The organism is Pedobacter miscanthi, assembly GCF_003315595.1.
GTDB classification, from domain to species: Bacteria; Bacteroidota; Bacteroidia; order Sphingobacteriales; family Sphingobacteriaceae; genus Pedobacter; species Pedobacter miscanthi.
Map to the genome: position 1 here is coordinate 1 of NZ_QNQU01000022.1, position 57,671 is coordinate 57,671.

58 protein-coding genes and 1 tRNA gene (1 of these 59 running past the window's edge) are annotated in these 57,671 nt (G+C 38.7%); 29 read left to right on the top strand and 30 right to left on the bottom strand.

Annotated elements, in window-relative coordinates; genetic code table 11:
* Positions 1 to 260 precede the first annotated feature (260 nt).
* The gene (locus DRW42_RS21485) at positions 261 to 1,535 is read left to right on the top strand and encodes a mechanosensitive ion channel family protein (RefSeq protein WP_113950897.1); all 1,275 of its coding nucleotides are present in this window, start codon (positions 261 to 263) and stop codon (positions 1,533 to 1,535) included.
* A gap of 20 nt (positions 1,536 to 1,555) precedes the next feature.
* A complete protein-coding gene (locus DRW42_RS21490) occupies positions 1,556 to 1,909 on the top strand; it encodes a hypothetical protein (protein WP_113950898.1) in 354 nt (117 codons plus the stop codon).
* A 14-nt stretch (positions 1,910 to 1,923) separates the two neighbouring features.
* Here DRW42_RS21490 and DRW42_RS21495 read toward each other — a convergent pair whose 3' ends face one another.
* Positions 1,924 to 2,751 (bottom strand): alpha/beta hydrolase family protein, encoded by an 828-nt coding sequence (locus DRW42_RS21495; protein ID WP_113950899.1) that lies wholly within the window; start codon positions 2,749 to 2,751, stop codon positions 1,924 to 1,926.
* 308 nt (positions 2,752 to 3,059) lie between these two features.
* The gene (locus DRW42_RS21500; RefSeq protein ID WP_113950900.1) at positions 3,060 to 3,446 is read right to left on the bottom strand and encodes a DoxX family protein; all 387 of its coding nucleotides are present in this window, start codon (positions 3,444 to 3,446) and stop codon (positions 3,060 to 3,062) included.
* Positions 3,447 to 3,581: 135 nt separating this feature from the next.
* Between DRW42_RS21500 and hemA the strand changes: the two genes are divergently transcribed.
* From hemA to DRW42_RS21580, 15 genes are all read left to right on the top strand, one after another.
* A complete protein-coding gene (gene hemA, locus DRW42_RS21505; RefSeq protein WP_113950901.1) occupies positions 3,582 to 4,814 on the top strand; it encodes a glutamyl-tRNA reductase in 1,233 nt (410 codons plus the stop codon).
* Between the two features lie 676 nt (positions 4,815 to 5,490).
* Positions 5,491 to 7,071, top strand: coding sequence for a hydroxymethylbilane synthase (hemC, locus tag DRW42_RS21515; RefSeq protein WP_208643609.1), 1,581 nt, complete (start codon positions 5,491 to 5,493; stop codon positions 7,069 to 7,071).
* A 218-nt stretch (positions 7,072 to 7,289) separates the two neighbouring features.
* Positions 7,290 to 8,258, top strand: a complete 969-nt coding sequence (gene hemB / locus DRW42_RS21520) for a porphobilinogen synthase (RefSeq protein WP_113950904.1) — start codon at positions 7,290 to 7,292, stop codon at positions 8,256 to 8,258.
* A gap of 94 nt (positions 8,259 to 8,352) precedes the next feature.
* Positions 8,353 to 9,723, top strand: a complete 1,371-nt coding sequence (hemL, locus tag DRW42_RS21525) for a glutamate-1-semialdehyde 2,1-aminomutase (protein ID WP_113950905.1) — start codon at positions 8,353 to 8,355, stop codon at positions 9,721 to 9,723.
* A gap of 130 nt (positions 9,724 to 9,853) precedes the next feature.
* Positions 9,854 to 10,720 carry a sensor histidine kinase gene (locus DRW42_RS21530; RefSeq protein WP_113950906.1) on the top strand — a complete coding sequence of 289 codons (867 nt, stop codon included), beginning with the start codon at positions 9,854 to 9,856 and terminating at the stop codon, positions 10,718 to 10,720.
* A gap of 8 nt (positions 10,721 to 10,728) precedes the next feature.
* Positions 10,729 to 11,433 carry a response regulator transcription factor gene (locus tag DRW42_RS21535; RefSeq protein WP_010602455.1) on the top strand — a complete coding sequence of 235 codons (705 nt, stop codon included), beginning with the start codon at positions 10,729 to 10,731 and terminating at the stop codon, positions 11,431 to 11,433.
* Positions 11,433 to 11,948: a hypothetical protein gene (locus tag DRW42_RS21540; protein WP_113950907.1), complete on the top strand. Its 516-nt coding sequence runs from the start codon at positions 11,433 to 11,435 to the stop codon at positions 11,946 to 11,948. Before DRW42_RS21535 ends, DRW42_RS21540 begins: the two co-directional genes overlap by 1 nt.
* A 200-nt stretch (positions 11,949 to 12,148) precedes the next feature.
* Positions 12,149 to 13,174: a uroporphyrinogen decarboxylase gene (gene hemE, locus DRW42_RS21545; protein ID WP_113950908.1), complete on the top strand. Its 1,026-nt coding sequence runs from the start codon at positions 12,149 to 12,151 to the stop codon at positions 13,172 to 13,174.
* A 54-nt stretch (positions 13,175 to 13,228) separates the two neighbouring features.
* Positions 13,229 to 13,462, top strand: a complete 234-nt coding sequence (locus DRW42_RS21550; protein WP_113950909.1) for a hypothetical protein — start codon at positions 13,229 to 13,231, stop codon at positions 13,460 to 13,462.
* Between the two features lie 2 nt (positions 13,463 to 13,464).
* Positions 13,465 to 14,211 carry an ATPase gene (locus tag DRW42_RS21555; protein ID WP_113950910.1) on the top strand — a complete coding sequence of 249 codons (747 nt, stop codon included), beginning with the start codon at positions 13,465 to 13,467 and terminating at the stop codon, positions 14,209 to 14,211.
* A complete protein-coding gene (locus tag DRW42_RS21560; RefSeq protein ID WP_113950911.1) occupies positions 14,208 to 14,768 on the top strand; it encodes a CopD family protein in 561 nt (186 codons plus the stop codon). Before DRW42_RS21555 ends, DRW42_RS21560 begins: the two co-directional genes overlap by 4 nt.
* Positions 14,769 to 14,958: 190 nt before the next feature.
* Positions 14,959 to 16,116 carry a hypothetical protein gene (locus DRW42_RS21565; protein WP_113950912.1) on the top strand — a complete coding sequence of 386 codons (1,158 nt, stop codon included), beginning with the start codon at positions 14,959 to 14,961 and terminating at the stop codon, positions 16,114 to 16,116.
* 344 nt (positions 16,117 to 16,460) lie between these two features.
* A complete protein-coding gene (locus tag DRW42_RS21570) occupies positions 16,461 to 17,030 on the top strand; it encodes an RNA polymerase sigma factor (RefSeq protein ID WP_113950913.1) in 570 nt (189 codons plus the stop codon).
* Positions 17,011 to 17,769, top strand: coding sequence for a hypothetical protein (locus DRW42_RS21575; protein ID WP_113950914.1), 759 nt, complete (start codon positions 17,011 to 17,013; stop codon positions 17,767 to 17,769). Before DRW42_RS21570 ends, DRW42_RS21575 begins: the two co-directional genes overlap by 20 nt.
* Before the next feature lie 204 nt (positions 17,770 to 17,973).
* Complete coding sequence (locus DRW42_RS21580; RefSeq protein WP_113950915.1) at positions 17,974 to 18,792, top strand: outer membrane beta-barrel protein; 819 nt, start codon at positions 17,974 to 17,976, stop codon at positions 18,790 to 18,792.
* Between the two features lie 303 nt (positions 18,793 to 19,095).
* Here the strand turns inward: DRW42_RS21580 and DRW42_RS28860 are convergent, their stop codons facing one another.
* The gene (locus DRW42_RS28860) at positions 19,096 to 19,245 is read right to left on the bottom strand and encodes a DUF6364 family protein (RefSeq protein WP_158544379.1); all 150 of its coding nucleotides are present in this window, start codon (positions 19,243 to 19,245) and stop codon (positions 19,096 to 19,098) included.
* Positions 19,246 to 19,377: 132 nt separating this feature from the next.
* Between DRW42_RS28860 and DRW42_RS21585 the strand changes: the two genes are divergently transcribed.
* On the top strand, positions 19,378 to 20,370 hold the full coding sequence (locus DRW42_RS21585; RefSeq protein WP_113950916.1) for an ABC transporter ATP-binding protein: 993 nt from the start codon (positions 19,378 to 19,380) through the stop codon (positions 20,368 to 20,370).
* A 143-nt stretch (positions 20,371 to 20,513) separates the two neighbouring features.
* On the opposite strand, the gene DRW42_RS21590 is transcribed toward DRW42_RS21585, so the two are convergent.
* Positions 20,514 to 20,927, bottom strand: coding sequence for a hypothetical protein (locus DRW42_RS21590; RefSeq protein WP_113950917.1), 414 nt, complete (start codon positions 20,925 to 20,927; stop codon positions 20,514 to 20,516).
* Between the two features lie 136 nt (positions 20,928 to 21,063).
* On the opposite strand from DRW42_RS21590, the gene DRW42_RS21595 reads away from it, so the two are divergent.
* Entirely contained in the window at positions 21,064 to 21,624 is a 561-nt protein-coding gene (locus DRW42_RS21595; RefSeq protein ID WP_113950918.1) for a DUF4230 domain-containing protein, read from the top strand.
* A gap of 205 nt (positions 21,625 to 21,829) precedes the next feature.
* On the opposite strand, the gene DRW42_RS21600 is transcribed toward DRW42_RS21595, so the two are convergent.
* The 17 genes from DRW42_RS21600 to ilvE form a co-directional block, all read right to left on the bottom strand.
* A complete protein-coding gene (locus DRW42_RS21600) occupies positions 21,830 to 22,189 on the bottom strand; it encodes a cupin domain-containing protein (protein ID WP_113950919.1) in 360 nt (119 codons plus the stop codon).
* A gap of 115 nt (positions 22,190 to 22,304) precedes the next feature.
* A complete protein-coding gene (gene ilvA / locus DRW42_RS21605; protein WP_113950920.1) occupies positions 22,305 to 23,555 on the bottom strand; it encodes a threonine ammonia-lyase IlvA in 1,251 nt (416 codons plus the stop codon).
* A 409-nt stretch (positions 23,556 to 23,964) separates the two neighbouring features.
* Positions 23,965 to 25,125 carry a 2-isopropylmalate synthase gene (locus DRW42_RS21610; protein ID WP_113950921.1) on the bottom strand — a complete coding sequence of 387 codons (1,161 nt, stop codon included), beginning with the start codon at positions 25,123 to 25,125 and terminating at the stop codon, positions 23,965 to 23,967.
* A 10-nt stretch (positions 25,126 to 25,135) separates the two neighbouring features.
* The gene (gene leuB / locus DRW42_RS21615) at positions 25,136 to 26,227 is read right to left on the bottom strand and encodes a 3-isopropylmalate dehydrogenase (RefSeq protein ID WP_113950922.1); all 1,092 of its coding nucleotides are present in this window, start codon (positions 26,225 to 26,227) and stop codon (positions 25,136 to 25,138) included.
* Positions 26,228 to 26,353: 126 nt separating this feature from the next.
* Positions 26,354 to 27,820 (bottom strand): ATP-binding cassette domain-containing protein, encoded by a 1,467-nt coding sequence (locus DRW42_RS21620; protein WP_113950923.1) that lies wholly within the window; start codon positions 27,818 to 27,820, stop codon positions 26,354 to 26,356.
* 124 nt (positions 27,821 to 27,944) lie between these two features.
* On the bottom strand, positions 27,945 to 28,532 hold the full coding sequence (gene leuD / locus DRW42_RS21625) for a 3-isopropylmalate dehydratase small subunit (protein WP_113950924.1): 588 nt from the start codon (positions 28,530 to 28,532) through the stop codon (positions 27,945 to 27,947).
* A 109-nt stretch (positions 28,533 to 28,641) separates the two neighbouring features.
* Positions 28,642 to 28,929 (bottom strand): antibiotic biosynthesis monooxygenase family protein, encoded by a 288-nt coding sequence (locus DRW42_RS21630; RefSeq protein WP_113950925.1) that lies wholly within the window; start codon positions 28,927 to 28,929, stop codon positions 28,642 to 28,644.
* Positions 28,930 to 29,029: 100 nt separating this feature from the next.
* On the bottom strand, positions 29,030 to 30,436 hold the full coding sequence (gene leuC / locus DRW42_RS21635) for a 3-isopropylmalate dehydratase large subunit (RefSeq protein ID WP_113950926.1): 1,407 nt from the start codon (positions 30,434 to 30,436) through the stop codon (positions 29,030 to 29,032).
* A gap of 63 nt (positions 30,437 to 30,499) precedes the next feature.
* Complete coding sequence (ilvC, locus tag DRW42_RS21640) at positions 30,500 to 31,981, bottom strand: ketol-acid reductoisomerase (protein WP_113950927.1); 1,482 nt, start codon at positions 31,979 to 31,981, stop codon at positions 30,500 to 30,502.
* A 154-nt stretch (positions 31,982 to 32,135) separates the two neighbouring features.
* Complete coding sequence (locus DRW42_RS21645) at positions 32,136 to 32,597, bottom strand: DinB family protein (RefSeq protein ID WP_113950928.1); 462 nt, start codon at positions 32,595 to 32,597, stop codon at positions 32,136 to 32,138.
* Positions 32,598 to 32,610: 13 nt separating this feature from the next.
* Positions 32,611 to 33,021: a glyoxalase superfamily protein gene (locus DRW42_RS21650; protein ID WP_113950929.1), complete on the bottom strand. Its 411-nt coding sequence runs from the start codon at positions 33,019 to 33,021 to the stop codon at positions 32,611 to 32,613.
* Positions 33,022 to 33,094: 73 nt separating this feature from the next.
* Positions 33,095 to 33,733, bottom strand: coding sequence for an acetolactate synthase small subunit (gene ilvN / locus DRW42_RS21655; RefSeq protein ID WP_113950930.1), 639 nt, complete (start codon positions 33,731 to 33,733; stop codon positions 33,095 to 33,097).
* A 140-nt stretch (positions 33,734 to 33,873) separates the two neighbouring features.
* Positions 33,874 to 35,622 (bottom strand): biosynthetic-type acetolactate synthase large subunit, encoded by a 1,749-nt coding sequence (gene ilvB / locus DRW42_RS21660; protein ID WP_113950931.1) that lies wholly within the window; start codon positions 35,620 to 35,622, stop codon positions 33,874 to 33,876.
* 21 nt (positions 35,623 to 35,643) lie between these two features.
* On the bottom strand, positions 35,644 to 36,234 hold the full coding sequence (locus DRW42_RS21665) for an ORF6N domain-containing protein (RefSeq protein WP_113950932.1): 591 nt from the start codon (positions 36,232 to 36,234) through the stop codon (positions 35,644 to 35,646).
* Positions 36,235 to 36,281: 47 nt separating this feature from the next.
* On the bottom strand, positions 36,282 to 37,964 hold the full coding sequence (gene ilvD / locus DRW42_RS21670; RefSeq protein ID WP_113950933.1) for a dihydroxy-acid dehydratase: 1,683 nt from the start codon (positions 37,962 to 37,964) through the stop codon (positions 36,282 to 36,284).
* Positions 37,965 to 38,208: 244 nt separating this feature from the next.
* Positions 38,209 to 38,787: an O-methyltransferase gene (locus DRW42_RS21675; protein ID WP_113950934.1), complete on the bottom strand. Its 579-nt coding sequence runs from the start codon at positions 38,785 to 38,787 to the stop codon at positions 38,209 to 38,211.
* Positions 38,788 to 38,857: 70 nt separating this feature from the next.
* Positions 38,858 to 39,748: a branched-chain-amino-acid transaminase gene (gene ilvE, locus DRW42_RS21680; RefSeq protein WP_113950935.1), complete on the bottom strand. Its 891-nt coding sequence runs from the start codon at positions 39,746 to 39,748 to the stop codon at positions 38,858 to 38,860.
* A gap of 594 nt (positions 39,749 to 40,342) precedes the next feature.
* Between ilvE and DRW42_RS21685 the strand changes: the two genes are divergently transcribed.
* A complete protein-coding gene (locus DRW42_RS21685) occupies positions 40,343 to 41,293 on the top strand; it encodes an alpha/beta hydrolase (protein ID WP_113950936.1) in 951 nt (316 codons plus the stop codon).
* Between the two features lie 166 nt (positions 41,294 to 41,459).
* Here DRW42_RS21685 and atpC read toward each other — a convergent pair whose 3' ends face one another.
* From atpC to DRW42_RS21700, 3 genes are all read right to left on the bottom strand, one after another.
* Positions 41,460 to 41,705 (bottom strand): ATP synthase F1 subunit epsilon, encoded by a 246-nt coding sequence (atpC, locus tag DRW42_RS21690; RefSeq protein WP_113950937.1) that lies wholly within the window; start codon positions 41,703 to 41,705, stop codon positions 41,460 to 41,462.
* A gap of 75 nt (positions 41,706 to 41,780) precedes the next feature.
* The gene (atpD, locus tag DRW42_RS21695; protein WP_113950938.1) at positions 41,781 to 43,283 is read right to left on the bottom strand and encodes a F0F1 ATP synthase subunit beta; all 1,503 of its coding nucleotides are present in this window, start codon (positions 43,281 to 43,283) and stop codon (positions 41,781 to 41,783) included.
* A gap of 203 nt (positions 43,284 to 43,486) precedes the next feature.
* Positions 43,487 to 44,005, bottom strand: coding sequence for a hypothetical protein (locus tag DRW42_RS21700; RefSeq protein ID WP_113950939.1), 519 nt, complete (start codon positions 44,003 to 44,005; stop codon positions 43,487 to 43,489).
* A gap of 95 nt (positions 44,006 to 44,100) precedes the next feature.
* On the opposite strand from DRW42_RS21700, the gene DRW42_RS21705 reads away from it, so the two are divergent.
* The 3 genes from DRW42_RS21705 to DRW42_RS21715 all read left to right on the top strand — a co-directional run bounded on the left by DRW42_RS21705 (position 44,101) and on the right by DRW42_RS21715 (position 45,733).
* The gene (locus DRW42_RS21705) at positions 44,101 to 45,003 is read left to right on the top strand and encodes an SDR family oxidoreductase (RefSeq protein ID WP_113950940.1); all 903 of its coding nucleotides are present in this window, start codon (positions 44,101 to 44,103) and stop codon (positions 45,001 to 45,003) included.
* Positions 45,004 to 45,095: 92 nt separating this feature from the next.
* Positions 45,096 to 45,560 (top strand): redoxin domain-containing protein, encoded by a 465-nt coding sequence (locus tag DRW42_RS21710; RefSeq protein ID WP_113950941.1) that lies wholly within the window; start codon positions 45,096 to 45,098, stop codon positions 45,558 to 45,560.
* Positions 45,561 to 45,659: 99 nt separating this feature from the next.
* Positions 45,660 to 45,733: transfer RNA gene (locus tag DRW42_RS21715), tRNA-Arg, on the top strand.
* Positions 45,734 to 45,871: 138 nt separating this feature from the next.
* Here DRW42_RS21715 and DRW42_RS21720 read toward each other — a convergent pair.
* The 3 genes from DRW42_RS21720 to DRW42_RS21730 all read right to left on the bottom strand — a co-directional run bounded on the left by DRW42_RS21720 (position 45,872) and on the right by DRW42_RS21730 (position 47,179).
* Positions 45,872 to 46,432 carry a GNAT family N-acetyltransferase gene (locus tag DRW42_RS21720; RefSeq protein WP_113950942.1) on the bottom strand — a complete coding sequence of 187 codons (561 nt, stop codon included), beginning with the start codon at positions 46,430 to 46,432 and terminating at the stop codon, positions 45,872 to 45,874.
* 42 nt (positions 46,433 to 46,474) lie between these two features.
* Positions 46,475 to 46,744, bottom strand: coding sequence for a hypothetical protein (locus tag DRW42_RS21725; RefSeq protein ID WP_113950943.1), 270 nt, complete (start codon positions 46,742 to 46,744; stop codon positions 46,475 to 46,477).
* A 177-nt stretch (positions 46,745 to 46,921) separates the two neighbouring features.
* Positions 46,922 to 47,179: an Lrp/AsnC ligand binding domain-containing protein gene (locus DRW42_RS21730; protein ID WP_341866238.1), complete on the bottom strand. Its 258-nt coding sequence runs from the start codon at positions 47,177 to 47,179 to the stop codon at positions 46,922 to 46,924.
* A gap of 622 nt (positions 47,180 to 47,801) precedes the next feature.
* Here DRW42_RS21730 and DRW42_RS21740 point away from each other — a divergent pair.
* On the top strand, positions 47,802 to 48,377 hold the full coding sequence (locus tag DRW42_RS21740; RefSeq protein ID WP_113950945.1) for an adenylate kinase: 576 nt from the start codon (positions 47,802 to 47,804) through the stop codon (positions 48,375 to 48,377).
* Positions 48,378 to 48,603: 226 nt separating this feature from the next.
* On the top strand, positions 48,604 to 49,599 hold the full coding sequence (gene obgE, locus DRW42_RS21745; protein WP_113950946.1) for a GTPase ObgE: 996 nt from the start codon (positions 48,604 to 48,606) through the stop codon (positions 49,597 to 49,599).
* A gap of 154 nt (positions 49,600 to 49,753) precedes the next feature.
* Here obgE and DRW42_RS21750 read toward each other — a convergent pair whose 3' ends face one another.
* Complete coding sequence (locus tag DRW42_RS21750; RefSeq protein ID WP_113950947.1) at positions 49,754 to 50,500, bottom strand: YdcF family protein; 747 nt, start codon at positions 50,498 to 50,500, stop codon at positions 49,754 to 49,756.
* Between the two features lie 409 nt (positions 50,501 to 50,909).
* Entirely contained in the window at positions 50,910 to 51,275 is a 366-nt protein-coding gene (locus DRW42_RS21755) for a YtxH domain-containing protein (RefSeq protein ID WP_113950948.1), read from the bottom strand.
* Between the two features lie 102 nt (positions 51,276 to 51,377).
* On the opposite strand from DRW42_RS21755, the gene DRW42_RS21760 reads away from it, so the two are divergent.
* The 4 genes from DRW42_RS21760 (at position 51,378) to DRW42_RS21775 (ending at position 56,608) form a co-directional block, all read left to right on the top strand.
* A complete protein-coding gene (locus tag DRW42_RS21760) occupies positions 51,378 to 51,758 on the top strand; it encodes an OsmC family protein (RefSeq protein ID WP_113950950.1) in 381 nt (126 codons plus the stop codon).
* Between the two features lie 89 nt (positions 51,759 to 51,847).
* Positions 51,848 to 53,101: a DUF2130 domain-containing protein gene (locus DRW42_RS21765; RefSeq protein WP_113950952.1), complete on the top strand. Its 1,254-nt coding sequence runs from the start codon at positions 51,848 to 51,850 to the stop codon at positions 53,099 to 53,101.
* A gap of 674 nt (positions 53,102 to 53,775) precedes the next feature.
* Positions 53,776 to 55,920: a glycoside hydrolase family 97 protein gene (locus DRW42_RS21770; protein ID WP_244215346.1), complete on the top strand. Its 2,145-nt coding sequence runs from the start codon at positions 53,776 to 53,778 to the stop codon at positions 55,918 to 55,920.
* 208 nt (positions 55,921 to 56,128) lie between these two features.
* Positions 56,129 to 56,608 (top strand): acyl-CoA thioesterase, encoded by a 480-nt coding sequence (locus DRW42_RS21775; RefSeq protein WP_113950953.1) that lies wholly within the window; start codon positions 56,129 to 56,131, stop codon positions 56,606 to 56,608.
* 182 nt (positions 56,609 to 56,790) lie between these two features.
* Here DRW42_RS21775 and DRW42_RS21780 read toward each other — a convergent pair whose 3' ends face one another.
* Positions 56,791 to 57,671: the 3' portion of a HAMP domain-containing sensor histidine kinase gene (locus DRW42_RS21780; RefSeq protein WP_113950955.1), read on the bottom strand. It continues 871 nt past the right edge of the window; 881 of the gene's 1,752 nt are visible here — the last part of the coding sequence; its start codon lies beyond the right edge, outside the window — the gene reads right to left on this strand; its stop codon occupies positions 56,791 to 56,793.

A 57,671-nucleotide genomic window follows, 5' to 3' on the forward strand; every position in this document is an offset into this window, starting at 1 on the left:
TAAATAGCTTAAGTTAATAGCATTGGTGTCTCCACAGACCAGTATATTCAACCTTAGTTAGCTCATTTTTATTTTTTTTGCCGTGGTCTGTGTCCGCCGTGGTCTGTGGAGACACAGACCGAGGAGTTATAGCAATAGAGATAAAAAACAGATACACATGGATTTCACCTGTGTGTATCCGTGTTCATCTGTGGTTAATTATATTACAGACGAGTCGTACACCATTTAATTTTCTGACCAATAAATCATAAATTGCCTTGATGAAAATCACCGAGTTTCAGTACCTCTTTAACGAACTTAGAAACTGGCTTGCAGCTAAAGGCCTTGCCGGTAATGAACTCGTTTATGCTTATTTTTTTATCGGACTGGCCGGTGTTATTTTATTTCTCTTCATCACCATTTTTGTAACCAGGCAGGTTTTTATCGTGGTGGTAAAAAGTGCCAGAACCAAATCCGACTGGCAGAAAGCATTGTTCGAGTTTCGTGTTTTTAGGGCCATAGCTTTAATATTTGGCGCTTATATCATTTACAATGTTGTGCCCTATCTTTTTATCTATTTTAAAAACTGGCATTTTTATGCTTTGATTTTTGCCAAAATATACATGGTTTTGGCAGTAATGTTTGCCATAAATGCGTTTTTAAATGCAGTGGTTTCGATCATGGAAGCCTCAAAGAAATATGCCGATAAACCCATCAGAAGTTATAAGCAGGTAGCCAAAATTGTATTTTATATTGTCGGTTTTGTACTTATCCTGTCGATTATTTTAGGCGAATCGCCGGTATATGTTTTCGGTGGTTTTGGTGCCGTTACCGCAGTTTTCATATTGGTTTTCAGGGATCCGATTTTAGGTTTCGTAGCTTCAGTACAGATGAGTGCCATTGATCTGGTAAGGGTAGGCGACTGGATTACGGTTGAAAAATATGGTGCCGATGGCGAAGTAACCGAGATTAATTTAACCACAATTAAAGTACGAAACTGGGATAAAACGGTAACCATTGTGCCAAGTTATGCCATTGTAAGCGAATCGTTTAAAAACTGGCGTGCCATGGAAGAGAGCGAGGGCAGGCGGATTAAAAGGCATATTAACATTAAAATTTCCAGTATTAAATTCTGCGATGAGGAATTGATCGGAAGGTTACAGAGTATTGATTTTTTGAAAGATTACCTCAAAGAAACGCAAGCTTTTATTGAACGTTACAATGCCGAAAATACCGTAAACCCCAACAACCTGGTTAATGGCCGCCACATGACCAACATTGGAACTTTTAGGGTTTATGCCGAAAAATACCTCGAAAGTAATCCGCATATCAATAAAAATTTAACCTTTATGGTGCGCCAGTTGCAGGCTACAGAAAACGGACTGCCCATTGAGATTTATGTTTTTTCGAAAGAAAAAGGCTTAAAACGTTTTGAAGAAGTAGCAGCCGATATTTTTGACCATCTGCTGGCTGCAGTACCTTATTTCGACCTCGAGATTTTCCAAAGCCCAAGTGGAAGCGATATGCGCAATTTTGTTAGGAGAGGAGATGATTAATAGCCTTATACTTATATGCCATGGAAACAAAAATTGCAACCAATATCGATACTGATGTATTTTATGCGGTAATTAACTTCTTAAAAGAAAATGGTTGGAAATTAACTGCCGAATACGACGAAAAACTTTTCGACAAAGGAGTTGATTTTGATTTTTACCGTTTCGAAAAAGACAGCGAAATGGTACTGATGGCTTGGAATAACTGGTTTGAAGGTGAAATTAAAGCATCTGCAAAAACACTAGATGAAATTGCCAAACATTTTAAACTAATCTTAACCTTCGGTGCCCCCGAATATTTACATGATCCAGATTTAATCAGCACTATGAAAGGCCTGATCAAAATCAAGAAAGGAACTAATTGGTTTCGTAGTTGATAATTATGTTTTAATTATTCTTCATTTAAAAAAGTCAAAACTTTTTCGCAAACCTTAAATAACAGCGGTGGCAAAGTTTCGTTGGTATAAGGCTGCGAAGCACCATAAACATGGTTGGCCCCTTCAATTTTAACCAATCTACTGCCCGGGTTGGCTTCGGCCAGGGTTTGGGCCGTTTCGATAGGAACATTTACATCATCATCCCCATGGATAATTAACCATGGAATATTGATCCGCTTTGCAGCATCTATAATATTCAATGCAGCTGCATTTTCCTGCAAATCTTCCAATAAAGTTATATTTAAAGGCATTTGCTCCTTGGTGCGGGCATTGGTAACGAAGATTTTTCCGGTTTTTTTCCACTCTGCTTCCTGTTCTTTTTTCCATAAACTGTTAAAATCGGCAATGGCGCTCCAGGTAATCAGTTTGTTTATTCTTAAATCGTTTGCTGCTTCAATAATTGATAAACCACCACCACGGCTATGTCCAATCAGGTTTACTTTGGTGCCGGTACCATAGGCCTGTTCGATGAAATCGAGTACGGCATTTAAATCAAAAAGTTCTTTCGATACGGTATTGCTGGCAAAAGCTTCCATATCGGTAACATCTTTGGGGTCATCAACAGGTACACCACTATGCGATAAATTAAACTTAACGTAACGGTAACCATTGCTGGCAAAATACCTGGCTACTAAATTATGGGCACCCCAATCTTTAAAACCTTTAAAGCCGTGTACAAAAAGTATGATAGGCGTATTCGGGTTTTTTTCATCAAAAGTGATATCGCCGATAATTAATTTTCCGTCTGAACCGCTGAGGCTAAAATTGCTTTGTGTAATCATAATCTAAAAGGAATTGGTATAAAATATAAACCTACGAAATCAAATTTTGTTGTGTGGTTTTTAGTAGAGGTCGTCATTTCGGCTGTAGTGCAATCCAGAATGTTCAGGAGAGAAATCTATTTATTAAGCTGATGATATAGATTTCTCCGCTGCGGTCGAAATGACGTGTCTTTAAGAAGAAAACCGGTAATAGTAGCAGAGACCAATGTTACCTAAACCCGATTGGAGCGAGCACGAGTGCAACGAAGTAAAGCGAAAAGCGGGACTAACTCAAAAATGAAATGCAGGTTTTGCTTTTCAAAAAATAATTAAACCATCTTTTTATAATAATACCAGGCCCAGCTGATAAAAAATACCTGAAAAGGCAACCTGGCCCATGCAATAAATGGTGTAACCAATATTTTTCCCAAAATGAACGGTGCTTTCTGGATCATGTAGATATGTGCAGGCATAAAAGCAATCAACATCAGGATAATTAACATTGCAGCAAGCCTTCTCGTCTTTTTAAATAGCAATAAAATACCAAAAATGATTTCCAGTACTCCCGAAATGTAAATTAAAAAGCCCGGTGCAGGCAACCATTTGGGCATAATAACGTAGTATACTGCAGTGGATAAAAAGTGGTTACATCCGGCTAGAATGTAAAAGAAGGCATAGATCCAGAGAAAAATGGTATAAATTGGTTTGTTTTTCATAATCAGTATATACGGGATTATCTGAATTGTCACTATTTAAAACCGTTCTAAATTGATGTAAATTACAGATTAATGACTGTGACATGCACCAAGCCTGTTACTTTTGTATCCCGATAATAGTTAATAACGGAGCACTTGGAATATTTAAAAGTAATAGCTTTTACGCATCACCACATCGACCTGAAATCTTTAGGGAAATTAGTTATTTGTGATCAAAGTCTAGATAGCAGGTTGAAGAATGTTCAGGCAGAGCTTCCCGTTAGCGAAATTTTCTATATCGGAACCTGTAACCGCGTTGAGTTTGTTTTTCTTACCAAAGAGAAAACCGACAAAGAATTTGTAACCAGATTTCTTACCGTTTTGGATATGGGATTACCTCCGGAATTTATGGAGCGTTTTCTTGATAGTGTTTCGGTTTACGAAAATGAAGAAGCCTTTAACCATTTATTAAGAACATCGTGCTCTTTAGAGAGTTTGGTGGTTGGCGAAAAGGAAATTCTTGCGCAAATCCGCAGGGCTTACGAAAACTGTCGCGAGGCAGGTTTTACCGGCGATTACATGCGCATGATTATGGAGCGTGTGGTTAAAACAGCGAAAGAAGTTTATACACACACCAATATTTCGAAAAATCCCGTTTCTGTTGTTTCATTGGCTTACCGCAAGTTAAAAGAACTGAACATGTGCGGTAACTCGCGCATCCTCATTATCGGTGCCGGCGAAACCAACCAGAATATTGCAAAATACCTTAACAAGCATAAATACTCAAACTTCTCGATTTTTAACCGTACACTTTCTAAAGCCGAAACATTGGCTGAAGAATTAAACGGAAAAGCTTATCCTTTAAGCGCACTCGAAGATTTTAACGAAGGTTTTGATGTAATTATTACCTGTACAGGTTCTACCGAAGCCATTATTACCGAAGAACTTTATGCCAAATTGCTAAACGGCGATACTGGCAAAAAAGTAATTGTCGATCTGGCCATTCCTAACGATGTTACCCCCGCTGTGATTCATAACAATCCGGTTCATTATATCGAAGTTGAATCGCTGAAAGAAGTGGCTCGTAAAAACATCCAGGAACGTTATAACGAACTGGTACATGCCGAAGAAATCATCAGCACTAACATTACCGAATTTTTCTCTGTTTTAAAACAACGCCGTATCGAACTGGCCATGCAGGAAGTGCCAAGAAAGATTAAAGAAATCAAAAATACCGCCATTAATGGTGTATTTGCTGATGAAATTAGTCAGATGGACGAAGCCTCGCGTGAAGTTTTGGAACGCGTAATGAACTACATGGAGAAAAAATACATTAGCGTACCAATGGTAATGGCTAAAGAAATTCTGGTTAACCAATCTGAAGTTTAACCGTAAAGATTCGCTGAGGGTAGGCGCAAAAAACACTAAGTTTAGTTTCTTTATTAATCTTTTTTCTGCATTTGCATTCCTGTCATCCTTTTAATACAAGGCGTCATCTCGACTGTAGCGAAGCGGAATGGAGAGATCTATCTCGAAACAGATTTCTCGACTATTTAGTAATTCAAAATAATAAGTATTTACCGGTCGTTTGCATTTCCGCCCAGCTAGGCCAAAGCACTACCTCGCCGTTCTGCTAAAATCCGGCCTAACAAATTTTTCGGGTTCCGCCGACCCAGCCACCCCACTGACTTTCAAAGAAAAGTTTTCAGCCGGCGTTTTATTAATAAACTGTTTATCTTTTTTATTTGCATTAATGAGCTCGGCAAGCCTCGGTTTTGGTTCTTTTTGACGCCAAAAAGAAGGAGCCCTTCGGCGGCGGCGAACCTGTACCGCTCTTTATCGGTAGCCGAGGCAAGACTGCGGCGTGAGGAAAAAAATTACATCATTAATAGTTACACGCGTCACTCAAAGATTCTTCGCTACGCTCAGAATTGACAAAATTTATCGCTTAATGTCACAGAAATCCTTTAAATTCTCCCTTCTGTAACCTCACTGTCTCATTTTTAAACAATTCATGGTATAAACCACTAATTAACTTAAATTTGCAGTTCATTTAACTTTAATAGTGAAGAAATTAACCATCGGAACACGCGGTAGCGACTTGGCTTTATGGCAGGCAAATCATATCAAAAATGAACTTGCGGCCATCGGAATTGAAGCAGAAATAAAAATCATTAAAACACAGGGTGATAAAATCCTGAATTTAAGATTGGATAAACTGGAAGGCAAAGGCTTTTTTACTAAAGAACTGGAAGAAGAGCTTTTGGGTGGTACCATCGATTTGGCAGTACATTGTCTTAAAGATTTACCAACCACACACCCTGAAGGATTAACCATTGCTGCTTTGCCGCCGCGCGAAGAAGCGAGTGAATATCTTTTGATTTTAAAGGATTGTGTTGATGTTTCGCAGAAACTTTCACTAAAAAAAGGTGCTATGGTGGGTACATCTTCCAACCGTCGTAAAGCCCAGTTGTTGGGTTTGCGTCCGGATTTGGAGGTGGAAGATTTGCGTGGGAACGTACCAACCCGTATCCAGAAACTCCGCGATGAAGATTACGATGCCATTTTAATTGCCAAAGCAGGTGTTAAACGTTTGAATCTTGATGTGAGCGATTTACATGTGGAGGAACTCGAAACTACGGAGTTTATTCCTGCACCGGCACAGGGCGCTCTGGCCATTCAGATCAGGGAAAATGATACTGAGCTTTTTGATGCACTTCAAAAACTTCATGATCCTGAAACTGCCGAAACAGTTAATGTTGAACGTAAAGTGTTAAATCTTTTCGAAGGTGGTTGCCACATGCCTCTAGGCTGTTATTGCAAAAAGGAAAACGGAAAATTCGAAATCTGGACATCAAAAGCAGAAACTGCCGAAGATTTTCCGGAGCGCTTGTTCTTACGTGCCGATACTACCGAAGGTTTGGCAGAGAAAATTGTGGCTAAGTTTAATGTAGAAAGAAAGAAACCGGCTAAGGTTTTCATCTCACGCGAAATTGGCGAACACAGTTATTTCCGCAGGGCTTTAGAAAATAATAATATAGAAATAGAAGGGCGTTCGCTAATCCGTACGTTCCCGATTGTAACGGTTTTAGATCAGTTTATTTTGAGGCATGTTGACTGGATTTTCTTCAGCAGCCGTAACAGTGTAGAATACTTTTTCAATTTAAAACCTGTATTGCCAAAGAAAACCAAATTTGGTGTAGTAGGAAGAGGTTCAGAGGATGCATTGCGTAAATTTGGTCATGTTGCCGATTTCGTTGGTGCAAGTGGCGATATCACCGAAGTAGCTGAAGATTTTGCAAAATTGGTAAGCGGTCAGCAGATATTATTTCCAAGGGCGCAGGATTCTTTGCAGTCAATTCAAAAATCGTTGCCAGCTGATGCTAAAATAATCGACCTGCCAATTTACGAAACCGTAATCGAAGAAGATATCGATCAAAGTTATGCCGATGTGCTGATTTTTACCAGTCCATCAAATGTAGATGCTTATTTCGCTGATAATTTATTGGAACCCGGTCAGCAGGTAATTGCCATCGGTAACTCTACAGGTAAAAAATTCGACGAAATGGGCGTTAAATATGCATTGCCTTATTCGCCTGATGAAATTGGATTGGCCGAAGCAGTGTTTGGGATAGAGATAAGGTAAGGTTGGAAGGCTGAGGGTAGGAAGGTTTAAGATAGAGTGATGAAAGGTTTAGGGATAAAGTTTAAGATATACCCGTCTTAATACTAAATATTCATCCTTACTACTTGATACTAAAATCTTGATACTCCAAGCAGAAATCCTCCAATCTGTGCCATCACCCCAAAAGAAAAATAAAACTCAAGTCTTGATACTTGATAATAAATACTTAATACTAAAAAATGTTAAACCGTCCGCGTAGATTAAGGAAAAACCCGTTGGTGAGAGAGCTGGTAGCCGAAACCCGGTTATCGAAAGATATGTTTGTGTACCCTTACTTTGTAGTGCCAGGCAATAACGTTACCCATGCCATTGATGCCATGCCAGGCGTAAACCATTATTCGGTTGATGCACTGGTGAAAGATGTAGAGACCGGAATAAAAAAGGGACTCAACAAAATCATGCTTTTTGGTGTTGGTGACGAAAAGTCGGAAGATGCAAAATCAGCTTATCACGATCATTCCCTAGTTCCAACTGCGGTGCGCGAACTCAAAAAACAGTTCGGTGATGATTTATATGTTATTACCGATGTTTGCGTATGTTCTTACACTACCCACGGCCATTGCGGTATTTTAGAAAATGATTACGTTCAAAACGATAAAACGGTTGAGGTAATCGCTAAAATGGCTTTAACGCATGCCGAAGCTGGTGCCGATATGTTTGCCCCGTCTGACATGATGGATGGCCGTATCGAAGCCATGCGTAACCTGCTGGATGAAAATGGTTTTGTAAATGCGGCCATTATGAGCCACGCTACTAAATTTGCTTCTGCTTATTATGGCCCTTTTAGAGAGGCTGCAGATTGTGCACCAAGTAAAGGCGACAGAAAAGCTTATCAAATGGATTTCAGAAACCCGTTGGAGGCCTTACGTGAAGCAGCTTTAGATGAACAGGAAGGCGCTGATGTACTAATGGTGAAACCAGGTTTAGCTTATCTCGACATTATCCAGAGGTTAAAACAAGACACCAATCTGCCTATTGCAGTGTACAACGTATCGGGCGAGTATTCTATGGTTAAAGCTGCTGCCGAACGCGGATGGATTGACGAACAAAAAGTAGTAATGGAAACCATGCATGCCTTTGCCCGTGCCGGTGCGAGCATTATTACCACTTACCATATTAAAGATATTTTAAATAACAACTGGATGTAATTAAGCAGAAAGCTTAAAGCTGAAAGACCAAAGGCCAAGTTAGGCGATTGATTCTTTCTTTTAGCTTTAGTCTTTCTGCTTTTAGCTTAATAAAATGTTAGATTCATTAAAAAAAATATTTTCGGGTAACGAAGCCGATATTCCGGTAAATACCGGGAGTAAACCAGATATTTCGAGGGTAAAATCTGCCGAATTGTACGAAAAGTCAAAAACGTATTTCCCTGGTGGTGTAAATTCTCCCGTTAGGGCATTTAAATCGGTTTATGGAACACCGCTTTTTATCGAAAAAGGTGATGGCTGTTATATCTGGGATGCTGATGGCAATCAGTTTATCGATTTCTGCGGTAGCTGGGGACCATTAATTTTAGGGCACAACAATCCAAAAATCCGCGAAAAAGTTACCGAAGTAATGCAGAACGGAATGAGCTTTGGTGCACCAACCGCTTTAGAAAATGAACTGGCCGAGCTGATCATCAAAAACAACCGCTTTGTTGAGAAAATTCGTTTCACCAGTTCGGGTACCGAAGCCGTAATGTCGGCCATCCGTTTGGCAAGAGGCTTCACTGGTCGCGATAAAATTTTAAAATTCGAAGGTTGTTACCATGGTCATAGCGATTCGCTACTGGTTAAAGCAGGCTCAGGTTTGGTTACTTTTGGCGAAACTTCTTCTGCCGGTGTGCCAAAATCTTTTGCTGAAGAAACCATTGTGGTGCCTTTAAATGATACAACGGCTATCGAACAGGCTTTCGAGCAGTTTAAAGATCAGATTGCTGCGGTAATTATCGAAGGAATCCCTGCAAACAATGGTTTGATTATGCAGGATGAAGCATATATCCAGTTCTTACGTAAAATCTGTACCGATAACGGTTCACTTTTAATTTTTGATGAAGTAATTACCGGATTCAGGATCGGTTTTGAAGGTGCAGCTGCACATTATGGCATTACACCCGATATTGTTACCTATGGCAAAATCATCGGTGGTGGTTTACCTGTAGGCATGTATGGTGCACGCGCAGAAATTATGGCGCATATCTCTCCAGATGGTGGTGTATACCAGGCAGGAACACTGTCAGGCAACCCGGTGGCCATGGCTGCGGGTATTGCAACCCTGACAGAACTGAATAAATCGGGCTTTTATAAAGACCTAAATGCCAAAGCACAGGAATTTGTGGCCAGCATTCAGCGTTTTGCAACAGCACGTAACTATAAATTTAAAGTATTTACCATTGGTTCTATCTTTTGGTTCGCTTTTACCGACAAAGATAAAATCCAATCGGCTGATGATATTGATGCTGGCAGCATGGAGAAATTCAAAGTGATGCACCGCGAATTATTAAACAGGGGAATTTATTTAGGTCCATCGGGATATGAAGTTGGTTTCGTATCTTCAGCACATACAAAGATCGAACTGGAGAAAGCGAAACGTGCCATATTTGAAGCGTTAGATCTGGTGTTTAAAAAGTAACTCTGAGTGATGGTTTGTGGCGACATGAAGCATGGAAGAGGTAAGATGGAAAATGGGAAATAGATTGTGCAAAAGAAAATCTGTGTAATCAAATAATCTGTTTAATCAAACCGAAGGAAAAAATCGAAAGATGAAGAAGTCAATTATCATATTTTACGCATTATTGCTTTACGCATTGATTCAGCTCATTTCGTGGGGAACCTTGGTGGTGCGTTTACAGCCAAGCCGCATGACGATGATTATGGGTGAGGGATCGGTATTTTTGTTTTTACTTTGCATTGGCGGATATTTTTTGCATCAATCGATAAAAGGTGAAGATAAACTGCGCGAACAGCAACAAAATTTCCTAATGTCGATTACGCACGAACTGAAATCGCCTTTGGCTGCGATAAAACTTTCTATCCAAACCATTGTAAAAAGAGATTTGGATAAAGCAAGGCAGGTTTCATTACTCAACAATTCACTAAAAGATATTGAGCGGTTGGATGATCTGGTCGAAAATATGTTGCTGGCCACCAAAATCGAAAACCGGTCTTATACTTTTCCTAAAGAAGAATTTAACTTTTCAGAACTGGTAGCGAAAATCACCGATAGACTTCAGGTTCATTCGTGTGGCAATGAACAACTGATCAGTACCCAAATTCAGCCAAATTTGCAGCTGGTGGGTGACAAATTTGCCTTATCGTCAGTCGTGACCAATTTAATCGAAAACGCAGTAAAATATTCAAGTCCTTGTGATGTGATAAATGTGCATTTAAACGATGTGGACGGACATATTCATTTAAGTGTGATTGATAAAGGGCCGGGTATTTCAGATCCCGAAAAAATGTTGATATTTGATAAGTTTTACCGCGTTGGTAACGAGAATGTCAGAAAAGCGAAAGGAACAGGTTTAGGCTTGTTTATTGTGAAAGAGGTTTTACAATACCATGATGCAGATATTACAGTAAAAGACAATCTGCCCCAGGGAAGTATTTTTGAAGTAACATTTAGTTAATCTCAATTATGTCACAAAAATTAAGAATTCTATTGGTAGAAGACGAGGATCACTTGTTAGATGCTATCAAATTAAACCTAGAACTGGAAGGTTATAAAGTTCATGCCGTTAAAGACGGTAAAACCGCTCTTAAAATCTTTAAAGAAGAACGCTTTAATCTAATCGTATTAGATGTTATGTTGCCTGAAATGGATGGTTTCCAGGTTTGCGAAACAATCCGTTTAGAGAATGCAGAAGTTCCGATCATGTTTTTAACTGCTAAAAATACATCAGAAGATCGTGTTTTGGGCTTGAAAAAAGGAGCTGATGATTATCTGGTAAAACCATTCAACTTAGAAGAATTAATCCTTCGCGTTGGTATTTTGGTTAAACGCAGTTTAAAATCAGACGATTTAAAAGAATTAAACTCTTATAAAATCGGTGATAAAACAATCTATTTCAACTCTTTCGAATTAAAACACGATGATGGTACCATCACACCGTTAACCAAAAAAGAAACGATGTTGTTGAAACTGTTGATCGAGCGTAAAAACGATGCTGTATCACGAGAGCAGATTTTGGAAACCGTTTGGAATTATGATGTTTATCCATCAACCAGAACGATTGATAACTTTATCTTAACGTTCCGTAAGTATTTCGAACCAGATCAGAAAAATCCGGTTTATTTCCATTCAATCCGTGGTGTGGGTTATAAATTTACCGATAGTCATTAATGTACAATAATAAGGGCAGGTATGCTTTAATAGCCGTTTTTGTGCTTGCTGCATTGGTTTGTGTATTTTATAATCAATATCAGCTGGCTGCCGTTTCGGGTGTATTATTTGCCTTTGTTGTTTGGAGCCATTTTAAGCATGGTTCGGTGTTAATGGCATCAAAGCATTTCAAAAATAACGAATTCGGAAAAACCAAAGCATTGTTGGCTGAGGTAGCTAAGCCAGAGCGTTTGGCGAAAAGCCGCCGAGGTTATTACGAATTTATGCAGGGAAATATGGCCCTTAAAGAGCACGATTACGATAAAGCCGAATACCATTTTCAATTGGCCAGCCGTTTTCCGGTAGGGGGTAAGAATGAAAAATCGTATGTACTGATCCATTTGGCGAATCTAGCTTTGCGAAAAAAAGACAGGGAAAGAGCAGAAGCTTATACCAGACTGGCAAAAGAATTAGCTGAAACACAACGATCGAAAGACATTATTGTTAAAATTGAAAGAGAAATAAGCAAAATATAATATTAAAATTGTCAATTTTGAACAACGGAGCACCAGTTTAGCGATAAAAAGGTACTTCGTTTTTTTTTTTATTCATACCTTTGCAAAATTAAATTTTAGCCCGGTCGTCATGCCGTCCCGAATATTCGGGATCAGCATCTTTCTTAGTTAGACCCTGAAATGAATTCAGGGTGACGATAACGCGACACCAAATACAAATCATGAAGAATAACTTATTTTTAGACGCAGCATTTTCAAAACAGACCGAACGTCCACCAGTATGGATGATGCGCCAGGCAGGCCGTTTTATGCCACAATATTGGGAAATTAAAAACAAATACTCTTTTTTAGAGATGTGCAAAACTCCTGAGATTGCGGCTGATGTAACGATGTTGCCGGTTGATCTGCTGGATATTGATGCGGCGATTTTATTCTGTGATATTTTGGTAACCGGTGAGGCTATGGGTGGTGATTTAAGTTTCACTCAGGGCGTTGGTCCTAAATTTGCAAATCCGGTACGTACGGCTCAGGATATTGAAAACCTAAATGTTGACTGTTTAGATGAATTGCAATATGTTGCTGATGCCATTAAAGTGATTCAACAGCGACTCGACAACAAAATTCCATTGATTGGTTTTGCTGGTGCGCCCTTTACGGTGATGAGCTACCTAATTGAAGGAGGTTCTTCTAAAGATTTTAAATTAACCAAACTTTTTATCCATAACCAGCCAGAATTGGCACATAAACTTCTGGCTAAAATTGCAAAAGTAACAGCTGATTATCTGAACCTTCAGATTGCGGCCGGCGTTAATGCTGTTCAAATTTTCGACAGTTGGGCACTTGCTTTATCATGGAATGATTATCAGGAGTTTTCTCACCAATATATTCAGGAAATTATTTCCAACTTAAACAGAAAAGATATTCCGGTAATTTCTTTTTGCAAAGGAAGTTCGGTTTTTGCACCAATTATGGCAGAAGCTAAACCAGATGTAATTTCTGTTGACTGGAATGCTGATTTATTGAACATTAAAAATGCTTTACCAACTGGTATTGCTGTGCAGGGAAATTTAGACCCGCACATTTTATATGCCGATAAAGCGGTGATTAAAGCACAGATCCATAGGTTATTTGAGCGTATGCGTGGTACCAAAGGTTTTATTTTCAACTTAGGTCATGGTATTATGCCTGATATTCCTTTCGATAATGTGAAATATGCAATTGAGGTAGTGAAGGAGTTTAGGTATTAATAACCTAAATTCCGAGTCATTTTGCTTATATTAGCTTAAATAACTTTATCATTCATGACAGTTAAATCATTACGCGACGAAGATAAATTGCCAATAAAACAGGTAATTAATGCCATAAATAAAACGATGGATGATGTTCTCCGTGTAGTGGATGCTATGGATTTAGGTAGAACTGAAGTAAAGGCGGATGGTGTTTACAGAACTTTCAATAGTGGAGAAACTGTAAAAATTTCTTCTGGAAATTTTGCAAAAAAAAGAGTTGAAAAGAAAAAGATCAAACTTTTCTAATCATGGCTATTAAGCCTAAACTTCGGATTTTTGCAGGGCCAAATGGCTCTAGAAAAACAACGATTTATAATTCAATTAAGCCAATCTATTTTTCTACTAAACTTTTCGTAAACGCCGATAATTTAGAGTCGGACTTTAAAAAAAATAACTTTTTAAATCTTTCCGAGTTCGATATTATTTGTTCACAAGCCGAATTTGAAAAATTCAGTATATCAAATGGGTTATATACTAAGGCTGATTTCTCAAAAGAAATTTGGAATTTAGTTATAAAAGAAAATGTTATTGTTAAAGGAAAACATGATTTTCTTGATTACAATTCTTATCATTTTGCAATAGTAGCAGATTTTATCCGCCATAAATTAATTGAGTCTAAGAAATCATTTACTTTCGAAACGGTTTTTTCTCATCCATCCAAGTTAGCTCTTATAGAATTTGCCCATCAAAATAACTATAAAGTTTATTTATATTTTATTGGAACGGAAACGCCAGTAATGAATTTAGAACGAGTTAAAGATAGGGTAAAAAAAGGCGGCCATTTTGTTGATGGGAGTAAGATTGAGAAACGCTATTTTCTTACAATGGATTTACTTATAGACATACTAAAAGAAGTTGATGAAACTTATCTTTGGGATAATTCTGGGACTAAACATAATTATGTTGGAAATATTAAGGATGGGATTTTAAATCTTGAATTTTTGAATATTCCGAATTGGATTGAAACCTATATCTTGAATAAAATTAAACAATGATAGAGACCCTATTGCCATATTATCAGTATTTTAAAGCAGTACACATCGTGTTTGTAATTAGCTGGATGGCCGGTTTATTTTATATTTTAAGTCTTTTTATTTACCATACCGAGGCAAACGATAAACCAGAGCCTGAGAAAAGCATTCTGCAGAAACAGTTTGTTAAAATGGAGGCCACTTTATGGAAAATTATTGCTACCCCGGCCATGATTATTTCTGTTTTAGCCGGAGCATCGATGTTAACTTTAAACCAGGGTCTGCTACAAGCCGATTGGATGTTGGTAAAACTGGCTTTTGTTGTTGGTCTGCTTATCTATCATTTCATCTGTCAAAATATCGTTAAACAGCTTAAAAATAACCAATACAAGCTAACAAGCTTCCAATTGAGGTTATGGCGCGAGCTGGCAACCATTTTTATGATCGCCATTGTATTTGTCGTGATCTTAAAAAGTGCCATCAACTGGATTTATGGTTTAATTGGTATTATGGGCGTTGCCATGGCCATTATGATTGCCGTTAGATTGTATAAAAACTATAGGAAGAAACGAGGTGAATAAATCTTTTACCACAAAGACGCTAAGGCACAAAGAATATTATTGGTAATTAAAAGCGTGTAAAAAACTTTGTGTCTTTGTGCCTTCGTGGTCAACCATGTTAACGGCTTTGTTTACTTTGCGTAAACTTCACTTATTCTTCAGATAAATAAACCAAAAACTATTCTAAATTTGGGCGATAAAATCCAAGCGCATGTTTACAACCTCGGACCTGAAAAAGTCCTTACTACTAATAACTTTTCTTTTTAGTTCTTATTTTGCTTCGGCCCAGTTTAATCAATCGGCTTTCGAAAACAGGATCAGGCCTGATAGCAGTTTAACAAACGAAGTTCACTTTAATTTTTACAATTTAAACTACGTCCGTAATTACGAATATACCAACGATTTTCACGATGGCTATACTTTGTACGGAACCCAATTGCAGCCGCAAATTGTATATTATGCACACCCCAACCTGGCCATTACCGCAGGGGCTTTTATCAGAAAGGATTTTGGTAGAAACGGTGTTTCGGATGCAAAACCGTTATTCAGCGTTAAATATCACAAGCGAAACCTTACTTTGATTTTTGGTAGTTTAGAAGGAAATATTCAGCACAAATATATTGAGCCACTATACGATTTTGAAAGAACCATTACTACACCGATTGAATACGGAACACAGTTATTGGTAGAACGCAAGAAATTTACCCTGGATGCCTGGATTGCCTGGCAGAAAATGATTTATAAAGGAGATCCTGCCAAAGAAGAAATCATCGGTGGTTTATCAACCGAAAGTTTTTTAATCAAAAATGACGACTGGAAATTAAGTATCCCAGCACAGTTTTTGGCTTTCCACCAGGGCGGACAAATTGATGTTCTAAAAGAAATCCCGATTACGACCATGTTTAACGGCGCAACCGGTATAAAATTGCATAAAGACATTAATACCAATATTAAACAGGTATACACCGATAACTACATTGCTGTTTATAAAGATTTTTCGCCAGATAAAAGAAGAGCCTTTCAGGGTGGTTTTGGCCTATGGTTAAATGCCGGTGTAGAAAGTAAATGGGGAAGTTTGGTGGCCTCTTACTGGAAAGGCAATAACTTTATTTCCATTAAAGGTATGCCATTGTACGAATCGGTTTCCGATAACCTGTACAGCGAAGGTTTAAGGCAGAGTTCAAGGAACATTGTTTCGTTGCGTTATGCTTACCAAAAAGAGCTGATTCCGCATTTTTATCTTGATGTACGTTTCGAACCGCATATCGATCTCGATAACACGGATAAACAACTACAGTTTAACCACTCGTTTTTCTTAACCTACAAACAGGATTTTAAATTGTTTAAGGTGAAAAAGGATGGAAGGTAGAGGTAGAAAGGTTTAGGTGATACGATTTCAAACCTCGCAGGTTTTCAAAACCTGCGAGGTTTCTTGTTTTTAAGCATTGCCATTAATTTCTAAACCCGATAGCAGCGGAAAACACGAAGGTGAGAAACGAACCAAGGCTTTGAGCGGATAGCGGGGCTAACGCTTCAAAAATGCTTCTGCCTTTGCTTTCCAAATCAAAATTTATATCTTTCTGAAAATTTATTTTTAATTGTATCTGTCTGATAATCAATATATTTTATTCTGATTTTAACTTTATTTAACTTTTTTCTCTCCTCCATGCAACCATTGTTTGTAATCTGCCATCTTCTATATACAAACACACAATGAAATTGACGCGAAGCTATACGATAAACGATTTGATGGAAGGCTGCAAGGCTGGCGACCGGAAGATGCAGGAGCTGCTTTATAAGCAAACCGCATCGAAAATGCTCGCCGTTTGCATGCGCTACGCCAAAGATAGGATGGAGGCAGAAGATGTGCTGCAGATGGGCTACATCAAAATTTTTCAGAAAATAAAAGAGTATAGGGGCGATGGCTCTTTTGAAGGCTGGATTAGGAGGGTAATGGTTAATACCGCGATTGAAAGTTACCGTAAAAATTTACGCAGCTTAAACGTGGTAGAAATTGATGAAGCTTACGAACAACCCTCAACCGGATTCGATTTTGGTACCTTGGGCATGCAGGACCTGATGAAGGTAATACAAAAACTGGCAGATGGTTACCGCATGGTTTTTAACATGTATGTGATAGAAGGTTATTCGCACAAAGAAATTGGAGAGGCGCTTGGCATTTCGGAAGGAGCAAGTAAATCTCAGTTATCGAGGGCACGGACAATATTAAAAGAAGAAATTATAAAAATGGAGGGATTTGGTTATGCAACCTATACGGGATAAGGATTTTGATCAGTTATTTAAGGATACTTTTGCCGATGCAGAAGTAACACCTTCGAGGGATTTATGGAGCAATATTGAAAGCGAAATAGCACCTAAGAAAAAAAGGATTATACCCATTTATTGGTTATCAGCCGCTGCCGTGTTATTGATTGCTACCATCGGGATTTTGGTTTATCAACAGCAAAATAATAGTGGTGAAGGTAAACAACTGGCTAATAACAACATTGAAAAGCCTAAGCCGGTAGTGGAAGCACCAGTTGTAAAAGATCATCTTCCTAAAGTTATAGAACCGGTTAAAGATATTGCACCAATATTGCCGGTGGGGGCTAAACCGGAAAAGGCTGTTGCTAAAACAAAGGTTAAACAAAATGTTGTTAAACCTGTAGAAAAACTGCAGATTGTTACTGCCACTGAAATGCAAAAACAGGAAACCATGATTGCACAGGTTGATGAACCTAATAAAGATATTAAAGCACAAATTGACGCCGTTATTCTTTTGCAACCTAAAGTAGATATGTTAACGGCAAGCAACACAACAACTATTAAAACGGACGAACCGATTAATGATAACGAACAAAGTAATAAAGGCATCCGTAATATGGGCGATGTAATTAACATAATTGTTAACAAAGTAGATAAGAGGAAAGATAAACTGATTCAGTTCCGTACGGATGATGATGATTCTTCGCTTTCGTCGATCAATATCGGACCTTTTAAAATCGGTAAACGCAAGAAATAGCAGTTAACAGTGGTCAGTTTTCAGTTTTCAAATGACAGTTTTTAGTTTTAGATAGCTAACATTTCAACTTTATAACATTCAACATTACAACATTTATAACATTTAAACCTTTCAACTTTAAAATATTTAAACCTTACCATACACATTTTCTCATTCAAACCATCAATAATTCATTCATTCAAAATCACACATAAACACACCAATATGAAACGTCTAATATTTACAGCACTTATGGTAAGCGGACTTGCCGGTGTTATGGCTCCAAGGGCTTTTGCTCAACAAGATACAGTAGTAAGAGATACAATTATAAAAAAGAAAAGAAGTTTTTCGCTTAACATGACCTTAAATGGTGGTGAGAATAAAAAAAGCGATTCAACCGTTGCTGCATCAAAAAAAGGCCGCTTTGTGGGTGGAATTACCTTTACGAGGGTTGACTGGGGTTTTTCAAGATTAATTGACAATGGTAGCTTCAATTTATCCCCAAATAACGATTTTTTGGATTATAAAGGTGGAAAAACCAGTACATTCTCTTTTGATATCTTACAGTTTGGCTACCGTTTTAACTCTAACTTTAAGGTTTATGTGGCTGGTGGTTTCGACTGGACATTGATCCGTTTGAGAAAAGACATCACTATCGCTAAAAACTCCAACGAATTTGTTTATACCGATCAATCGCCTGTACACTTTTCTAAAAATCGTTTCTCGAGCAGTTATGTACACATTCCGTTAAACTTCGAATTCCGTACCAGCGAAAACAAAAATGGCAAAAGATTTTACCTGGTTTTGGGTCCTGAAGTTAGCTTTTTGCTAAACGGAAAAATCAAACAAATCAGTGCAGAACGTGGGAAAGAAAAACAATATGATAGTTATCACTTCCAGTCAGTTCGTTACGGAGGTACAGTAAGGTTTGGTTACGGAGGTTTAGGATTGTTTACTAAATATTATTTCAACGATATGTTTACCACTTCGCAGCAAGCTGGTTTAAAAAACATGAGTTTCGGGGTTACTTTCGGATTAAACTAAATTTTAAATTATCGAAACTAGTCTGACTTAATTCCCTCCTTTAGGGCAGATGTCCGAAGGACAAAGAAGTAACACATAAATAAAACAGATCCTGTTTCGGTTAGGCGAGACAGGATTTTTTGGTTATAGATTAAGATTGATTTAAAAGTCTCTTGCTGATATTTAAATCGTAATCGTCATGCTGAATTTTATTTAAGCATTTGTTTCGCTTGAAAGACCCTGAAATAAATTCAGGGTGACGAATCTCGTTAAGAAAAGGAGCCTAAAACTGATTTAAATTTATAAATATTAATCGAATTCAGGTTATAAGGTTTCCGTAGGATTTTTCTCATCGATCAAGGATTTAAAGCAATTTTCCATAAATTCATCTAAACTTATTCCTTGCTCCTCCGCATAAATTTTAGCCTGCTCTATAACGGCATCATCAAGAATCAGTGTGATTTTAGCTTTCATCTCTTTGTATTTTATTGATTTAAAGATAAATACAGATGTGGTGAATTTTTAAATAAAATGTTAACAATTACGTGAGTTTTAACCTTATACCTTCCGCCTCAAAACCCTCTACCTTTTTCTTATCTTTACCACGTGAGCAATATCCTAATCAGCGTTAAAAATTTAACCAAACAATATCAGGCAGAACAGGCCGGCGGCATTAAAAATGTAAGTTTCGACATTAAAAGAGGTGATGTAGTGGCCATTATTGGCGAAAGCGGAAGTGGAAAATCGACTTTATTAAAATCCATTTACGGTTTGTTAAAGACTGATGAAGGCGAAATCTTTTTCGAAGATCAAAAGGTTAAAGGCCCGGATGAACAATTGATTCCCGGCCATAAGCAGATGAAAATGGTTACACAGGATTTTTCGCTGAATATTTATGCCAAAGTATACGATAATATTGCTTCACAGTTATCGAATACCGACCTGAAAACCAAAGCTGAAAAAACGCTGCAAATGATGGAACACCTCAGGATTTTGCCCTTGCAGCACAAAAAAATCATTGAGTTAAGTGGCGGGGAACAGCAACGTGTGGCCATAGCCAAAGCCATGGTGGCCGATACTCAGGTTTTATTGCTGGATGAACCTTTTAGTCAGGTCGATGCCCTGTTGAAAAACCAGCTTCGGGCTGATATTAAACGTATTGCTTCCGAAACGGGGGTAACGGTAATTCTGGTATCACACGATCCTGCCGATGGTTTATTTCTGGCCGACCAGTTACTGATCCTAAAAAACGGCGAACTCTTACAGACCGGAAAGCCAGCTGAAATTTACCAGCACCCCAAACATATTTACACCGCGCAGATTTTGGGCAATGCCGTGGTTTTACCAAAAGCGGATGCCGAAAAAATCGGTTTAAAAACAGAAAAAGATACCGTTGTTTTTTATCCGGAGTGGGCAGAAATTAACAGCAACTGGAGCAGCAGGCGTTTTGAAGTAAAAGATGTATACTACAAAGGTTTTTATGATGAACTGCTGTTAGAAAGGAATGGCATTAACATCCGTGCCATACAGCTTAACAGGGGAGAGCATAAAAAAAACGACCATGTTCAAGTTAACATTAATCGTTTTTTAGAGTTTTAAATATAATTATAACTCCTTGTTAATTTTATAAAAGTTATAAGTATAGTTATAACTTTTTGCAGATTCTGAATATAGGTCAAAAAAAAAAGACCAAGTTCAAGTGAACATTGGTCGTTTTTTAGAATTTTAAAGTTTTTGAAGATTTAATTTCCAGCGTAATCAGATGGAATGATCACCACTTTTACTAAAGTATTATAGTTTGGCGGTACTGTTGCTGTTAAATTGTTAGTGTCTTGAACATCAAATCTTAAACCACCATTATAAACTTTATAGCTAAAAGCATTGTAATTGTAGGTATAAGGTAACTGAATATCGCCATTTGGATCATTGGGATGTTCGAAATAAACTAAAACACCTTCATCGTCTAAAGTTACCCCATCAATTGCAGATAATGCTTTGTTTACAGAGTAACTTCCATCAGTATTACGTAACCATTGATTTGAGTTAATCGTAAAATTGTACGTTTTAGCTCTTAATTCTTGATAAACAGTTTCTTTCTTGCATGAAGCCAGACCTAGTGTGGCAATGCAAAGCATTAGGATGGTAAGTTTTTTCATTTTGATTAGTGTTATTTGTGTGTGTGATCTAGCTATTACAAATCTTCTGCCAAAAAAATATTAAATCAGAATTATGGATTAATTATTGTGCAACAGATTAAATACACAATATGTTGAACCCCGATTTTTTTATAAAATGAAGATCTTTTTCCGTCTCTTGCCCTGGTTAATTTTAATCGTTGCGGGGTATTTATTTATCTCCAAAAAGTTTAGCATCAATACTTCTGTTGAAAGTAAACATCAGCTTCTGGTAGAGAAAATCGAGACCATAGGCAAACTGGAGCTGGTGAGGTACCAGATCAGTGATGTTCTGGAGCATAAAAACAAAACAGATTTTTTACCCGAAGCAAGCGTTTTACTAATCGTAAAAGCGGAAGCCGTGGGTTGTATCGACCTTACCAAAATTACCCGCGAAGATATCAGCATAGATGCGGACACTGCTGTAGTAAATTTACCACAGCCCGAAATCTGCTATGTAAAAATCGACCATAAAAACTCACGCGTGTACGATACGAAAATGGCTTTCTTCCGTGAGGCCAGTTTGGTAGATGAAGCCTATAAAGCTGCTGAAAGACAGGTAACTGCCGAAGTTAAAAAATCGAGCATTTTAGCGCAGACTAAAACCAATGCCACAACGGTACTTAAACCAATTATTGAAGGTTTAGGCTATAAGAATGTGAAGTTTACTTTTGAGTAGGGTAGAAGGTGTAAGGTTTAGGGTGTAAGGTTCTAGCGATCGTCACACTAGATTTCGTCATCTCGACTGAAGCAAAGCGTAATGGAGAGATCTATCTCGAGAAATCTAAAGGGGAGTAAACTTCCGAAGTTTGCCGGTGCCGGGCATGTGCATAGGAGAAACTTTGGAAGTCCTGTGGCTTCTGCGAGAAGACCCTGAAATAAATTCAGGGTGACGTAATTAAAAAATCTTCCCTGTGCGGGTTAAAAATATCAACCAGTAATCCGGCTTCCAAACATAACACACCGTGGAATACATTTGATGGCGCAAAGAAAACATCGCCTTCATTTAAAACTTTCTTGTCATCGCCCATGCTTACTTCAAAACTTCCTTTGGCAACATAACTCATTTGCAGGTGCGGATGATTATGAATCGCACCGATGGCGTCTTTTTCAAATTCTACCTTTACCAGCATCAGGTTCTCATCGTAAGCCATAATCTTGCGTTTTACGCCTGCGCCTAAATCTTCCCAATCGATATCGCTGTCGGAAATTAATGTTTTGTTGTTGAGGTCTTTGAAGTTCATTTTTTTATTTTCTTATTTTGTACGTCACCCTGAATTTATTTCAGGGTCTTTCACGCTAGAAAGATGCTGAAATAAATTCAGCATGACGATAGTATAAAACTTTGCGGTTAATCCCTTAAACCAGATACTCAAACAACGTCTGATCCTGATTCAGTTCAATAATTTCGAATTTAAAGTCTTTCATGCGCTGCAACAAGCTTGCATAATCGTTTTTATTCGAAAGCTCGATGCCCACCAGTGCCGGGCCATTTTCCTTATTCGTTTTTTTAATAAACTCGAAACGGGTAATATCATCCTGCGGACCTAACACCTCATTCACAAATAATTTTAAAGCGCCCGGTCTTTGCGGAAAACGTACAATAAAATAATGTTTCAACCCTTCGAAAAGTAAAGATTTCTCTTTAATCTCCTGCATGCGCTCTATATCGTTGTTTCCGCCGCTAACTATACAAACTACCGTTTTGCCGGTAATCTGGTCTCTCAGCTGATCTAATGCGGCTACAGATAGTGCTCCTGCAGGTTCAACAACAATTGCATCTTCATTATAAAGTTTTAATATGGTGGTACAAATTTTTCCCTCAGGAATCAAATGCATCTGATCAAGAAGTTCTTTACAATATTCGTAGGTAATGTGGCCAATACGTTTTACTGCAGCACCATCCACAAAACGGTCTATTTCTTCTAATGTATACGGACCGCCATGTTCCATTGCTGTAACCATTGATGGTGCCCCCAGGGGCTCCACACCAACCAGTTTTACACCAGGTTTAACAGTTTTCATGTAAGCGCTTACGCCCGAGGCCAAGCCACCGCCGCCAACAGGCATCACCACGATGTCTAAATCAGGCAGGTCTTCATAAATTTCAACGCCAACCGTAGCCTGTCCTTCAATTACTTTTTCATCATCAAATGGCGGAATAAAAGTAGCCGATTTTTCGGCACTGTAAGCCAGGGCCTCTTTTAAACAATCGTCGAAAGTATCGCCAACTAAAACCACTTCTACACTGTCGCCACCAAACATGTAGGTTTGCTTAACCTTTTGTTTAGGGGTGATTTCGGGCATAAAGATAACACCTTTAATCCCAAGTTTTTTGCATGAATAGGCCACACCCTGCGCATGATTACCCGCGCTTGCACAAACTACACCGTTAATCAAGGCATCCTGCGGCAATGTACTGATTTTGTTAAATGCACCACGTAATTTATAGGAGCGTACAATTTGTAAATCCTCTCTTTTTAAATAAATATTGGCATTATAATGAGCAGAAAGTCCGGCGTTAAACTCCAAAGGTGTACGTTTTACCACGCCCTTCAGTCGTTGATGTGCAGATTGAAAATCTAGCGTATTTGGTGTTGTAGTGTTCATTGTTGTAGTATCAGGTATAGAGAGAATCAAGTATCAAGAAGGGAGAATTCGGTCTTTGTGCTAGGAATTAAGTATCTAGTATCAAGATTGAGATCTCGCTTATGTATTTTTTGTAAAGCAGGGTTTGGTGCTTTTCGGTTATTGCGGTCCTGCTATTCGTTTCAATCTTTTTAAACTGCTGTAGTGCTGAAGAACGAAGAACCTATTTCATCGGTTGCAGATGCTTCGTACCTCAGCATGACATTATATTAGGGGTTACTGCAATTAAAAAGTATTTCCACTGCTATCAGGTTTAGGTAAATTAGGTCAGTACGTTAAACTAAAAACGCTAACCGCCTAACGCCAAACCCTAAACTTTTCAGGCAATCCGCTAGTCTTTTTTAGCTTTAGTCTTTAACCTTTTCAGCTTTTATGCTAAGTGCAAAGCCACCAACTGGTTTAAATCTTGGTCGTTAATCCCCTGTTTGCTATCAGCCAAAACCAAAAACTGTTTATAAACAATATCCAAATGATCCTTTTCCAATTTATGGCCTAAGCGGTCTAAGTGGTGTTTTAAAGCATGGCGGCCGCTTCTTGCAGTTAAAACAATAGTAGCGTCAGGGAAACCAACATCTTCTGGTCTGATGATTTCATAGTTCTCGCGGTTTTTCAAAAAACCATCCTGATGGATACCAGAGCTATGCGAAAATGCATTTCCACCAACAATTGCCTTATTTGGCTGTACCGGCATATTCATCTGGTTTCTCACCATGTGGCTAATTTCGTAGAAACGGGTCGCATCAATCTGGGTGTTTAAGCCCAAAACCTTATGCGTTTTCAAAATCATGACGACTTCTTCCATAGAAGTATTGCCTGCACGTTCTCCGATGCCGTTAATGGTACATTCTACCTGGCGGGCGCCGTTCTGTAAACCGGCAATAGAATTTGCCGTAGCCAGGCCCAAATCGTTGTGGCAGTGCACCGAAATAATGGCATTGTCGATATTTTTTACATTTTCTTTTAAATAAAGGATTTTCGAACCGTATTGATCAGGTAGGCAATAACCATTGGTATCCGGAATGTTTACTACCGTTGCTCCGGCAGCAATTACCGCCTCAACCATTTTGGCTAAAAATTCGATATCGGCACGGCCGGCATCTTCTGCGTAAAATTCGATATCCTCAACATATTTTTTGGCGTATTTTACTGCATCAACGGCACGCTCTAAAATATCTTCGCGGGTACTGTTAAATTTGTGTTTGATGTGGAAATCGGATGCACCGATACCGGTATGAATACGTGGTCTTTTTGCATAACGCAAAGCATCAGCAGCAACATCGATATCATTTTTATTTGCGCGGGTTAAAGCGCAGATAATCGGGTTGGTTACCGCTTTTGATAATTCGATTACGCTGTTAAAATCCCCTGGGCTTGATACCGGAAAACCAGCCTCAATCACATCAACACCTAAAAGTTCGAGTGATTTTGCGATTTCTACTTTTTGGTTTGTATCTAACTGGCAGCCTGGTACCTGCTCGCCGTCACGTAAGGTCGTGTCGAAAATATAAACTTTGTTTGGGTCGTGAATCATAATCTAAGGTTTAGGATGTGATTAATTTTTGTGATAAGAACTTTAATACCAGTTTTCCCATTTCGGCGGTACCCAAAACTTTAAAACGGTTTGTATTTTGGTCGGCAATATCATGTGTTCTAAAGCCTTCTTTCAATACCTGGTCGATGGTATCAACCAATAATTTAGCTTCTTCTTTTAGTCCGAAACCAATCTCGAGCATTAAAGCTGACGAGAGGATAGAAGCCAATGGGTTTGCTAAATCTTTGCCTGCAATATCGTGCGCCGAACCGTGGATCGGTTCGAAGAAACCTGTGCTTTCGCCAACAGATGCCGAAGCAAGCATACCCATCGAACCTGCAATCTGCGAAGCTTCGTCTGTTAAAATATCGCCAAATAAATTGGCTGTTAACACCACATCGAATTTTTTAGGGTTTTTGATCAGCTGCATTGCTGCATTATCGATAAACATGTGTTCGGTTTCTACATCAGGGTATTGTTTTGCAATTTCCTGAACGGTTTCGCGCCACAGGCGTGAGCTTTCCAGAACGTTTGCCTTATCTACCGAACATAATCTTTTATTACGTTGTTGTGCTGCCTGGTAAGCTTTATGAGCAATGCGTTCTACTTCATAACGATGGTAAATCATTAAATCAGAAGCGGTATTTCGGTCTTCAGAGCGTGTTTTTTCGCCAAAGTACACATCGCCGGTTAATTCGCGGAAGAAAAGAATATCTGTTCCCCTTAAAATTTCAGGTTTGATACTTGATGCCTGAAGAAGTTCATCAAATAGTAATATTGGGCGGAGGTTGGCAAATAAGCCCAGTTCTTTGCGGATTTTTAAAAGGCCTTGTTCTGGTCTAACTTTTAAGCTCGGATCATTATCATATTTGGCATGACCAATTGCTCCAAAAAGGATGGCATCACTTTGTCTGGCTTTTTCTAAAGTTTCATCTGGCAATGGTTCGCCGGTAACCTCAATAGCCGCGTGGCCCATTAAAGCTTCTTCGAACGTAAATTCATGTCCGAAAATTTCGCCAATTTTTTCTAATGCTGCTTTTCCCCAAGTGGTTACTTCGGGTCCGATACCGTCTCCAGGTATTACTAAAATGTTCTTCTTCATTGTTGACTCCTATTGTGCTGGATGTATTTTTACCACTGGTTTTGCCAAGATTTTTAAGATTTATGGATTTTAATATGCCAATCCTTCAGTCTTTTTTATCCTAGCTGATCTGTGGTTAATTTCGCATCAGCTTAGTATTTCTGTGTTTAAACTTTCGACGACTTTTACTTCGCCTTTTTCTAACAATATTCTTTTTTCAATGCAGGTTGGCAGCTGCGATTCAAAGTGGCCAACATAAATCAGGGTCATCCCATTGCTGCACAGTTCATCAACCAGTTGGTTAAAATGTTTTGTTTGCTGTTGGTCTAAGCCCTGGCAGGGTTCATCCAGAATTAACAGTTCCGGATTTTTTATAATGGTGCGCGCCAGTAATACCAATCGTTGTTTACCGAGTGGGAGCGCGCTTAATAATTCATTTTTATTTTCGGTTAGGCCGAAATATTGTACCAGTTCGTCAACCTGTGTGCTTTTGGTATAGGGTAACTGCTGGAATAAACCTACGGTATCGTAAAATCCGGAGGCTATACTTTGCCAAACGGTAGCAGTTGGGTCAAAATACCAGTGGAATTCGGGCGAGATTAGACCGATATGCTGTTTAATGTCCCAAATGCTTTCGCCACTTCCACGCCTGTTGCCGAATAAATAAAGTTCGTTGGCATAGGATTGCGGATGATCGCCGTTTACCAGGCTTAACAAAGTGGATTTTCCTGAACCGTTATGCCCTTGTAAAAGCCATTTTTCTCCGGCCTTTACTTCCCAGTTGATATTTTTAAGTACTTGTTTTTCGCCATAGCTAATGTTTACATTAACCATTTTAACGATGTTCTGCGAAGAATAAACCGGCGATTCTTTTAAAAAAGCAGGGATTTCGCCCAAATGGTTTTCGGCACCGGTTGAACTTTCAAAAGCATCTACCTGAACTAAGTTTCCATCAATTATTTCCGCAAAAGAGGTTATACAAGTTGGTAATTCGCTGTCATTACAAATCAGGATTAATTGTACACTTTCTTCAGCCACCTGATCCAGTAAAATGTTCAGGTTTTTGCGTGAGGCAGCATCTAAACCAGTATAAGGCTGATCGATGATCAATAACTGCGGTTTTAACCACAAGGCTTTAACCAGTTGCAGTTTTTTATGTTCGCCGCTTGATAGTTCGATTAATTGTGAGCTCGCAAATGTTGCAAAACCTAAAGCTTCTAAAATGGGTTCAACCTGATCGAAATGGAGCCCTTTTTCTTTACCGTAGGAAACCAGTTCTGCATGAACGGTTAAGGTTTCTTTAGCCTGCTGACTGGTATAGCGCTGTTGATAATAAAAGTTGGCAACGCCCTCTAAATTTTTGAACTGGTACCAACTTTCAACAAATAAGGTTTCGGCAGGTAGCGAACTTGTTTGGTCGAAGTTGATATTGATGTCTCCGGAAGCACTTTGTAAACCACTGATAATTTTAGCCAGCGAGGTTTTTCCACTTCCGCTGGCTCCGCCCAATACCCAGTTTTCGCCACGATTGATCGCCCAATTCAAATCCCTTAGCACAGCTTTTTGCTGAAACTTTAAGTTTAAATTTTTAATGCTGACGAAACTCTCTTTCATATTTTCCTTTCGGGGTGATTACACTGATTGGGTGATTACACCGATTTTTTTCTTTGTCTTTTTGCTTTAATCTTTTTGCTTTAATCTTTCTGCTTTAGTCTTTCTGCTTTGATCTTTCAGCTCTCTATCCTCTGGCCTGTTCGAATTCTGCAATTAATTTTGTTTGAGCAAGGATGAAATCAATATCATCATAACCGTTAATCAGGCATGATTTTTTATATGGATTGATTTCAAAAGATTCTTTTGCACCGGTTTCTATAATGGTTACAGTTTGATTTTCGAGATCAACTTCTAACGCTGATTTTGGATTACTGTCTACCGCTTTAAAAATTTGTGCGAGAAAATCGTCGCTTACCTGTATCGGTAATAAACCGTTGTTCAGTGCATTTCCTTTAAAGATATCGGCAAAGAAACTGCTGATTACCGCGTCAAAACCTGCATCCTGAATGGCCCAGGCCGCATGCTCGCGACTACTTCCACAACCAAAGTTTTTTCCGGCAACTAAAACCTGCCCACTGTAAGTTGGGTCGTTTAACACGAAATCTGCTTTCGGCTGGTTATCGTTTTCGTAACGCCAATCGCGGAATAGATTCTCACCGAAACCTTCGCGTGTGGTCGCTTTTAGAAACCTTGCAGGGATAATCTGGTCGGTGTCGATGTTTTCTATGTTTAAAGGCACTACTGCCGATGTTAATTTTGTGAATTTTTTCATGTCAATTAGTATCAAGTAGGGAGTAACAAGTATCGAGACTTATATTCCCCCTTTTTATCTTTAATCTTTTGCTTAATGGTGGTAATATTTTTACCCTCCACTTTAAGCCTTACACCTTTACAAAGTGCTCAACTACAGGAAAAGGATCATAAAAGTGATGCAATAACTTTTTCCAATCCTGGTACGCTGCTGATTCCCTGAAACCTTCGGTATGTGCCTCCAGTGTTTTCCAGTTTACAAGCAGAATGTATTTATTTTCTACTTCTATACATTTTTGAAGCTGATGCGAAATGTAACCTTCCATTGTGGAAATGATTTTTTGTGCTTCGTTAAAAGCTTTTTCAAAATCGGCCGATAATCCGGCTTTTACATTTAGTATGGCAACTTCTAAAATCATAATTTTTCAAAATTGTCATTCTGAGGAACGAAGAATCTTAATTATTCTGGGCAGGTTTTTCATCGCCTGCAGATGCTTCCTTCGTCAGCATGACAGTTATTTAAACCTTCTCCAGCAAATCCCTTACGTCGGTAATTTTTCCGGTTACGGCTGCGGCTGCGGCAGTAAGCGGACTGGCCAATAAAGTACGGGCATTTTGTCCCTGTCTGCCTTCGAAATTTCTGTTCGATGTGGACACACAGTATTTACCTGCCGGGATTTTATCTTCATTCATTCCCAAACAGGCACTACAACCCGGTTCGCGCAACTGGAAACCGGCAGCTTCGAAAATTTTATCCAGACCTTCGTTTTTTGCCTGTTGTTCTACTTGCTTTGAGCCTGGTACGATCCAAACGGTAACATTATCTGCTTTGCGTTTGTCTTTCACAAAATCAGCTACTTCGCGTAAATCTTCAATCCGTGAGTTGGTACAGCTTCCGATGAAAACATAATCAATCGATTTTCCGATCAATGATGCATCATCATCAAAGCCCATATAATCTAAAGCTTTTTTGTACGATACTTTTTCGGTTTCGGGCTGTGCTGCGGTTGCAGGAATGTGTTCCTGGATGCCCATACCCATACCAGGGTTGGTACCGTAAGTAATCATTGGTGCAATATCTGCCGCGTTGAAAGTTAATACGCTATCAAATTTGGCGTCAGCATCGCTATATAAAGTTTTCCAGTAGGCGAGGGCTTTGTCCCATTCTTCGCCAGCCGGAGCAAATTCTCTTCCTTTAATGTAATTGAATGTGGTTTGATCAGGTGCAATTAAACCACCACGTGCACCCATTTCGATACTCATGTTACAGATGGTCATACGGGCCTCCATGCTTAACGATTCGATTGCCGAACCTGCATATTCGATGAAATAACCGGTACCGCCCGCAGCAGAAATCTGAGCAATAATGTATAAGATAATGTCTTTTGCACCAACACCTTTCCCCAATTCGCCATTTACCTCAATTTTCATGGTTTTAGGTTTCGACTGCAATAAACACTGTGTTGCAAAAACCTGCTCAACCTGCGAAGTACCAATACCAAATGCAATGGCACCGAAAGCACCATGTGTTGAGGTATGACTATCGCCACATACCATCGTTTTTCCTGGCAGGGTAATACCCAGCTCTGGGCCGATAACATGTACAATACCCTGAAAGGGATGGCCTAAACCGTAAAGTTCTATGCCGAATTCTGCACAGTTTTTGGTGAGCATATCAACCTGATAGCGCGAAAGCTCTTCTTTAATCGGCAACAACTGGTTTAGGGTTGGCACGTTATGATCAGCTGTGGCTACAGTCTGCTTCGGACGGAAAACAGGTAAGCCTCTTTTGCGCAAACCATCAAAAGCCTGCGGAGAAGTTACCTCGTGTATTAAGTGTGTATCAATGTATAAAATATCGGGAAATCCTTCTTCACTTTTTACAACGTGAGCATCCCAAATTTTTTCTACTAATGTTTTTGACATCTTTGCTATTATTATTTTATTAAACCTCACAGATTTAGAAAACCTGCGAGGTTTGTAAGTTTACTATGCTGTTTTAATCGCCTTCATTGCGGTCATTGCTTTACGCAATGTAGCTCCGATTTGTTCTACCTGGTGAGAACGGATCGCTTCGTTAACATCAATTAATTTTCTGTTATCTACAGCACCGTCTTTGCCTTCGTTAAAGTTTTTACCAACAAGGTCAGTATCTACTTTTTTCATAAAATCGCCTAAAAGCGGTTTACAGGCCTGATCGAATAAATAACAACCGTATTCTGCAGTATCAGAAATTACACGGTTCATTTCGAACAATTTTTTACGTGCAATGGTATTGGCGATAAGTGGTGTTTCGTGTAGCGACTCATAGTATGCCGATTCTGGTTTGATTCCAGCCTGTACCATTGTTTCGAAAGCCAATTCTACACCGGCACGAACAAACGCAACCATTAAAGTATAGTTGTCGAAATATTCCTGCTCACCGATTTTAACATCACCTGCAGGTGTTTTTTCGAAAGCAGTTTCACCTGTTTCCGCTCTCCATTTTAACAAGTTTTTATCTCCGTTTGCCCAATCTTCCATCATGGTGCGGCTAAACTCGCCACTCATAATATCATCCTGGTGTTTTTGGAACAACGGACGCATAATATCTTTCAATTCTTCCGAAATTTCAAAAGCTTTGATTTTAGCAACATTGCTTAATCTATCCATCATTGCGGTTATACCACCTTGTTTTAAAGCTTCGGTAATTACCTCAACACCGTACTGAACCAATTTAGAAGCGTAACCGGCATCGATTCCTTTTTCTACCATTTTATCGAATGACAGGATAGAACCAGTTTGCAATAAACCACAAAGGATGGTTTGCTCGCCCATTAAATCAGATTTTACTTCGGCAACGAAAGATGATTTTAATACACCTGCCCTGTGTCCGCCGGTACCTACGCAATAAGCTTTAGCCTGAGCCAAACCTTTACCCTGAGGATCGTTTTCAGGGTGAACAGCAATTAGGGTAGGTACACCAAAACCACGAACGTACTCTGCTCTTACCTCACTACCCGGACATTTAGGCGCCACCATAATAACAGTTAAATCTTTACGGATCTGCATGCCTTCTTCTACGATGTTGAAACCGTGAGAATATAACAGGGTAGCACCTTCTTTCATTAAAGGCATAATGGCATTAACAACAGCGGTGTGTTGTTTGTCAGGGGTAAGGTTAATTACCACATCTGCATTTGGGATCAGTTCTTCGTAGGTGCCAACCGTGAAATTGTTTTCAGTTGCATTTTTCCACGAATCGCGCTTGCCTTCAATTGCTTCCTTACGTAAAGTGTAGCTTACATCTAAACCACTATCTCTTAAATTTAAACCTTGGTTTAAGCCTTGTGCACCACAACCTACAATTACCAGTTTTTTGCCCTTCAATGCGCTAACGCCGTCTAAAAATTCAGCGCTGTCCATGAAGTCGCAAACACCTAATTGGTTTAATTTTTCTCTAAGAGGTAATGTGTTAAAATAATTTGCCATTGTTTTTTATTGGTTAATTTCTAGTTTAATTATCGTTTTATATATTGTTCTTTTCCTTCGGGTTGATTACACAGATTAAGGAATTACACCGATTTTTGCTTTATTCTCCAGGTGCTAATATCCTTCATCCATTTTCCATCTTACCTCATCCATTTTACACGTATTTCTTCAACGCATTTGCATAGCCGTAATGTACGTTATCGTGCCCCACGGTTGTAATCAATACTTCTTCTATACTGTTTAATTGCACACCATAGGTTGCTGTTGTATAAGGAGTGATGTTCGCAAATATTCCTGCTTTGTAAGCTTCTTTAATTTTTTCGATACTTGCTAATGCAGTGGCTTTTAATTCTGCAACTTCTGCTTCGGATACGGTATAGGTTGGTTTTGTATCCTTTTTGTAGAAATCATTAAACTTTACAGCTGTTGCATCGGCTAATATACCCGTCCGCACGTAACAAAGTGTTTGTGTGCTCACCACGATGTGCCCGAAATTCCAGATGATGTTATTGTTATAACCATCAGGTATTTTATTCAGTTCTTCGATGGTTAAGCCATCAATTAACCGGATAAAGGCCTTGCGTGAGTTTATTATAAAATCAAATACTTCGTTCATCTCGTTTTCTATCTTAATTAGTGTTTTCGCTTTGGTCTTTATTCTTTAAGCTTTCATCCTCACTTAGCACTTCGTTAAAGGTGATCTTGTTAAAAAACGGATCGTTTACGGTTACAGCCCAGGTTCCGTAAAAAGTTTTCTCTAAACCTGGTCTGTTGTATTTGTATTTTTTATCAATAAGTTCCTTATGAAACTCCTTTAAACCTGTACAATCAATATGAACATGTGCACCGGGAGAACAATCTCCGTGGTGTTCGCTTAAATGCAGTTCGATACCATTTAACGAAACCTGCATGTAAACCGGGGTATTTTTTTCAAAAGTATGCTCCCAGTCTATTTTAAAGCCCAGCCAGTTTACATAAAACTCGACTGCTTTATCGTAATCGAATATTCTTAAAATCGGTCGTACATTATTACATTTCATATTCCGTTTTTTAACCGCAAAGGGCGTTAGCTTTAGTCTTTAGTCTTTAGTCTTTAGTCTTTTAGCTTTGCGCTTACATCGTGAAAATCTTTTCTCCTTTTTCCAGGAACTCATTTTCTACCAGTTCTTCTCCAGGTTCGAAAGCCTCAAATTCTTTAAGTTTTTCGTGGAAACCGGCGCTATCTTTAATGATTGCTACACGTGCAGAACGTACAAACTCAATTAATTCGTAAGGTTCTAAGGCTTTTACCAAAGCATCGGTTTCTTCGCGGTGACCGGTTACTGCAAAAACGGTATAATCTTTACGGATTACTACTGCACTTGCACCATATTGACGTAATAAACGCTCTACGGTTACCTTTTCGGCAATTTCATCTGTAGAAACTTTATAAAGTGCCAGTTCCTGCCAGATAATTTCGTCGTTGGTGTTGAAATAAACTTTTAATACCTCAATCTGCTTTTCAATCTGACGGGCAAGTTTCCTTACCACTTCGTAACCTTCCTGGATTACGATATTGAAACGGTGAATTCCATCAATTTCTGATGGCGAGGTATTCAAACTTTCGATGTTGATTTTTCTTTTAGAGAAAATAATCGCAATCCTGTTTAATAAACCGATGCGGTTTTCGGCATAAACCGTGATGGTGTATTCCTGCTTTCCGTCGAAATCGGCTTTTGTTGTTTTATGTTCTAATGTATTTTCAGTACTCATGATAATTTCTTGTGGCAATTATTTATTTAAATTGACTTTCTATCGCTTTAAGATTGCTTCGTGCCTCGCAATGACGGCCCAGGCTAGACTGTGGGTTTTTAACCTTTAACCTTTAACCTTCTACCTTTACACCCTCAACCTTACTTCAACCTGATTTCGCTTACACTCATTCCCTGTGGAACCATTGGAAAAACGTTGTTTTCTCTTCCAACCATTACCTCTAATAAATAAGAGCCTTCGTGGTTGATCATGGTTTCCAGAGCCTGCCTTAAATTTGCACGCTCGTCAACTTTACTTGCCTCGATGTAGTAAGATTTGGCTAAAGCCACAAAATCAGGACTGGTGATGTTTACAAAAGAATAGCGTTTATCATGGAATAACTGTTGCCATTGACGAACCATACCTAAGAAACGGTTGTTCAGGATCAGGATTTTTACTGCTGCACCAAATTGCATAATGGTACCTAATTCCTGTGGTGTCATCTGGAAACCACCATCGCCGATAATGGCAATAACCGTTTTATCCGGTGCACCATATTTTGCGCCAATAGCAGCTGGTAAGCCGAAACCCATGGTACCTAATCCACCAGAAGTAATGTTGCTACGGGTATTGTTAAAATTGGCGTAACGGCAGGCTACCATCTGGTGCTGGCCAACATCGGTAACAATTACAGCATCGCCACCACATATTTCGTTAATGTTACGCAGTACTTCGCCCATAGTCATTTCATCGCCTGTTGGGTAAAGCTCCGGTGTTATCACTTGGTCAATTTCCTGCTGGTTATATTCTTTAAATTTTGCTAACCAATCTTCATGTTTATTCTCGTTAACTAGGTTGGTTAACAGGGGTAGGGTTTCTTTACAATCGCCCCAAACACCAACTTCTGCTTTAACGTTTTTATCAATTTCGGCAGGATCGATATCAAGGTGTACTACCCTGGCCTGTTTGGCATATTTATCTAAACGGCCGGTTACGCGGTCATCAAAACGCATACCGATGGCTATAATTACATCAGCCTCGTTAGTTAATACATTCGGACCATAATTACCGTGCATACCTAACATACCTACATTTAAAGGGTGTGAAGTTGGGATAGCGCTTTCGCCCATGATTGTCCAGGCGGCCGGAATTCCTGTTTTTTCGATAAAAGCTTTGAATTCTTGTTCCGCTTTACCCAATATTACGCCTTGTCCAAATAGAATGAAAGGCTTTTTGGCCGAATTGATCAACTCAGCTGCCTGTTCAATGTATTCAATCCTTATTTTTGGTTTCGGGCGGTAACTGCGGATATGGTTACATTTTACATATTCAGGAAATTCCTCTAGCTGTAACTGGGCATTTTTGGTAATGTCGATTAAAACCGGTCCTGGTCTTCCGCTTTTAGCGATATAAAAAGCTTTAGCCAATACTTCCTGGATTTCTTTAGCATCGGTAACCTGATAATTCCATTTGGTTACCGGAGTAGTAATGTTGATTACATCCGTTTCCTGAAATGCATCAGTACCCAATAAGTGTGCAAAAACCTGTCCGGTGATACAAACCAATGGCGTGCTATCAATCTGTGCATCTGCTAAACCGGTAACCAGGTTGGTTGCGCCTGGTCCGCTGGTTGCGAATACAATACCTACCTCGCCGCTGGCCCTTGCGAAACCTTGAGCTGCATGGATACCACCTTGTTCATGGCGCACCAAAATATGTTCTAATTTATCGGCATAATCATAAAGGGCATCATAAATAGGCATGATTGCGCCACCCGGATAACCGAAAATAGTGGTAACACCTTCTTCAATTAATCCATTCAACAAAACCTGCGAGCCTGTTCCTTTAAAGGTTTTTGAGGTTTCTGCTTTGGCCTCGGTTTGTTGTATTGTTTCTTGTGCAGTTTCCATAGTTATGTTTTTGCGGTTCTATTATTCTTTAATTTTAAACCCTATTCTTTCTCTGTCATTCCACTTTATCTGAGCAATTTTCTCGTCGATTAAGTTTTCCATTGCATCATAAAGCTCGTTTAGCTGAACATCGTGTTCGCCAATGCGCTCTTTAATTTCTGTTAACTGTTCGTTTATATTACTTTGTTTGAGCAATATTTTACGCACATCAACAAAAGCCCTCATAATGGCAATGTTCATGTTGATGGCTTTTTCGCTATTTACAACACCACTTAACATGGCTACCCCTTGCTCGGTAAAGGCATAAGGCAGCTTTCTGGTGCCGCCCCAACTTGAAGTCACAATTTGTGACTTCAAGTTGGGTTGATTTTTTATCACAATTTGTGATGTTGCACCTTGGTTAATCGCTTCTATTTGAAATTTTATACTTTCAAACTCTGCCGAAGTTAACTGAAACATAAAATCATCCGGAAAACGTTTGATATTACGCTTTACCGCCTGATTTAATACCCTTGTTTCCACTTCATAAAGTGATGCGAGATCAAAATCGAGCATTACTCTTTCTCCCCTGATTTCATAAATCCTGTTCTGAATACTTTTAATTATTTGCATAATCTGTTTTTTTAGTAATCAATTAATCCGGGGATGATTTTTTGATTTTAGTATTCGTCAGTTACGCAACCACTTGCCGCGTCTGAAACTGTTTTAGCATATTTATATAAAACACCTTTTGTTACTTTTAATGCTGGCTGAACATAGTTTTTTCTACGCTCAGCAATCACTTCGTCGCTTACCTGTAAACTGATGATGTTGTTTACAGCATCGATCAAAATCTTATCGTCATCTTCTACCAAGCCGATTAAGCCACCTTTGTATGATTCAGGTGTAATATGTCCAACTACGAAACCATGTGTACCACCAGAGAAACGGCCATCTGTAATTAAAGCCACCGACTTACCCAAACCTGCACCAATAATGGCTGAAGTTGGTTTCAGCATTTCCGGCATACCCGGAGCGCCCACCGGACCTGAATTTTTAATTACGATAACATCACCGGGTTGAACACGACCGCTTGAAATGCCGGCGATTAAATCATGCTCGCCATCGAATACACGTGCAGGACCTTCAAATTTCTCGCCTTCTTTACCGCTTATTTTTGCTACAGAACCTTTTTCGGCAAGGTTTCCGTAAAGAATCTGCAAGTGTCCGGTTGCTTTGATGGGTTCGCTTAATTTTTGAACAATTTTCTGATCGTAATCCATAATCGATTTCACATCAGCTAAGTTCTCGGCCATTGTTTTTCCGGTTACGGTTAAACAATCACCATGTAACAAACCTTCATTCAATAAATATTTTAATACTGCCGGTATACCACCATATTGGTGTAAATCCTGCATTAAATATTTTCCGCTAGGTTTAAAATCGGCAAGTACCGGTGTTACATCGCTCATTTTCTGGAAATCATCCTGCGTAATTTCTACACCGATGGCTTTACCCATAGCAATAAAGTGCAAAACAGCATTTGTACTGCCACCCAATACGATAATCGAACGGATTGCATTTTCAAATGCTTTTCTCGTCATGATGTCGGACGGTTTAATATCTTTCTCCAGTAAAACCTTAATGTATTTACCTGCATCTAAACATTCCTGTTTTTTCTCCGGGCTTATGGCTGGATTTGAAGAAGAATAAGGTAAACTCATTCCTAAAGCCTCAATAGCCGAGGCCATAGTGTTTGCTGTATACATACCACCGCATGCACCTGCACCAGGACAGGTATGTTTGATAATACCCTGATAATCTTCTTCTGAAAGGTTACCACAGATTTTTTGTCCTAATGCTTCAAAAGCCGAAACAATGTTCAATTCTTCACCTTTGTAATGGCCTGGGGCAATTGTACCACCATAAACCATAATAGAAGGGCGATCTAAACGAGCCATGGCCATAATGGCGCCTGGCATATTTTTATCGCAACCAGGGATAGAGATGATCCCATCATAATATTGACCGCCACAAATGGTTTCGATACTATCGGCAATTACATCACGGCTTACAAGCGAATAACGCATGCCATCTGTACCGTTACTCATTCCATCGCTTACACCAATGGTATTAAAAATCAAGCCGACTAAATCATTTTTCCAGACCCCAACTTTGACGTCTTTTGCAAGGTCGTTTAAGTGCATGTTGCAGGTGTTACCATCGTAGCCCATACTTGCAATGCCCACCTGTGCTTTAGCCATATCAGCATCGGTTAAACCGATTCCGTAAAGCATAGCCTGTGCAGCCGGTTGCGTTGGATCTTGTGTAAATGTTTTACTGTACTTGTTTAATTCGCTCATTGTTTAAAATGTATATTCTGGTTCTGTTAGTTGTAAATATTTTGAGGCAAAAAAAAACCGCCTCGTTTCGGAGGCGGTTTCGATATTGTATATTTTTATATTATACGCAACGATTTCCACCTCTCTTTTGAGAAATGACAATAATTAAGTTGCTAATAATGTTTGTGTTGATATTCATGTTGTTCAATGAAACACAAACATACTAACTTCCTGAAAAATGCAAAGAACTATTTTAAGTATTTCTCTATTTTTTTACGCCGATTACAATCCCTGTTGCCCAGACCTGTTTGGTAAGGTGTAAATCATCACGGGATTCTAGATCTTTGATCAACTTAATTGCTTTTTCCTGATGTCCGTCAGGCCAATTTTGTTGGGGTAACATATCATCAATTATATAAAAGCCACCATTGTTGAGCATGGCAATGGCTTCGTCTAAAAGCAAATATTTTCCATGCCAGGTATCTGCAAATATGTAATTGAATTTTTTGTCTTTATTCTTTTCAATCCACTCGGCTCCATCGGTATCAACCAGGGTTAAACGATTGTCGTTACCGAGAAAATCTTTCGCAATCCCTAAAAATTTAGGATCGTTATCTATCGATGTCAAGGTACTATCCTCATCCAAACCATCCAATATCCACGAAGTAGATAAACCTGTTCCGGTGCCAAACTCCAAAAATCTACCCGAAGGTTTAGATGCAGCAAGGGTTTTAAGCAAAGAGCAGGTTAGTACATCCGATGCCATATCAAATCCCGAAGCCTTAGTGGCAGCATTAATTTGCTGGTAGGCTTTAGGGTAATTTTGATTGATTTCTTCAGTCATTGGTTTGGTTTTAATTGTTGACTCTTTTAATCGCTTCTCTACTTCGGACTCCTGACTTACCGACTTCGGACTAAATAATCACCTCGTAATTCACTTTTTCGAGCACCAGGTTTTTGTAAGCCCGTTGTATAGTATAACCGATAGATTCTCTCCATAAAGAGCGGAAAACGATATCATCAATCGAAGCGATTCCTGCAATTTCAGTTGCCGTTCCACATAAGAATGCACTATCAGCCTTTCTTAAATCTTCTATGGTTAATTTTTTCTCAATGCACTCAATATCCAATACATTACAAAGTTCTTTAACGGTTGCACGCGTAATGCCCGGCAAAATGTTTCCTAGTGAAGGCGTATATAACTTACCATCTTTTTCGAGAAAGATATTTGCTCCTGATGCCTCTGCCACAAAACCATGCATATCCAAAAGCAAAGCCTCGTCGTAACCTTTAATATTTGCAGCCGTTGTAGCTAAAATTGAGTTTACATAATTTCCACTCAATTTGGCCTCCATCGGAGTTGATTTTGGGTTTGGTCTTTCGTAATCCGAAACCGTTAATTTTAATAATTTGTTGCCCGAATAGGCATCCCATTCCCAGGCGCAGATTAGAATTGAAACGCCACTGGGTTCATTCAGTTTCATGTTCGGGTGGCAAAATACCAAAGGACGGATATAAGCATCTTTCAGTTTGTTTAACTGCAACAGTTTATAGGTTGCCGCAATCAGTTCCTGCTTATCCCATGGAAAAGGAATGTTTGCCAACTGGCAAGAGCGCTCTAAACGGTCGAAATGGGCGGCAGCTTTGAAAATACGGTTGCCATTATGCGTTTTATAGGCTCTAATACCCTCGAACGCAGCATAGCCATAGTGTAACGACTGACCATAAAGATCAGTGCTGCTATTTACGGCCTTTTCAAACTTTCCGTCAAGATAAATAATCGTATTAGAATTATAGTACTTCATAATACTGTGTTTTGTTATTTAAAAAAAGCGTCCCGTTTGTACCGGGACGCTTTAAATATTAGTTTTTTAAAATCTATTTAAAAGCTGCCCATTTTCTTCCCTAGCAAAATGCTTAGGAGTAGAAGGTTGATTAAAATGACTGGTAACAACACAACATTGCCCACCACATTTGTAGTTAAAGCTGTTGGAAATACGTTGTTCTGAATCGTCATGATTATATCATTGTTTATAAAAACCAATTTAGTTTTTGGTTCATTAATATGCAAGAGAAATCAGAAAAAAGTTGAAACGGAATATAATTCTTGTTTTTGTTTGTTTGTCGGTATAATATTCTTAACGAAAGTTGGAATAGTTATTTAATGCCGACAGCTGTAGACCAAATATCAAAACGGTATACGGTATGTTTGTTATGCTTGCATTATAAATTTTTAAATATTCTGCCTAAAATGGACAAAAGTGCTCAGGAATTTGAAAATTCGGGAGATGTTTTGATATTAAAATGAGAAGTAATATGGAAGCTATGGCGTGCGAATAATTAACCTTTTTCGCTGTTAATTGAAAAGAGTTATGTAATTTGATATCAGAAATAGTTCTATGAAAATAACTTATATCATTTTAATTGTTTTAGCTACGCTATTTACCGCCTGTTCCTCGTCGGATCAAAATGGTCATATGAAAGCGGGCGACCAAATTTTTGTAACTTCCGATAGCATAAAGTTAGCAGTTAAAGTTGCCGGCAATGGTCCGGTTTGTATTTATTTGCATGGTGGCCCTGGCCAGGATTTTCTTTCCTTTGAGAAAATGGGAGGTGCAGGTCTGGAGAAATGTCTGACAATGGTATACCTCGATCAAAGGGGATCGGGGCATTCTCAAAATGCAAAAGATTATAGTTTAAATCGTGTTGTGCAGGATGTAGAAGAGTTGCGCTTAAAATTGGGCGTGAAGAAAATATATTTACTCAGCCATTCATTCGGAGGGGTATTGGCCATTAATTACGCACTTAAATACCCCGAACATTTATCTGGTATGATCATGGCCAATACCATAGCCCATTTCATGAATGCAAACCAGTTGCAGGAACAAATTGAATATGGATACCGGTTGCTGAAAAAGGACACTATTATAAACGAAACAGATTCTAAAACATTAATGAATGGGGCGGCACTGGTTAGAAAAAAGTTAAGTGCAGCGCATCTTGGATATAAATATATTGCCAATGATGTAAATACGATTATTAAAATGGATAGTATCGAAGATTCTTATAAGCGTACATCAGATTTCGGAATGACGCTTTTTATGCCATTAGTAGATAGTACAAAGGTTCAGCAATACCCTGAATATTTTAAAGATTATGCTTTGTTAACTGATCAAATTACAACTCCGGCTTTAATTATAACAGGGAAGGATGATCATGCTGTTGGACCGGATTATTATAAAAATTATAAGTTTATCAACCAGAAAGTGGTGCAGTTAGCAGGCTCGCACATGCTCTATTATGAAAACAATAAAGCATTTATTGCTGCAGTTTGCGGGTTTGTTAAGTAACAACTATAATTATAGCTTTTTTGTGTAATGTGCGTTTAGTGCACAATAGACCCTGAAATAAATTCAGGGTGACGATGCTGATTTTAATTTTTTGAAACTCTAAGTTAAACAAAAAAGCCTCCTGATTTTTAAATCGGGAGGCTTTGTAAATGAGTTAATCTTTTTTTTAAGCGATACCTTCTGCTAAAACTACAACTTTATTATGGATAGCTTCAACTACACCGCCTTTAATAAAAAAGCGTTGCTCATCGGCTTTGTTTGCTTTTATAATAACTTCTCCATCTTCTAAAGTAGAGATGATAGCGGCGTGGTCTTTTAAAATCTGAAAAGAACCTAAAGTACCAGGAACCGTAACCGCAGTTACTTCACCTTCGAAAACTTTTTTATCTGGAGTTAATATTTCTAAATTCATTCTTTTTTTAGTTTGGCGTAGAGCGTAGAGCGTGGAGCGTTTTAAACGCTTAGCACCTAACGCTTAGCGCGTTTCTTAGTTCGCTTCTGCTAATAATTTTTTACCTTTTTCGATCGCATCTTCAATGCTACCAACTAAGTTAAATGCAGCTTCAGGATACTCATCAACTTCACCATCCATGATCATGTTAAATCCTTTGATGGTGTCTTTAATATCAACCAATACGCCTTTTAAGCCTGTAAATTGCTCAGCTACGTGGAAAGGTTGAGATAAGAAACGTTGAACACGACGTGCTCTTGATACTACTAATTTATCTTCTTCAGATAATTCGTCCATACCTAAGATCGCGATGATATCCTGTAATTCTTTATAACGTTGTAAAGTTTCTTTAACGCGTTGTGCAGTGTTGTAGTGCTCATCACCTAAAACGGCAGGAGAAAGGATACGTGAAGTAGAATCCAATGGATCTACCGCAGGGTAAATACCTAACTCGGCAATTTTACGCGAAAGTACTGTAGTAGCATCTAAGTGGGCAAAAGTTGTTGCCGGAGCCGGGTCAGTTAAATCATCCGCAGGTACATATACCGCTTGTACTGATGTAATTGAACCACGTTTTGTTGAAGTAATACGCTCCTGCATTAAACCCATCTCAGTTGCCAATGTTGGCTGGTAACCTACTGCAGATGGCATACGACCTAATAGGGCCGATACCTCAGAACCTGCCTGAGTAAAACGGAAAATGTTATCAACGAAGAAAAGGATATCTTTTCCAGCGCCTTCGCCATCACCATCACGGAAATATTCGGCAACGGTTAATCCTGATAATGCTACACGTGCACGTGCACCAGGAGGCTCGTTCATCTGACCGAAAACTAATGTTGCTTTTGATTCTTTTAATTTTTCGGTATCAACAGCATTCAGATCCCATCCACCTTTTTCCATTGAGTGTAAGAATTCGTCGCCATAGTTGATTACACCTGACTCGATAAACTCACGAAGTAAATCGTTACCTTCACGGGTACGCTCACCAACACCTGCGAATACTGATAAACCAGCATAAGCTTTAGCGATGTTGTTTACCAACTCCATAATTAATACCGTTTTACCTACACCAGCACCACCGAACAAACCGATTTTACCACCTTTAGCATAAGGCTCTAATAAATCGATTACTTTGATACCTGTAAATAGCACCTCAGTTTCGGTAGATAAATCTTCAAACTTAGGAGGAGTTGCGTGGATAGGACGACCATCTGTTTTATCAACTGTGTTGATACCATCAATCGCTTCTCCAACTACATTAAATAAACGACCTTTAATCTGGTCGCCAACTGGCATTTTAATCGCAGCGCCAGTATCAACTACTTTCATACCACGAACCAAACCATCTGTAGAGTCCATCGAAATTGCACGTACACGGTCTTCACCTAAGTGCTGTTGAACTTCTAAAACAATTTTCTGTCCATTTTCTTTCGTTATCTCTAACGCATCAAAAATTTTAGGTAGATGGGCATCATCAGCAAAGCTAACGTCAACCACTGGGCCGATAATTTGTGCTATTTTTCCTAAGTTAGGCATATCTGTTGTGAGTAAATTTATTACAGTCAATGAATTAAAGCTGTTTATAGGGGCTCCAATTCGGTTGGCAAAGTTAAGTTATTCTTACTGAATTTTAAATATATATTAGAAAATTTTTTAACATCCTAAATGTTGTTAACTTTTAAGGAAAAAACTGCTCGAAAAACTATTGTTTTTATAGCAATTCAATCGTTATAAAAACCTTAAAAAGTATATCCCAATCCAATTCCGATAGTCAACTGGGTTTCGTCTCCCGTTAAAAGGAGGGCGCCTGTTCTGTACATAAAACCGCCTGTAGGTTTTTGATGCCTGAAACCAGCCCTTAAAATTACCGGGGTGTTAACTGCTTTGTTATCGAAATTATATTGATATCCATTAATGGTAAGCAATTGTCCCGAAAAGCCATTCAATGGTTTTAATATGGTTAAACCAATACCGGCTTCAAAGAAATTCTGTGATGTTCTGCTTTTGCTTAAAAGTAGATTTATTTCCAGTGGAAAAATCAAAACATTTTCGATGGTTGAAAAACCCGCTCTTGGTACAATTTTTACTTGGTTACTTAATTGGAATATCCTGTCGTAATTGATCGAATATACCCCGCCATTTCCAAGCAGCTCTGCGTAAATGCTGTTTTTTTTAATGGGCGGTTTGTTTAAGGTTGAATCCTGGGCAATGGCTTTAAAGCTAAATAGAAATAATAGAGCAGTTAAAATAGGTTTCATCGTTATATTTGGTTCTTGAATTGATCAGTCTGAAAACTTCGTCACAAACCTATTACAATTAATCGTAAGTGGCAAATAACATTTTAATATAAGGGATGAAAAAAATACTTGTTACGGGCAGTAATGGCCTTTTAGGACAGAAAATAACAGAAAAAGTACTGGCCGAAGGGCGGGTAAACTTGGTGGCCACATCAAAAGGGGGAAACCGTTATCCTGTTAAAGAAGGATATGTGTATGCCGAAATGGACATACTCGATCCCAGTCAGGTAAGCGAAGTTATCGAAAAATATCGTCCTGATGCAATTATCCATACGGCGGCAATGACCAACGTAGATACCTGCGAAGCAAATAAAGAACTTTGCCATCAATTAAATGTAAATGCTGTTAACACCCTGTTATCGGTATGCGAAGAAAAAAACATACAGTTGATCCATTTGAGCACCGATTTTGTTTTTGATGGGGCAGATGGGCCTTATAAAGAAGAAGATGCTGTTAATCCGGTAAGTTATTATGGCGAATCGAAGGTGCTGGCAGAAGAGCTGATCAAAAACTCAAAAGCAAACTGGACCATTTTAAGAACGATACTGGTTTATGGAATTAGCAATGACATGAGCCGTAGCAATATTGTACTGTGGGCTAAAGGCGCATTGGAGAAAGCTTCGCCCATAAATGTAGTTAACGATCAGTGGCGTATGCCTACCCTGGCCGAAGACCTTGCTGAAGCATGTTTGTTAGCTGTTGAAAAAAATGCTAATGGAATTTATCACATATCAGGCAAAGATTACATGAGCATTGCAGATTTAGTACGGAAAGTTGCCGATTATTGGAAACTCGATCATTCATTTATAAACGAGGTCAGTTCGGCAAGTTTAAACCAGACAGCCAAGCGACCTGTAAAAACGGGATTTGTGCTGGATAAGGCAATTAAAGATTTAGGTTACAATCCGCATTCTTTTGGAGAAGGATTGGTAATTTTGGAACAACAGATGAAACGTTAGTCCTGAGTCGACAGTCTTAAGTCTGTAGTCTCAAAACAATTAAGCAATAAAAACATTTAACAATATATTTATTATTTACTAAAACATACACAATGGCATTACAAACAGGCGATACCGCCCCTGATTTTAAATTATACAGTTCTGAATTAACAGAAGTTTCCCTTTCCGGTTTCAAAGGCAAAAAAGTAATCATCCACTTTTTCCCGATGGCTTTTACCGGAACATGTACGGAGCAGTTATGTAACATGCGTGATAATTTTAGTTATTACGAAGGCATAAATGCACAGGTTATCGGCATCTCTGTAGATTCTCCGTTCTCATTAGGCAAATTTAAAGAAGTACAAAGTTATCAGTTCCCGTTATTATCTGATTTTAACAAAGAGGTATCTACAGCTTATGGCGCATTTTACGACGAATTTGCTTTCGGATTGAGAGGCGTTTCTAAACGGGCAGCTTTTGTAGTCGATGAAGAAGGAAAAATTGCTTATGCCGAAGTTTTGGAAAACGCAAAGGATTTGCCTGATTTCAAAGCAATTAATGATGCATTAAGCAAATAAAGCATTATCTGCAAAGAATTATTTTAAGATTTTTTTAAAATTTAATTGGAAATTAAAATATCAAGTTATACCTTTGCAGTCCGTTAACGATACGGAAACGCATTTGTAGCTCAATTGGATAGAGCATCTCACTACGGATGAGAAGGTTTGGGGTTCGAATCCCTACAAGTGCACTTAAAGGGAGAATTGTAAAATTCTCCCTTTTTTTGTTTAAGTATGTTGTTTAAGTGTCTTACTATCAGTCGTTTGATAGTTCTTCTCCTCAATAGTTTTTGTTAGCTGGATATTATCTTTAAAGATATTTAGTAAGACTAAAGCTGAATATTTCGCTCAAAATATACAATGTTATTATCGTAAATGCCCTGATAAGGATTTCCGCATGGACGGAAGCCGTTGTTCAAAAGAAAACGCTGACTGCTGGGGGTAGCGGTAGTGGAAAACAGGATACCTCCGTGATGGGTAATTTTTTGAAGCAACATCGTTTTTAAGGTACTACTAATTCCCTTTTGACGGAAAGAGGCAAGTGTATACGAATAACCAATTTCGAGGAAAGGTTTATTAATTCCGATTCTAACACCTGCTTTTTTACGTACATCTTTCAAATAAGAAATGCCAGGCTTTTTTATCGCTGAAATGCCCACCAGCTTTTTGTTCTGATAACAGAAGCCAAGTAGTTCGGCGCTGAGGATTTTTAATGGCAGATCAACCGGAGATACCTTATTTCCCTTACGGAGCAGCAGATAAAAATAATGCAATTCGGTTATAGAGCAATCTGCAGGCCTTTTGATTTCAAAATAACAGTTATCTAAAAAATTGGAGCCAAAAAAGCACTCCTGGTAAGTTGCCAGGCCAGTTGATGTGTGCTGGTTCATAGGATTCAGGGATTGATTTACTTAGTAACTAAGAGCGAGGTTTTATTTCTTTTTCCCCCTTAATGTATTGCTAAGCGTTGCCGACAGGGATAACATGTTGCAAACCTTTTCGCTCCAGTCGATCAGCGCATCCTCCGGAGAAGTTCCTAGCCCTGAAATGTCATGCTCCTCCTCAAAAGAGAGTACAGCGTAATAACAATCACCGTCTTGGTAAATTGCGGGCTTAAACTGCATTACAAATGTTGGCAACCTGTACCGGTCATAATCAAAATCCACCAGTCTGCCCGGAATTGTTCTTACCTGCTGTTTCATAAGCTATTATTTTGATAAAATAACTGGTCTGCCAAACCTGGCAAACAAACGTATTCCTAAATTAACAGCTTTATGTTTCTTTAAAGTTAATGGTTTATTGTCTGTTTGTTAAGGAAAAGCTGGTCAATGTAACGAAGCAGATGAAACCAGCAGGATGCTCTGCTTTAAAAGCTAATGTTATGCGTATTTTTTATTTCTGCCATTACAAAAGTACTGTGTACTTCCTATACTTTCTACCGAACCCAGTTTATTAAAAACAAAATCCTGGTAATGTTTCATGTCTTTTGCATATACTTTCAGGATGAAGTCGTAATCTCCCGAAATATGATAACATTCAACAACTTCATCAATATTAAGGATATCTTCTACAAAGCGGTGACCAATTTTTTTGTCGTGCTGTTTGAGTTTAATGTTGCAAAAAAAACTGTTCTCCAGTTAAAAATTGCCAATCCCTCTTCCGATTTTTTTCTTCAAACCGTATTAAATGATAAACGCTTTGAACCTTTTAAAATCTGCTACAACTTTTGAAGTTTCAGACAAGAATAATAATCAGCCACAGAATATAACATTGCGGTCTTCAGGTAAATCTTTAGATAGTGGAGACTTTAGAGGAAATTTTTCTCTTTCAAATGATGATGATGATGATGAATCGGGCTTCTGTTGCCCTTGTTGTTTACCTCGCTGATTAAAATTTACTGGATCATCACAAACTAATTGCATAAACATGATTCATTAGCCTTTAATATCGATGAATTTTCAGCGGGCTGGCGACTCAAAACATGGCAACTTGTTTGGCGCAGTAATCTTTTATTTTACGAATATTCTGAAAAATATAAATATTGCACAAGATTCTTTGCAGAATAAGATAAATGTCATCAAAATACCGCTTTTTTAAATAAATTCTCAATTATAAATGGCTTCTAAATTAATAATTATATATTTGCAGCCTTGAAAGTAAACAATGTCTAATCCTATTAATCAGTGATTTGAATATTACTTTTAACAGAGCCATAGGAATAAGGCTTTTTTAATTTTGAAGACAACCTAAACGACTTGAATGCTTAATTTAGTTCTCTTTGGCCCTCCAGGGGCGGGTAAAGGCACCCAATCTGAAAAACTGATTTCAAAATATCAGTTGGTACACGTTTCAACAGGCGATCTTTTTAGAGCACACGTTAAAGGAGAAACCGAATTAGGAAAAAAAGTTAGTCAATTGTTAGCTGATGGAGAATTGGTACCTGATGCGATTACAATTGCAATGCTTGAAGAAGAGGTGGATAAAAATCCTGATGCAAAAGGATTTGTGTTTGATGGATTTCCGCGTACCGTTCCGCAAGCAATTGAGCTTGATTTGTTTCTAGAGCGTAAAGGCAGTAAAATTGCTGGTGTAATTGCTTTAGATGTAGATCAGGATGAATTAACCAAACGTATTGCTGAGCGCCATAAAATTAGTGGCCGTCCGGATGACGACGCTGAAAAATTGAAAAAACGTATTTCGGAATACTTTGACAAAACCATCCATGTATTGCCTTATTATGAGGAGCAGGGTAAATTAAACAAGGTAAACGGAATTGGTGAAATTGAAACCGTATATAACGATCTTTGTGCGGTAATCGATCAGTATCACTATTAGTATCGAGCCGGACTAGTATCTTGGTATCAAGTAGAAAGTATCAAGTAGAAAAAGTCAGCTAGAAAGCATTTAGAAAAATAAAGAAGGTTGTATTAATTTATGGCCTGATATTTCAAAAAAACATACAAAGAGTTATAATGTTAAAACGTTATAACTCTTTAATTTTAACGAAAGTGTTACCGCAACATTTCAACGTTAAAGCATTAAACATTTCAATAATAATAATATGTCGCAGGGTTCAAATTTCGTAGATTATGTAAAAATCTGTTGCCGTTCTGGTAAGGGTGGAGCAGGTTCGGCACATTTGCATCGTGATATTTTAACATCAATGGGTGGACCTGATGGTGGTGACGGCGGTCGCGGTGGCCACATTATCGTTAAAGGAAGTATCCATATCTGGACATTATTACACCTTAAATACCGCAAGCACATTATTGCAGAGGATGGTGGCGCAGGTGGCAGTTCGCATAAATTTGGTAAACAGGGTAAGGATGAAATTCTGGAAGTTCCTCTGGGCACCATTGCCAAAGATGCCGAAACAGGAGAAGTTCTTTTCGAAATTACCAAAGATGGCGAAACCAAAATTTTAACAGCCGGTGGCCGTGGTGGTTTAGGTAACGCACACTTTAAAAACGCGGTACAGCAAACGCCACGTTATGCACAGCCTGGCGAACAGGGACAGGAAGTTTGGAATATTTTAGAATTAAAAGTGCTGGCCGATGTTGGTTTGGTTGGTTTCCCAAATGCGGGTAAATCTACTTTGCTGTCGGTCGTATCTGCAGCTAAACCAGAAATTGCTGATTATCCGTTTACCACTATCGTTCCCAACCTGGGCATTGTAAGCTACCGCGGAGGCAAATCCTTTGTAATGGCAGATATTCCGGGGATTATCGAAGGGGCATCGAAAGGTAAAGGTTTAGGTTACCGTTTCCTTCGCCACATCGAACGTAATTCGGTACTGTTATTAATGGTTCCGGCCGATACCAGCAGAAGTATTAAGGAAGAATACGAAATCCTTAAAAGCGAACTCGAATCGTATAATCCCGAGTTGATGCAGAAACCACATGTTTTAGCCATTACCAAATCGGATATGCTCGATGATGAACTGATGGAGGAAATGAAACAGGATCTTCCAAAAATCCCATCGATATTTATCTCATCAGTAGCAGAAAAGAATATTCTGGAACTGAAAGATATGCTTTGGAAAGCAATTGAAGGATAATTTTTTTGGGTTACGGTGAAATGCTCAATTGCTTGATTGTTAAATTGTTAGCTGTAAACTGCCTATTGAAAACTGTTATTAATGTTTAATTGTATAAATCCGTTTACTATACAATTAACCGATTCAAACAGTTAACCGATCAACCTAAAAACAGTTAACCTCTGTAACGGTCAACAATTAAACCGATCCATTCTTTAAATAATAGTTCCCATACACCCAATGCAGAAGCGCTGGGGATTATGAAGTCATTTAGGTCAAATTCAGTACTGCCGCGGAAATCAGTGGGATAATATTCGATTTTGCGTGTGGCCTGTTTATCAAAAACCAGTTTCGCCCTCGGGATATGCCAGGCACTGGTAATCACCAGAACTTTAGCCTTTGGATTCTTTTGATCAATCAGTGCCAAACTATATCTGGCATTTTCGATGGTGTTTCTGCTTTGGTTTTCAATCAGTATTGCCGAATCCGGAATGCCTGTTAACTTTAAATATTTTACAGCTAAATCGGCTTCTTTAATTTCTTTGTTGATGAGGTTGGCACTTCCGCTGCTCAGCAGGATCTGTTTAATCTGTCCTTTTCTATAAAGTGAAATGGTTTGAAATAAACGATCGCTTGCCCCGGTAAAAGCAATTTCATTATTGCGTTTATTTAAACCCGAAAAACCGCCAAGTACAATGCCAACATCGTATTGCTGTGTTTTAGGATAGCCTGCTTCATAAGTGTTTAATATTTTACCGGCAATAAAATCATTCGAAAAGAAGAAAAAAACAATTAGACTTAATAGTAAATATTGTTTCTTCCTTTTTGGGCGTTTGGCTGCCAGGGCTAAAATTAAAAGCACACCAATCCATACAATGGGCTTGATCAGGAACAATAAAATTTTGGAGAGGATAAAAAACATGTAAAATTATTATCCTGTAAAGCTAAGAAATTACCCAGGCAAACCCGTCATTCGGGTGGACTGTAACGAAGTGGAGAATCTATTTAGATAATCTCTCCACTCCGCAATGCTTTAAGTCGAGATGACGGCCGTTTTGTGTTTGATGGTCAACTTATTAGGCTATATAATAAACTAAGGTGACATCGTATGGCTGAGGTGCTCATAAAAAAAGAATATGCTGTTTTAATTTACCACCTAAGCCCCTTGAGAACATTTAAGCTAAATGGTAAATGTGCTAAGTACAAGGCTTTCACCATATAAGAAATATAAGAACACATAATCTTATATGGCCCTTAAATGTCTCATATGGTGAAAAAATAGTATTGATGATAAAGTAAATCTAAAGATATCCTTTCTGTTTCGGAGGGCATTATCCCTGTCCTTCCTGCACCTGGCCGTTTTCATGTGCATGTTCTAAAATGTCTTTCACATCCGATTTACGTTTTTTGTTAACGGTATGCTTAAAATGAGGTATTTCATGTTCCACAATATCTTCTTCAATGGCTTCTACACCAAAAACTTTCTCTTTTAAAATATTGTATTTATCCTGAAAACCATAACGTAAATTTCTGGCGCCCCCTGCAATTTTTCCGCGGGTACCTGCACCACTATCGGGTGCAAATAAAATACTGATTATTGCACCTGCAGCTAAACCTGCCACTAGGGCAAGCGCTATTTTTGCACTGTTATCTGTTTCGTGCTTTAAATATTTTTCGATTAACTTTCTGTATTTCATAACGTAGCATTTTTAAAAGGAACAAATGCTATCATATAATGTTTCGTAAAATCTCAACAAAGCATAAAATTTGGTAAGTTTAATATTTTAAATATCCAATAAATGGTAAAAGCAACAATAAATAAAGAGCACTACGCATGTGCGGTAAGCAATGGTTCTCACGATATCATTGCAGATGAACCGATAGAGTTAGGTGGAACACATAAAGGTTTTGCCCCTAAGGGATTATTAATGGCCTCGTTGGCATCATGTGTAGCCATTACTTTAAGGATGTATGTTGATAGAAAGGAATGGCCGGTTGATAAAATAGAAGTAGTGGTCAATACCGATATCGAAAATGGCGAAATGGTGTTTTTTGAAGAGATTACCTGTACCGGGCAACTAACTGAAGAACAAAAAAGCAGACTGGAAGATATCGCAGGTAAATGTCCGGTAAGTAAAATCCTGACGGTTGGTCACGAAGTGAGATCGAAAGTACTTTAAGGTGAATGGTGTAAAACTCACCTATCCAATCCTGAAAAAGCTTTAATATCTTTGTAAACTGCAGTATTTACTGTAGAAAATAATAATTTATGCCTACCGAAATAAAATGCCCCAACTGTGCCCATGTTTTTCCGATGGAAGAAGCCATGGCCGAAGATTATAAAAAGGAACTGCGTGAGAAGATGTTGTCTTTTACAAAGCAGCGCGATAAAGAATACCAGGATAAAGTTGCGGCTTTAGATGCTGAAAAAGTGCAGCAACAAAAAGCTTTTGAGGTTCAGCTGGCGGAAGAGAAAACCAAACTTAAAGATAACCTGGAAGAAAACCTGCGCAAAAGCATTGCGGCAGATTTTGAAACCAAGCTGCAGATGCTGGAAGGCAATGCAAAAGATAATGCCGAAAAACTGAGGTTGGCCCGCGAGAAAGAACTCGAGTTTTTACGTCGTGAAGAAAGCCTGAAAGTTAAAGAGGAAGAGATGGAGCTTGCTTTTCAGCGTAAAATGCAGGAGCAGCGCAACGAACTGGTAGAGCAGATCCGTAAGCAGGAAGCCGAAAAAAACAGCATCAGGGATACCGAACATCAGTTGCGTTTAAAGGAACTGGAAAAACAGCTTGATGACCAGAAAAAACTTGCCGAAGAAATGAAACGTAAAGCCGAGCAGGGCAGTATGCAGTTACAGGGCGAGGTGCAGGAACTGATCCTGGAGGAACTGCTCCGTAGTAATTTTCCTTTCGATTTAATTGAAGAGGTGGGCAAAGGCGTACGGGGGGCCGATTGTGTGCAGGTGGTGCGTAACCAGTTTGGGCAGGAATGTGGCAAAATTATATATGAAAGTAAACGTACCAAAGATTTTGGTGGCGACTGGATCGAGAAACTGAAAAAAGATATGCGGAGCATGGGTGTTGATGTAGCCGTAATTGTGAGTCAGTGTTACCCTAAAGGTATGGATTGTTTCGGTCAGCGCGATGGTGTTTGGATCTGTTCTTTCGAAGAGGTAAATGCGGTGGCTTATGTGCTTCGTGATGGGATTTTGCGTTTATCGAGTGCAATGAAATCGCAGGAGAACCGGGGCGATAAAATGCACATGCTCTACGATTATTTAACCGGAGCAGAATTTTCGGAACAATGGAAAGCCATCAGGGAAGGTTTTATGAGCATGAAATTATCCATCCAGCGCGAGCGTGATGCCATGGAGCGTTTATGGAAAGCCCGCGAAAAGCAGTTGGAAAAAGTACTGTTAAATGCTACGCACATCCGCGGTTCGATAGAGGGTATTGCCGGTAGCGACAGTATTCAGCTGAGTTTAACGGATGAAGATGACGAAGCGTTGCTTTTGGAGTAGTATCGTCGATTTAGATCTCGCAGGTTTTCGAAAACCTGCGAGGTCTGGACAATAATTTTTGCCTTCTATAGTCCTCGTTTGTAACGAGGATTACCGAACGTTGCATTTGAATGCATATAGAAAATAGAAATGCATTAAGCGATACAATCGCTTATCTCATATATCCTCGTTACAAACGAGGACAATGATATAAGGTAGACTTCGCAGGTTTTTAAAACCTGCGAGGTTTGGACAATAATTTTTGCCTTCTATAGTCCTCGTTTGTAACGATGATTACCGAACGTTGCATTTGAATGCATATAGAAAATAGAAATGCATTAAGCGATACAATCGCTTATCTCATCTATCTTCGTTACAAACGAGGACAATGATATAAGGTAGACCTCGCAGGTTTTTTGAAACTTCGAAGTCTGGAAAATGATGTGTTGAGGCATATTTTGGATGTTGTTTGATATAAATTCAGTCTTTTTTGATATGATTTGTATGTAATTAGATACGTTTAAAGTCTTCATTGATATGATTTGTATGTAATTAGATACGTTTTGAGTGTTGCTTGATATAAATTCAATCTTCTTTGATTTGTAATTAATTAAATGCCTTTTTTAATATTAGAATGCAAAACCTGCAAGTTCTAAATTGATATAAATTAGTAATAAAAATAAATAAATGATAAAATGAATAAGAAATCTAACCAATCTTTTAACCGCTCTAAAATCCTTACTTTAATATGCACATTGCTTTTTTTTGGGAATGTTTTCGGGAACGTTCCCGAAAAAAATTTGAAGTCGCCGGATGGCAATCTGGTGGCCACTTTTGCTTTGGCTGAAGGGGGAGCACCTACCTATAGTTTAAAGTACAAAGGAAAAGATGTTATTAAAACCAGTAAGCTGGGGCTTGAACTTAAAGAAGGTAAATCGTTACTGGATGGTTTCGATATTACCGATACCAAAACCAGCACTTTTAACGAGACCTGGAAACCGGTTTGGGGCGAGGTAAAAGAAATTGTAAACCACTATAACGAACTGGCCGTAACCTTAACACAAAAAGAAACCAGCCGTTACATTATTGTGCGTTTGCGTTTATTTAATGATGGGTTAGGCTTCAGATATGAATTCCCCGAACAGAAAAATTTAGACTATTTTGTAATTAAAGAGGAAAGAACACAGTTTGCACTGGCTGGCGATCATAAGGCATTCTGGCTTCCGGGCGATTACGATACACAGGAGTACAGCACGGTAACTTCAAATTTATCAGAGGTTAGGGGTAAAATGAAAGCTGCGGTAACGCCAAATGCCTCGCAAACTACTTTTTCTCCAACAGGTTTACAAACACCTTTGATGATGAAGAGTAAAGATGGTTTATATATTAATATCCACGAAGCCGCTTTGATCAATTATTCTTTGATGTCGTTAAATCTCGATGATAAGAATATGGTTTTAGAATCGTGGTTAACACCCGATGCCGTAGGCGATAAAGGTTATATGCAGGCACCTTGTTTATCTCCGTGGCGTACCATTATTGTGAGTGATAAAGCAGCCGATATTTTAACCTCGAAACTTACCTACAACCTTAACGAACCAACAAAATTTAAGGATGTATCGTGGATAAAACCAACCAAATATGTGGGTGTTTGGTGGGAAATGATCACCGGAAAAAGTACCTGGGCTTACAACGATTTAACCAGTGTACAATTGGGTGTAACCGATTATGCCAAAACTAAACCTAATGGAAAACATGCTGCGAATACGGCCCATGTAAAAGAATATATTGATTTTGCTGCTAAAAACGGACTCGATGCGGTTTTGGTAGAAGGCTGGAACGAAGGTTGGGAAGATTGGTTTGGTAAAACGAAAGATTATGTTTTTGATTTTGTAACACCATACCCTGATTTTGACGTGAAAGAACTGCACCGTTACGCAGCAAGTAAAGGCATTAAAATGATTATGCACCATGAAACTTCATCTTCGGTACGCAACTATGAGCGCCATTTAGATACGGCTTATAAATTTATGAAAGCCAATGGTTACGATGCGGTGAAAAGCGGTTATGTGGGCAATATGATTCCAAGGGGCGAGCACCATTACGGTCAGTGGTTAAACAACCATTACCTGTATGCCATTCAAAAAGCAGCTGAATATAAAATTATGGTAAATGCGCATGAAGCTGTTCGCCCTACTGGTTTGGCACGTACTTATCCGAACCTGATCGGAAACGAATCGGCCAGGGGAACGGAATATGAAGCCTTTGGTGGTAACAATGCCGATCATACCACCATTTTACCATTTACACGTTTAATCGGCGGACCAATGGATTATACTCCCGGTATCTTCGAAACCAAAGTAAGCGCTTATAATCCCGAAAATACTTCTTTTGTTCACAGTACACTGGCCCGTCAGCTGGCGCTTTATGTTACCATGTATAGTCCGCTGCAAATGGCTGCCGATTTACCCGAAACTTATAACAAATACATGGACGCTTTCCAGTTTATTAAGGATGTGGCGGTAGATTGGGACGATACCAAAGTTTTAGAGGCAGAACCTGGTGATTACATCACTTTTGCACGTAAAGCTAAAGGAAAAAACAACTGGTTTGTTGGCCGTACCAATGATGAGGAAGCACGCACTTCTAAAATAGATTTCAGTTTCCTCGATCCGGGTAAAAAATATACCGCAACCATTTATGCTGATTCAAAGGATGCTCATTATGAAACCAATCCGAAAGCTTATACCATCCGTAAAATGGAAGTAACCAATAAAACGAAATTAACGCAATATTGTGCACCGGGTGGGGGATATGCGATAAGCATTATGGCAAAATAAATCTCGTGGCGTCAGTTGTTTCCAACTTCTCTACTCGTAGCGTCCCGCTACGACTTTTTCATTGTTTTTTTGCCACAGATGGACACAGATAAACACGGATAATATATCTCTATCTGTGTTTATCCTTTTTATCTGTGGTTAAATGATTTTGTGGCTCATCTATTTTATAATATCTTAGCAATACCGTTAAACCAAGCAAAATACCATTATGCCAAAGACCAAAAACCATATCGAACTTCAATTTTTAAGCGAACCTTCTGATGTTAATTACGGTGGCAAAGTACATGGTGGTATGATGATGAAATGGATTGATCAGGCTGCTTTTGCCTGTGCGTTGCAATGGAGCCAGAGTTATTGCGTAACCGTGTACGTTGGCGGTATCCGCTTTTTCCATCCGGTACATATCGGTCATTTGGTTAAAATGGAAGCCAGGATTATTTACACCGGTAAAACCAGCATGCATATTGCGGTTGATGCCTTTTCCAAACCCGTAGGTAAAGGCGATTTTGTTAAAAACACACACTGTATCATCGTTTTTGTAGCAGTTGATGATAACGGACAACCTCAACCAATCCCCGTTTTTAAACCCAAAACAGAAAAAGAAATCGCCATGCATGGCTATGCCATTAAACTGATGGAACTGCGTAAAAGTATTGATAAGGAAATGGAACCTTATGTAGAGCGCTAAGCGGGTAGCGGATGAGGGCTAATTGTTTCCTTCGACTACGCTCAGGATTACAAAAATGGTTAACTGGTTAACTGAAGAACATGTTCATTGGTCATTGGTCATTGGTCATTGGTTCATTGTTCATTGGTCATTAGTTCATTGGTTTACCCCTTATCCATTTTCATCAAACATCATCCATTTCCCTAAGCCACAACCGGCAAACTAAAACAGAATTTACTGCCTTCACCAATGGCACTAACTACCCATATTTTTCCCTGTTCTGCTTCGATAAAATCTTTTGAAATGGCCAAGCCCAAACCTGATCCCGATTTATTCTGTCCGTCTGTAGGTACCTGAAAATACCTGTCGAATAAACGTTTCTGGTATTTTTCGTCGATTCCCTTTCCAAAATCCTGCACCGAAAACTCGATGAACTGGTCTTTTTGTAAAACATCGATCACCACTTTCGATTTTTCTGAACTGTAACGCAGCGCATTCGATAAAAAGTTAACCAGTACCCAGGCTGTTTTTTGAATATCGGCATTTACATTTGGGAGGTTTTGATCGCAGTTCAATTCGAGATTGATGGATTTTTGTTCTGCCTGAAATTTAACCGCATCTATGGCATATTGTACAATATCCTCAGGTTTGGTTAGGGCAAAAGTGAGTTTTAAATTGCCGGTTTCTACCTGGGAAAGATCGAGCAGCTCACTGGTGATTTTTAAAAGCCTGTCGCTATCTTCTTTAATATGGTTCAGCAGTTCGTGCTGTTCTTCGTTCATAGCACCCACGCGTTCATCGTTAAGCAGTTTTAGACTCATTTTGATAGATGATAGGGGTGTTTTTAACTCATGCGAAACCGTAGCGATAAAATTGGTTTTAGCCTCATCCAGTTCTTTAAACTGGGTAATGTTTTTCAGGATATAAACACTGCCTGCCGATTTTGACGAGGCAATTAAAGTTTTTTCTTCCTGCTCCTCGTAGTTCGGGATAATAATTTCACGGTTTTCTAAAAGGAAATAAGATTCCTTTTCATCGGCATAGATTTTTAACGTATTATCATCCGTTTCGGGTTTGATTATGC

What these genes read in the sequence shown, in the direction of transcription:
- DRW42_RS21485 (WP_113950897.1), top strand. Translation starts at nt 261, where the DNA reads ATGAAAATCACCGAGTTTCAGTACCTCTTTAACGAACTTAGAAACTGG.
- DRW42_RS21490 (WP_113950898.1), top strand. Translation starts at nt 1,556, where the DNA reads ATGGAAACAAAAATTGCAACCAATATCGATACTGATGTATTTTATGCG.
- DRW42_RS21495 (WP_113950899.1), bottom strand. Translation starts at nt 2,751, where the DNA reads ATGATTACACAAAGCAATTTTAGCCTCAGCGGTTCAGACGGAAAATTA.
- DRW42_RS21500 (WP_113950900.1), bottom strand. Translation starts at nt 3,446, where the DNA reads ATGAAAAACAAACCAATTTATACCATTTTTCTCTGGATCTATGCCTTC.
- hemB (WP_113950904.1), top strand. Translation starts at nt 7,290, where the DNA reads ATGTTAAACCGTCCGCGTAGATTAAGGAAAAACCCGTTGGTGAGAGAG.
- hemL (WP_113950905.1), top strand. Translation starts at nt 8,353, where the DNA reads ATGTTAGATTCATTAAAAAAAATATTTTCGGGTAACGAAGCCGATATT.
- DRW42_RS21530 (WP_113950906.1), top strand. Translation starts at nt 9,854, where the DNA reads ATGAAGAAGTCAATTATCATATTTTACGCATTATTGCTTTACGCATTG.
- DRW42_RS21535 (WP_010602455.1), top strand. Translation starts at nt 10,729, where the DNA reads ATGTCACAAAAATTAAGAATTCTATTGGTAGAAGACGAGGATCACTTG.
- DRW42_RS21540 (WP_113950907.1), top strand. Translation starts at nt 11,433, where the DNA reads ATGTACAATAATAAGGGCAGGTATGCTTTAATAGCCGTTTTTGTGCTT.
- hemE (WP_113950908.1), top strand. Translation starts at nt 12,149, where the DNA reads ATGAAGAATAACTTATTTTTAGACGCAGCATTTTCAAAACAGACCGAA.
- DRW42_RS21550 (WP_113950909.1), top strand. Translation starts at nt 13,229, where the DNA reads ATGACAGTTAAATCATTACGCGACGAAGATAAATTGCCAATAAAACAG.
- DRW42_RS21555 (WP_113950910.1), top strand. Translation starts at nt 13,465, where the DNA reads ATGGCTATTAAGCCTAAACTTCGGATTTTTGCAGGGCCAAATGGCTCT.
- DRW42_RS21560 (WP_113950911.1), top strand. Translation starts at nt 14,208, where the DNA reads ATGATAGAGACCCTATTGCCATATTATCAGTATTTTAAAGCAGTACAC.
- DRW42_RS21565 (WP_113950912.1), top strand. Translation starts at nt 14,959, where the DNA reads ATGTTTACAACCTCGGACCTGAAAAAGTCCTTACTACTAATAACTTTT.
- DRW42_RS21570 (WP_113950913.1), top strand. Translation starts at nt 16,461, where the DNA reads ATGAAATTGACGCGAAGCTATACGATAAACGATTTGATGGAAGGCTGC.
- DRW42_RS21575 (WP_113950914.1), top strand. Translation starts at nt 17,011, where the DNA reads ATGCAACCTATACGGGATAAGGATTTTGATCAGTTATTTAAGGATACT.
- DRW42_RS21580 (WP_113950915.1), top strand. Translation starts at nt 17,974, where the DNA reads ATGAAACGTCTAATATTTACAGCACTTATGGTAAGCGGACTTGCCGGT.
- DRW42_RS28860 (WP_158544379.1), bottom strand. Translation starts at nt 19,245, where the DNA reads ATGAAAGCTAAAATCACACTGATTCTTGATGATGCCGTTATAGAGCAG.
- DRW42_RS21590 (WP_113950917.1), bottom strand. Translation starts at nt 20,927, where the DNA reads ATGAAAAAACTTACCATCCTAATGCTTTGCATTGCCACACTAGGTCTG.
- DRW42_RS21595 (WP_113950918.1), top strand. Translation starts at nt 21,064, where the DNA reads ATGAAGATCTTTTTCCGTCTCTTGCCCTGGTTAATTTTAATCGTTGCG.
- DRW42_RS21600 (WP_113950919.1), bottom strand. Translation starts at nt 22,189, where the DNA reads ATGAACTTCAAAGACCTCAACAACAAAACATTAATTTCCGACAGCGAT.
- ilvA (WP_113950920.1), bottom strand. Translation starts at nt 23,555, where the DNA reads ATGAACACTACAACACCAAATACGCTAGATTTTCAATCTGCACATCAA.
- DRW42_RS21610 (WP_113950921.1), bottom strand. Translation starts at nt 25,125, where the DNA reads ATGATTCACGACCCAAACAAAGTTTATATTTTCGACACGACCTTACGT.
- leuB (WP_113950922.1), bottom strand. Translation starts at nt 26,227, where the DNA reads ATGAAGAAGAACATTTTAGTAATACCTGGAGACGGTATCGGACCCGAA.
- DRW42_RS21620 (WP_113950923.1), bottom strand. Translation starts at nt 27,820, where the DNA reads ATGAAAGAGAGTTTCGTCAGCATTAAAAATTTAAACTTAAAGTTTCAG.
- leuD (WP_113950924.1), bottom strand. Translation starts at nt 28,532, where the DNA reads ATGAAAAAATTCACAAAATTAACATCGGCAGTAGTGCCTTTAAACATA.
- DRW42_RS21630 (WP_113950925.1), bottom strand. Translation starts at nt 28,929, where the DNA reads ATGATTTTAGAAGTTGCCATACTAAATGTAAAAGCCGGATTATCGGCC.
- leuC (WP_113950926.1), bottom strand. Translation starts at nt 30,436, where the DNA reads ATGTCAAAAACATTAGTAGAAAAAATTTGGGATGCTCACGTTGTAAAA.
- ilvC (WP_113950927.1), bottom strand. Translation starts at nt 31,981, where the DNA reads ATGGCAAATTATTTTAACACATTACCTCTTAGAGAAAAATTAAACCAA.
- DRW42_RS21645 (WP_113950928.1), bottom strand. Translation starts at nt 32,597, where the DNA reads ATGAACGAAGTATTTGATTTTATAATAAACTCACGCAAGGCCTTTATC.
- DRW42_RS21650 (WP_113950929.1), bottom strand. Translation starts at nt 33,021, where the DNA reads ATGAAATGTAATAATGTACGACCGATTTTAAGAATATTCGATTACGAT.
- ilvN (WP_113950930.1), bottom strand. Translation starts at nt 33,733, where the DNA reads ATGAGTACTGAAAATACATTAGAACATAAAACAACAAAAGCCGATTTC.
- ilvB (WP_113950931.1), bottom strand. Translation starts at nt 35,622, where the DNA reads ATGGAAACTGCACAAGAAACAATACAACAAACCGAGGCCAAAGCAGAA.
- DRW42_RS21665 (WP_113950932.1), bottom strand. Translation starts at nt 36,234, where the DNA reads ATGCAAATAATTAAAAGTATTCAGAACAGGATTTATGAAATCAGGGGA.
- ilvD (WP_113950933.1), bottom strand. Translation starts at nt 37,964, where the DNA reads ATGAGCGAATTAAACAAGTACAGTAAAACATTTACACAAGATCCAACG.
- DRW42_RS21675 (WP_113950934.1), bottom strand. Translation starts at nt 38,787, where the DNA reads ATGACTGAAGAAATCAATCAAAATTACCCTAAAGCCTACCAGCAAATT.
- ilvE (WP_113950935.1), bottom strand. Translation starts at nt 39,748, where the DNA reads ATGAAGTACTATAATTCTAATACGATTATTTATCTTGACGGAAAGTTT.
- DRW42_RS21685 (WP_113950936.1), top strand. Translation starts at nt 40,343, where the DNA reads ATGAAAATAACTTATATCATTTTAATTGTTTTAGCTACGCTATTTACC.
- atpC (WP_113950937.1), bottom strand. Translation starts at nt 41,705, where the DNA reads ATGAATTTAGAAATATTAACTCCAGATAAAAAAGTTTTCGAAGGTGAA.
- atpD (WP_113950938.1), bottom strand. Translation starts at nt 43,283, where the DNA reads ATGCCTAACTTAGGAAAAATAGCACAAATTATCGGCCCAGTGGTTGAC.
- DRW42_RS21700 (WP_113950939.1), bottom strand. Translation starts at nt 44,005, where the DNA reads ATGAAACCTATTTTAACTGCTCTATTATTTCTATTTAGCTTTAAAGCC.
- DRW42_RS21705 (WP_113950940.1), top strand. Translation starts at nt 44,101, where the DNA reads ATGAAAAAAATACTTGTTACGGGCAGTAATGGCCTTTTAGGACAGAAA.
- DRW42_RS21710 (WP_113950941.1), top strand. Translation starts at nt 45,096, where the DNA reads ATGGCATTACAAACAGGCGATACCGCCCCTGATTTTAAATTATACAGT.
- DRW42_RS21720 (WP_113950942.1), bottom strand. Translation starts at nt 46,432, where the DNA reads ATGAACCAGCACACATCAACTGGCCTGGCAACTTACCAGGAGTGCTTT.
- DRW42_RS21725 (WP_113950943.1), bottom strand. Translation starts at nt 46,744, where the DNA reads ATGAAACAGCAGGTAAGAACAATTCCGGGCAGACTGGTGGATTTTGAT.
- DRW42_RS21740 (WP_113950945.1), top strand. Translation starts at nt 47,802, where the DNA reads ATGCTTAATTTAGTTCTCTTTGGCCCTCCAGGGGCGGGTAAAGGCACC.
- obgE (WP_113950946.1), top strand. Translation starts at nt 48,604, where the DNA reads ATGTCGCAGGGTTCAAATTTCGTAGATTATGTAAAAATCTGTTGCCGT.
- DRW42_RS21750 (WP_113950947.1), bottom strand. Translation starts at nt 50,500, where the DNA reads ATGTTTTTTATCCTCTCCAAAATTTTATTGTTCCTGATCAAGCCCATT.
- DRW42_RS21755 (WP_113950948.1), bottom strand. Translation starts at nt 51,275, where the DNA reads ATGAAATACAGAAAGTTAATCGAAAAATATTTAAAGCACGAAACAGAT.
- DRW42_RS21760 (WP_113950950.1), top strand. Translation starts at nt 51,378, where the DNA reads ATGGTAAAAGCAACAATAAATAAAGAGCACTACGCATGTGCGGTAAGC.
- DRW42_RS21765 (WP_113950952.1), top strand. Translation starts at nt 51,848, where the DNA reads ATGCCTACCGAAATAAAATGCCCCAACTGTGCCCATGTTTTTCCGATG.
- DRW42_RS21770 (WP_244215346.1), top strand. Translation starts at nt 53,776, where the DNA reads ATGAATAAGAAATCTAACCAATCTTTTAACCGCTCTAAAATCCTTACT.
- DRW42_RS21775 (WP_113950953.1), top strand. Translation starts at nt 56,129, where the DNA reads ATGCCAAAGACCAAAAACCATATCGAACTTCAATTTTTAAGCGAACCT.